The following is a 57,671-nucleotide window of genomic DNA, read 5'->3' on the forward strand; positions in this document are numbered from 1 at the left end:
AAGAATTTATTTGGCAGAAGATGAAAGCATTATTTTGAATTGGATCAAGTCCGAATTGCTGGATATGGGATATGATGTAATCGGCTGCGCCACCGACGGAAAAACGGCGGTGGCGGAGGTGCTGCGCCTTGAACCCGATATGGTCATCATGGATATCAATATGCCCGAAATGGATGGAATTTCCGCCATTGAAAAAATTGTGGAAGCCCGGCTTGTCCCGGTCATTGTGATTACCGGCTATTCGGACCCGGAACTGATCGACCGTGCCAATGAAGTCGGCGTTTTCGGCTATCTGATTAAGCCGATCGATATCCACGAGCTATATTCCACCATTAAAATTACGCAGCGCAGGTTCGAGGAATTCAAAAACGTCCTTTGCAACCTAAAGGATGTGAAAGGGGCGCTCGAGGACAGGAAATATGTTGAAAAGGCAAAGGGAATCCTGATGGACCGGTTTGGGCTGACGGAAGAACAGGCAATGAAAACGATGCAGAAAAAGAGCAGGAATACCAATAAAAAGCTTGCGCGGGTGGCAAAGGACATCATTGTCTCGGAGCAGATTTTAAAATAGTATGGAAAAATACAATTTCAGGATCAGGAACCTGTCGGCCGTCCGGTTCCAAAAACAAATTATAGACCACATTGATTTTGACCTGCGGGAAGGCGAAGTCCATACCGTAATCGGCACGACGGCAACGGATGTGTCGGATTTTGTGGATATCCTTGAAGGCGGGAACAGCAACATCAGCGGAAATATTATTATCGGGGAAAAAGAGTATGACGCGGGAGATATTGGAAAGTGGACAAAGGAAATCGACCATATCCGGCATGAAAATACGCTCTACGATAACCTTTCCATCGTCCATAATTTATATTTAATCAGCCGTCCTTTTTTCCTGCTCAATAAAAAGAAATACGTAAAGCTGTGCCAGAAGCTCCTGGACCATTTTGATATCCATATCGACGCGGAAACCAAGGTCGATATGCTTACGCACGAACAAAAAAATATTATCGAGCTGCTGCGGCTTTACCTTTGTTCCAAAAGCACGATTGTCCTGCACGAAACCTTGGATTATATGGATTATGCCTACTACCTGAAATTCCAGCAAATCATTTCCAAAATGCAGGGAGAGGGAAAGAGCTTTTTATATGTCACGTCCAAATTCGAGGATATATTCAAGCTTTCCGACCGGATATCCTTCCTTTCGAAAGGAAGGATATCCGGCACCTATCTTGCGGAGGAAGTGAAAAAAGACCCGACAAAAACCATGTGCCTGATGTCCGGATGGGAAAATTTCATGGTGGAGGAAAACCAGCACGAGGAAATCCATGAAATGATCGATGCAATTTTCAAAGGAACGGAGATTCTCACCTCGAGCTATGAATTGCGGGACGTACTCGTATTTATCGCGGATAACCTTGCAAAGCATATACAGGCGAAGCACTGCGTCATTTACATTATAGACGAGATGGCGAATAATATTATCGATACGATCAACAACGACGATATCGCCGGAAAGAAATACCGCCTGAAATCGGATTTTGTCGAGCGGCTGGCAAAATGCGATACAAACAAGTTCTTTTTTGCCAATTGTACGCATGAGGAAAGAAAAAATTACTTTGAAGAGGAAAACGATACGAAGTCGCTGATGGGCGTGCCCATTATCCATAAGGCAAAAGTTGTCGGGCTGATACAGGTCTCCTACGATAAGTATTATATGTATACGGAAAAAGACCTGATGTATATTGCGACCATGAAAAACGAAATTGTGCTGGCAATCGAAAACTCAAGGCTGATGGGAAGGTCCGCGCTGCTCCAGGAAAGCCACCACCGCATCAAAAATAATCTCCAGATTATTATCAGCCTGCTTTACATGCAGAAGAACAACCTCCGCAAAAGCAAGGAGGCGGAATGGAGCGACGCCATCGATACAACGATTTACCGCATCAAGAGCATTGCCGCGGTCCACGATATGTTGTCCAATGAAAAAATGAAGAGCAGCATCGTCAACCTGCGGAAAATCATTACAGAGATTGTCAAATTATATAAAACGCCGAGAATCAGCCTTGTACTGGAACTGGACGACGCCTTCATGCCTTATAACAAAGCGGCTTCCGCCGCGCTTGTGATTAACGAGCTGATTAACAATTGTGTCAAACATGCGTTTGGTTCCAGCGGGGAAGGAATCGTCAGGGTAGTGTGCCGGGACGGGGATGAGGAAATCCGGATGTCGGTTATTGACAACGGAAAAGGCGCCGACGAACAGAAGCTGCACCGAAAAGGAGGGCTTGGGATATCGATTGTGGAATCGATCGTCTCCGGGGATTTCAAAGGAAAAATCGAATACCGTGTCGACCACGGCACCACCGTAGATATTGTTTTCCCCAAGCATATTATTTATGACGGGGGCGGCCACGGCAAATAACGAAGCCCCCGGCAGGCGGTTCAGCACAGGATTCGCGCAAACTGCGCGCCATATGCGCGGCGCTGCTCCTTCCTATCCAATATTTTAATGTCACCCGGCGATTCCGCGCAGGCAGGCGCTTTTGGGCGTGTTTTTGTATCGGGAGGCAAGTCCCGAAAACATTAAAATTCTTTGCGTTGTGTTTCCCGTAAAACCGAATGGTTAAAAAGAAAAGACCATAATTTACAGGAGGAACACAAAAAATGATGAACCCTTTTAAAGAAAAACCAATGGCAATGGACGAAGGCTTCCTTGGCTGGAAAGAGCTTTACCAAAAACCATATTCCAAAAATGATGCGGACCCCTACACGAAATGCCGCGTAATCCTGATGAACGGGATTGAAACCGAGGCGGTTATGTTCGGCCAGCAGTTCCACCGGAACTGTGCGGACAACGAACTGCGCCGCGAGATCGCGGCCTGCCGCCGCCAGGAGCAGATGCAGCAGAAAACCATTAACTGGCTTTCGCCCGGCGACGAAACGCAGCTCGAGACTACCATCGGTTACGAACACCTTGCCGTGGACCTCACGGCGTGGCTGGCGCAGCACGAGCCGGACGAATATGTGAAGCAGTGCATGGATTTTGCGCTCCTCGAGGATTTTGACCATCTGTACCGCTACTCGAACCTGCTCGATATGGATATGAATATCCCCGCGCATAAGCTGGTGAAGGGCTATGTGGACATCACACCCGGCAGACCGACGGTCGCGCACCACCGCTATCCGTTTGAATCGGTCAAGCGTTTTGCGGATTTCAAGACGGCGGACGACCGCACCAAGCTCCATACGCTGATTATCACTGCGGGCGAGCAGCAAACCATGAATTTCTATATGAACATCGGCAATACCTACCCCACCGATCCGGGACGAAAGCTGTATCTTGAAATCGGTATGGTGGAGGAGCAGCATGTCACGCAGTACGGCGGCCTGATGGACCCGAACTGCACGTGGCTTGAAAACCTGCTGCTGCATGAATATACGGAATGTTACCTGTACGATTCGTTTTATGAGGACGAAGTGGACGCAAATATCAAGAAAATCTGGGAGCGCCACCTGATGCAGGAAATTTCCCACCTTCACAAAGCGGCGGAACTGCTCGAAAAATATGAAGGCAAGGAATGGCAGCAGGTATTGAATTCGGGCGAATTCCCCGAATTGCTGAAATTCCACGACACCAAGGACTATGTGCGCGATGTGCTTGCAAACCAGGTCGAGCTCACCGCGGACAAGGAAGATTTCGTCAGCATCCACGACCTGCCCGAAGACCATGAATTCTTCACCTACCAGGAGAAGGTCAACGGCTCGAATATACGCGGCGTGCAAAGCCACGTCGTGATCGCGGACCACCAGAAAAGCAGCAAGGACGGCGAGGACTACCGCGACGAGAAGAAAGAAAATCCGGTTCCGGGACTGAAGGACCGCAAAAAAGACAATACCACCATCGGCAGGACAAAATAAAGCGGCGATTCGTCCATATACATAACTCCCTGAAAGCAAAAAGCGGCAAATGCCGCTTTTTGTTATTTCCTTTTATTGGTATGGCCCGGAAAGACAGCGCCGCTCCTGGCGCTGCGGCTCCGGCTTTGCCCGAAACCTGTCCGGAATTCCGGAATAAAGGCCGCTTCCGGGGGGAATTCAACGCTGCTTTTCGCCGCGCTGCTCGAGCCTGCTGATGCTTTCCTCTTCCCCGATCACCACCAGGACGTCGCCGTCCGCGATTACATCGCCGGGCAGCGGGCTCACATTGATGGCGTTTTCAGGGCCCTTAATGGCAATGATGTTTACGCCGTATTTTTTGCGGAAATCAAGATCGATCAGCGTTTTCCCCACCCATACGGGCAGCGCCTCGATTTCGGCGATCCCATAATCGTCCGAAAGCTCAATGAAGTCAAGGATATTGGAAGAGATCAGGTTGTGCGCCACGCGGATGCCCATATCCCGCTCGGGGAATACCACCTTATCTACGCCCATCTTGTACAGCACCTTCGCGTGCACCTCGCTCTGCGCTTTCACCAGCACAAGGTCGATTCCCTGCTCCTTGCAAATAAGCGCCGCCATGATGCTCGATTGGATCTCGCCGAGGCAAACGCAGGCCACGTCGAAGTTGCGGATGCCGAGGGATTTCAGCGCCTGCTCGTCCGTCGCGTCCGCCTGCACGGCATGCGTCGCGAAATTAATCGCCTGATCCACTTTTTCCTCGCTTGAGTCGATCACCAGCACATCCGCGCCCTGGTCTACGAGTGTCTTTGCGACGCTCGTGCCAAACCGCCCGAGCCCGATTACCACATATTGTTTTTTCATGCTCATTCTCCTGTCATTATCCGATCATTACCCGCTCTTCGGGATAACGTATATTGCTTACGTCCTGTTTGCTCATGCGTTTGGCCACTGCCATAGATACGGTAAACACGCCCACTCTGCCCGCAAACATCGTAATGATAATCAGTATCTGGCTCATGGGGGAAAGCGCGTGCGTAATTCCTGTGGAAAGCCCGACCGTCGCGAAGGCCGAGACCGTCTCGAACAAAAGGTCGGACGCCGCGAGATGCGACTGTTCGACAATGCAAAGCAGCATCGTAATAAAGCCGACGAATACAAACGCAATGGTGGCGATGGTAATGGCGCGCATCATTACGTCCTTACTCATGCGGCGCTTCATTACAACGGTGTCCTTCTTGCCGGTCACGATGGTCGCCACCAGGAAAAGCAGCATCACTGCGGTCGTAGTCTTGATACCGCCGCCGGTACCCGATGGGGACGCGCCGATGAACATGAGCGCCGTCGTCGCAATCTTGGATGCGGGCATCAGGTCCCCCTGGGGGATGGTCGCATAGCCCGCAGTACGCGGCGTTACGGATTGGAACATCGCACCCAGCACCTTGTCGCCGGTGGAAAGCCCTTCCGCGCCGAGCGTGCGGGGATTATTCCACTCGAAGGCCAGAAAAAACAAAAATCCCGCCAGCACCAGCACACCGGAGGTAATCAAAACGATTTTCGTATGCAGCTTCAGGTGGTATTTGTGCCCGAGAAGTGTTTTGCGGTAAAGCTCCACCACCACAAAAAACCCCAGCCCGCCGACGGTAATGAGCGACATAATTGTGATGGTAACGAGCGGGTCGTATGCATAAGAGACGAGGCTGTTCCCAAGCCCGAACACGTCGAATCCCGCATTACAGAAGGATGAGATCGAATGGAAAACACTGTAGTAAAAGCCGCGCGCGGCCCCGTATTCCGGGATGAAGCGAAGGGAGAGGAGCAGGATGCCCGCGGCCTCGGCTGCCGCCGTCACAATCAGCACGCTGCGCGTCATCCGCACGACGCCCTGCAAATGGGTCTCGCCCAGGGAATCCTTGATGACGATCCGGTCCTTTAGCGTAATGCGCCGCCCAATCAGCATATATACCATAGAGGTCGCCGTCATAAAGCCAATCCCGCCGAGCTGGATCAGGATGAGCATGACCATCTGCCCAAACAGGGAAAACGCCGTGCCGATCTCAAGCACCGAAAGCCCGGTGACGCATACGGCGGATGTAGCCGAAAAAAATGCAGACAAAAAGCCTACCGATTCTCCCGTGGAAGAAGCTGCCGGCAGGCACAAAAGGATGGTGCCTATGACTATCATTCCGCCAAAACCAAACACCAGTATTTCGGCGGGATTCAACGGTCTTTTCCGTTTCAGAATGCGCAATTTGAATACCTCGCACCAAATCTCTGTACCATTATACACCCTTTCCCGCAAATGTACACCGAATTCCAAAGAAGCAATAAAAAATTGTGAAAAAATTTATAATATATGGAATATTTTTCAGCTTTCATGAATATATGTTATAAATAGGCCCGATGCAAGGCCGGAGAAAGGGTGAAGAGAAATGCTAAAAGAGGCAATCGATGTATTGCTGATAGACGACGATACGCAAACGGCGCACGAAATGGAGCATTTTCTCGCGCAGCAGAGAGATATCCATAAGGTAGACTGCGCCTGCTCGGTGCGCGAGGCAATGGAGTATTGCTCGCTGTGCTCCTACGACATCGCGGTCGTCGACCTGGTCATGCCCGGGTCGGACGGTTTCAGTTTCCTGGAACAGGCGGCGGAAAAAATGAAGAATGCACCGGATACGATCATCGTATCTGCGATTAGCAGCGAAGATGTAATTAAGAAATCATTCCATATGGGGGCGAAATATTATATGATTAAGCCTTACCGTAAGGATGTGCTGTATCGGCGGATATGGGATGTGCTGCGCCTGCGCGAAGAGGAAGAAACCGGGGAGGGCGAATCGGTCAGAGGGGCGGCCAGCCTCGACCAGCGTATCACGGACCTGTTCCTGCGCATGGGGGTGCCCCCGCACCTCAAGGGTTATCAATACCTCAAAGAGGCCGTGAAGCTCACCGCGCAGGACCGCATGATTATCTACAGCATTACCAAGGAACTGTATCCGAAGATCGCGCAGACGTACGGCGTGACGACCACAAAGGTAGAACTCGCGATCCGGCATACGGTGGAAGTGATGTATGACCGGGACAGGATGCGCCACCTGCAGGAGGTCCTCGGTTTCCCGCCCAGCGTAAACAAGCAAAAACCCACCAACGGGGAATTAATCGCCCTTATTGCCGATAAGATCCTCAGCGGGAATGATGAATAATTATGCATGGACAATGTTTCACGGAAATGTTTCACAAAATGAATAATTGTGGATAACGTGGATAAGTTTGTGGATAAGTCTGTCCTGAAATAGGCTTTTCCGGGCGAAAAGCGGAAAGACCGGTGGATAACGTGGATAAACAGCGGTGAATAATGCGTAAGCTTCATGAATAAAGCGAAAGGCCGGGGAGAACCGCCGCCTGGAAAAAAATAGATTTTTCATACGTTTTTGCTTTATGAATATGCGCCGCTTATACAAAATGGGAAGGCTTCGGAAAATATTTCCGAAGCCTTTATAGTATGTGCTTGACAATAGTGTGCGATATACAGTATAATACGGCCATAGTGTATGTCACACACTATTGGAGGAATACGCAATGGAAACACCGGAAGAAATCTTGAATGGGCTGTCGCAGGAACTGCGGCGGGGAACGATCGTTATGTGCGTTCTTTCACAGCTTATGCAGCCGCAGTATGGATATTCCCTGGTTCAGCGCCTGTGCGGGGCCGGGATGCCCACCGAGGCGGGCACGCTGTATCCGTTGCTGAGGCGGCTGGAAAAGCAGGGGCTTCTTACGAGCGAATGGGAAACGGAGGGTGCCAAGCCGCGAAAATATTATGCGGTTACGCCCGCCGGGCGGGAAGTATATGGGCGGCTGCGCATCCAGTGGCAGGAAATGACGGAAGCGATCGGGCGGATACTGGACGGAGGGAAAGAAAAATGACGACGCAGGAAATGATAGAACGTTATATCTATGAGGTGGTCCGCCGCCTGCCCGCGAAGCAGCGGGACGATACGGGCAGGGAGCTACGGAGCCTGATCGACGATATGCTGGAGGAACGCGGGAAAAACGGGAAAACGCGGCAGGAAAACGCGGCAGATGCCTTGCGTGAGCTTGGGGCGCCCTCCGTTCTCGCCGGGAAATACAGGGACGATAAAAAATACCTCATTGGTCCGGCCTATTTCGAGCAGTATTGGTTTGTGCTGAAAATTGTGCTGATTGCCGTCACGTTGGGAATGGTCGTCGCGGCGATCGTGCAGGGTGTGGTATGGGGATACGAAACGCCTGTAGCCGGATACATAGGAGATGTGGTCACGATGGTTGCATCTGGTATCGCAGGCGCAGCCGGCAATGTGATCCTTGGGCTCGTTCAGGGGTTTGCGTGGGTAACGATCATCTTTGCGGTCATCGAGCGCTGCTCCGTGAAGATTGATATCAGGGAAGCCACGGCGGGCGCGTGGAAGCCGGAAGACCTTGCGGATAAGCCGGTTCCGGCGGAAAAGGCGATGCTTAAAAAGGGAGATTCCATCGCTGGAATTGTGTTCACGGTGGCGGTGGTTATCCTGTTCAATTTTGTACCGTACCTAATGAGCATCTGGCTCACAGGGCCGGACGGCTCGCTGCACTTTGTGCCGCTGTTCAACCTCGGGGTGCTGAAAACCATGCTGCCGCTGTTCAACGTCTGCTTTGCGCTGGGAATTATCCGCGAGGCGCTGCGCGTTGCCGTGGGACGTCATACGCTGTGGCTTGGAATTGTGACCGTCATCCTCAATATGGCGGCGCTTGGACTCGCGTGCATCGTATTCTTTGATCCGCATATCTGGAATCCCGATCTGGTCAGCCAGGCGGCGGCAGTAAATGCGAATTTTGCGGAGGCGGCTCCGCAGCTTAATATGTTCTGGGGCTGCTTCACACAGTTCTTCGGCTGCATCCTGATTTTTGCGTTCGTGCTGGACAGCGCATTGTCCCTATACAAGGGGATCCGTTACGGAAAATAAGTTATAAAAGTAAAAAAGCCGTGCGCCGCACGGCTTTTTTGATCCGTTTACGAAAGCAGCTCCACAAAGCTGCGGATGTAATAATCCGCCGCCTCCGCAAGTCCGTCCTGTTCGCCGAAGGACCACGGCTCGTATACGCCGCAGGTGGTGAATCCCCCCGCTTTTGCGCCGAGAACGCCGGTGCGGATATCCTCGAATACCACACAATCCGCAGGGCTTACGCCAATGCGCTCCGCAGCCAAAAGGTATACGTCCGGAAACGCTTTGCTGCGTCCCGGTTCGTGGGACGAAACGAACGCATCAAAAAATTCGTAAATGCCGTTATGCCTGAGGACCGGTTCGTACAGGTCAGAAGTAAGCGCGGTCGCCACGCCCATCTTCACGCCGTCCTCCTTCAGCCGCCGCAGGTATTCGTCCGCGCCGTCCTTCAGCTTTACCTCATTTGCGTAAATGGCAAGCGCCATCTCGTTCCATTCGGCGATCAGCGCCTCCGGCTCGTCCCCAAGGCCAAGGGTGGAAATGGCGTAGCTGGCCGCGTCGTTTGAAAACATGGGCGTAATGGCCTCCACATATCCCACGGGCGCGGAAAGCTTTCGTTTCCTGAGGAATTCCCTGTTGACGTCCGTCCAGACATACATGGAATCGAGGAGCGTTCCGTCGAGATCGAAAATTGCGCCTTTAAATCCTGGAAGTCTCATGCCATCCTCCTGTTTACGTTTATGCCCGATATAAAAATGCAGTGGGAAGCCTTCCCACTGCATTTGGTATCACTGAGCTGCGGTTCAGCCCTTCGGGCCTGCATCCACAATGTGCTTGGGCATGTTCGGATACTTCTTTGAGAAGTTGTCCTCAAACATTTTTGCCAGCTTCTTCGCGGATTCGTCGTAAGCCGCTTTGTCTTCCCATGTGTCGCGCGGATTCATAATCTTATCCGGAACCTCCGGGCAGCTCTGCGGCACGTCCACATTAAACACCTCGTCATGCCTATATTCTGCATTTTCGAGCGTGCCGTTCAGCGCAGCGGTAATCATCGCACGCGTGAATTTCAGCTTCATGCGGCTGCCCACGCCGTAAGGGCCGCCGGACCAGCCGGTATTTACAAGATATACCTTCGTGTTGTATTTTGCGATCTTCTCACCCAGCATTTCTGCGTAAACGGAAGGATCCATCGGCATAAACGGAGCGCCGAAGCAGGTGGAGAATGTCGGCTGCGGCTCGGTGACGCCGCGTTCCGTGCCCGCCAGCTTGGACGTGAAGCCCGTTACAAAGTGGTACATCGCCGCGTTCTCATCAAGACGGCTGATGGGCGGAAGTACGCCGAACGCGTCCGCCGTCAGGAAGATGATGACCTTCGGAACGTCGCCGACGCCCGGGATCGCCGCGTTGGAGATGAAGTTTACCGGATAGCCCACACGGGTGTTTTCCGTGAGGCTGCCGTCGTTAAAATCGGGCGTGCGCGTTTCGGGGTCGAGAACCACGTTTTCCATCAGTGCGCCGAAACGGATCGCGTTATAGATTTCCGGCTCCCCCTCAGGATCGAGGTTGATGGTTTTTGCATAGCAGCCTCCTTCAAAGTTGAAGATGCCGTGTTCGGACCAGCCGTGCTCGTCGTCGCCGATCAGCTTGCGGTTCGGGTCGGCCGACAGCGTCGTCTTACCCGTACCGGAAAGGCCGAAGAATACCGCCGTGTCGCCCGTCTCGGGGTCCATGTTCGCCGAGCAGTGCATCGGCAGCACATTTTCCTTGGGCATCAGGAAGTTCATGACGGAAAATACGCTCTTTTTGATCTCGCCCGCATACTGGGAGCCTGCGATCACAACGAGCTTCGCCTCATAGTCGATCATGATGGCGGCTTCGCTGTTCACGCCGTCTTCCTCAGGAATGCACTTAAATCCGGGCGCGGCAATGATCGTAAAATCAGCGTCTCCATAGGAAGCGAGCTGTTCCTCCGTCGGACGGATCAGCAGCTGGTGAATGAACAGGTTCTCGCTGGCCAGCTCGTTTACGATGCGGAATTTTTTTGTGCACGCCGGGTCCGCGCCCGCAAATCCGTCAAAAATAAAGATCTCGCGGTTCTGCAGATAAGCGGCCAGCTTGTTTTTGATCGCATCAAATTTTTCTTTGGTGATCGGTACGTTTACGCTGCCCCAGGCGATATCGTCATGAACGCCGGGAGTGTCGACAATGAATTTGTCCTTGGGCGAACGTCCCGTATATTTTCCTGTCGTTACCGTAAGGGCGCCCTTGTCGCTCAATACGCCCTCGCCCCTTCTCAAGGCCGCTTCTACCAGCAAAGCGGGGGAAAGGTTGCGGTGAACTTCCGTGGGATTCAGGATTCCCAGTTTTTCCAGACCGTAAGTCTCCATCAGTGTACCTCCTAAAAATATGTTTTAAATAATAATTTTGTGCGATTTCCAAACCGTCCGCAGACGGTAAGGGATACAATTTGAACGTACCCCATATTATAAGTATTCTATAAATACCCCTTTAATCCTTCCTGAAAATAAAAAAAGTTGTGAAATTATTTACAATTTTTGAAAAATTGATTTTGCAATCTCGCAGAATTGACTGGCAGTAAGCTCTTGCGCCCTTGCATTGGGGTCGATTTTGCAGGATTTCAAAATTAATTTTGCGTCTTCGCCGGCAAGTGCTTTGAGGTTGTTGCAGATGGTCTTCCTGCGCATGGAAAAGGCCGCGCGCACTACCGCCGTATAGCCGTCCCGCGGGACATCGCATGTGGGGTGAGAAAGCTCCATGCGGATAATTGCGGAATCCACATCGGGGGCGGGGTAAAAGCAGCTGCGCGATACGGTGAATACCGTCTCGGGCTGCGCGAAATACAGGCAGGACGCGGTGAGCGCACCGTAATCGGTGTCTCCCGGCCGCGCGGAGAGGCGCCCCGCGACTTCCTTTTGCACCATTGCCGTCAAAGAACGTACGGGCGCGCCGCTCTCCAGTACCTGCATGAGGATCCTGCTCGTGATGTAGTAAGGCAGGTTGCCGCATACGTGGAAAGGCCCGCCGCCAAAATGCTCCGCACACAGGCCCTTAAGGTCGTATTTCAGGATATCGCCCTCGAGGACCGTAACGTTTGTAAGCCCGGCGAGCGTTTCTTTGTGCAGGGCCAGCAGCCCGCGGTCGATCTCCACGGAGACCACCTTTTTCGCGCGTGCGCCAAGCGCGCGTGTGAGCGCGCCGAGGCCGGTGCCGATTTCGAGGACAAAATCCCCGGGGGCAAGATGCATACAGTCCGCGATTTTCTGCACGACGTTTTCGTCGCACAGAAAATTCTGGCCGAATTTTTTCAGCGGGGAAAGTCCGTTTTCCGCAAGCAGCCGCGTGATCTCGCGCGGGGATGTGATATTCATAAAGAGCTACCTCATGCCGTGCCTTCCCTGCCGGGAAGGGAGAGCCTCCGGCCCTCAGACAGTACCGGAGGAAAAAGATAAAAAAGCGGCGGGCAGGTGCCCGCCGCCGTGAAATCCTGTTAGCCGATCACATAAACCGTGACGTTCTTTTTTCGCCCGAAGCTGTTGCACACGTCGTCGTTTTCCTGTTCGCCCATGTAAATATCGATTACATTGCCGCCCATGCCGCCGCGGTCCTCCACGATATATTCGCCGTAACCTTCGATATAGATGCGCGTTCCAAGGGGAAGCGAATTGCACGCAACCGTCCTGCCCGCCGCCGGATAGGTGCCGGAAGAGGTCTTGCTGCCGCTGTTACAGTACGAGCAATATGCGGTCAGCTGCATCTTCATGCCCTTGCTGCCATCGAGGTCGGCGTCGCTTGAGCCGCCGCCGGACGAGGACGACGAACTGCTGCCCTTCGACGAGCTGCCGGATGACGAGGATGAGGATGACGAGCTTTTTGGGGTCGTCGTTTTCTTCGTGGTCTCCTTGGGTTTTTCAGGCTCGACATACGTGCCGATTGCCATCACCTGGTCTACGGGCTGCTGCACCACGTCTTCAGAAATGGAATCCTGAGAGATCAGTACACCGTTCTTGTAGACCTGCTTATAGGTGATGCGAAGAACGCCTTCCTGTCCCTCCTGGACAACCTCGTGCTTGCCCTTGGCAAGGTTCGGGTCTTCCTTCGTGGTGTTATCAAAGGGGATCGCCTGATCCTCCGTTGTTTCTTGCGTCGTGACCACGATGTGGTCGATGGTCATACCCGAGCGGACGATGGTGTCCGGCGAAGGATAAACCTCGTCGTCCTCCGCGGGAACGATCCCGGCCTTATCGAGCGCGTCCTGCACGGTATGCCCGGCGACAATGCTCACCTGGGTCTCCGTGCCGTTGCTCTTCACCGTGATCGGGACCGCGCGGTAAATCGTGATCGTCTGTCCCTCATAAAGCGGGGCGCTCAGATCCGTGGATACCACATCTTCCTCGCCAAGCTCGACAGCGTTGTCGCTGAGGAATTCGCCGACCGTCTGAGCGGTAGTTTCGCACTGCAGCTCCCGGCCGTTGTCGATCAGCGTGATCGGCGTGCCGGGCTTTGCAAACGTGGTCTGCACTGTAATCAGGGAAACGGCCACGACCGCGATACACACGAGGGAGGTCGTCCGAAGAAGCCTGTCGTGGAAAAGCCCCCCCTGTTTTTTACCGCCCGTCCTGCCCGAACGCAGGACTCTGCCGCTGCCCGCGCTCTGCCGGATGGGTTCCTGCTTTGCGGAAGCGTGCGCCGCCGCGCCCGAATCTTTAGGGCGCTTCGCGCGGAAAAAAGAAAACAGGTTCCCGCTCTTGGCGGCCGCGCGCGCGCGCCGCCGCCTTGTTACGGGCGGCAGATCGTCATCGGTGGAAGTGCGGCGGTCCGCCGTATAAAGGATCCGGTTATATTTTGTTTCAGGATGGACCGAAAGGTCGATATCCTTTTTTCGTTTTCCAAAAGGCATAAATTTCCTCCGTCTTTTTTATGGAATCTGTTCCTTCCATAAAACGTATGGGTATTATACCCCAAAAAAAGGAAAAAGTCAAACGCGCGTAAATGCAGAAAAATGGCTATATGAAGCCGTTTTCCGGCAAAATAGACCGCGTGCGGAACGCGCATGTGAATAAAATGTAACGTTTTTGCAATTATTACGAAATAATAGTATAATAATACAAATTATTCCGATACCAAACGATACGCCGGGGAAATAAAATGAAAAAGAAACTTCTTATCTATATACTGGTTCCGCTCCTTTTGCTCGTGTTTACAGGGGCGGCGTTTACAGGCTGTTCTACGCTTACGGATAGTGCCGACAGCGTGGGCGGCGCCTTTGTAAATAAGCTTGTCGCGCGCGATTATTCTGGCGCGTTCGATTATGTGTATGTCCTCACGGCGGACGTAGGGACGCGCGATGAATTCGTGGCGCGGTTCACCAATATTTACGACGCACTCGAGGTCTCGGACGTAAAGCTTGTGTCGCGCAGCGTGGAGCCGGTCTCGGACAATGAATACGAGCTCAAATATACGCTCGCGCTCACCAGCAGGCTGCTCGGCGTGCTCACCTATGATTATTCCGCCGATATCGTCGCGGGGCCGCAGGGATATACGGTGCTCTATACGCCGAGCCTCATCCTGCCTATGCTCGAAGAGGGCGATAGGGTGCGTTCCACCACGCAGGAGGGCGCGCGCGGGGAGATTTTTTCCGCCGATGGAGCGGTGCTCGCGAAAAACGATTACGCGGACAGCGTGTATATCGACCTTGAAAAGGGTCCGGATATCGAGGAGGTCAAGGCCTTCCTTACAGCGAATTTCAGCGTGGATGCGGAAACGATCCAAAAAAAGTACGATAACGCGGTAGAAAAGGGCTACCCGCTCGAAGTGCTGCTTTCCTACCCCAAGGGGACCATAACGGACGAACAGAAGGAAGCGGTCGCGGGCATAAACGGCCTTGGGTTCGACGATTCCCGCTTTTCGCCCGTGCGGTATTATCCCCTGAAGGACGATGCGGCGCATATCATCGGCTACCTTGGTTCGCCGTCCGATGAACAGCTGGCGGCAAATGAAGATCTTACGGAATATTCCACGGTGGGGAAATCCGGTCTCGAAATGCAGTATGAAGAGGTTCTGCGCGGCAGCGACGGACGGATCATTTATATTGAGGACGAAAAGGGCAGCCTCAAACAGGTCCTGTTCGAGGACGAAAAGACGGACGGACAGAATATCGAGCTTTCCATCGATTCCAAAACGCAGGAGCGCGCGTATACGCTGATGGCTTCCAACCTTGTGGACGGGCAGAGCGGCGCGGTGATCGTGATGGATTACTCAACGGGGGCTGTGGAGGCTATGGTTTCGTATCCGTCGTTTGATAACAACCTGTTTAATTTCCCGCTCGACGAGGCCACCTGGAATTATTACAACGGCGATGAAGACCATCCGCTCATCAACCGGGCAATCCAATCGGCGTATATGCCGGGCTCCTCGTTCAAGCCGTTTTCCTCCCTGCCCGCCATCGAAGGCGGTCTGCTCGACGCGGATTCCGTTCCGCCGATCACCAAGAAACCGCCGCATTCCGAGGGGAATGAAGAGAGCGGCTCCCACAGCTGGACGCCGGATATTGAAGGCTGGCATTCGGGAGCGATCTATTCCAAAACCGTCGCGGAATCGCCGTATAATTACGAAATGGCAATGAAGTCGTCCGACAATATCTTTTTCGCCTATTACGCCTTGCAGGCGGGGGTAGACCCGTTCGAATCCTACATGGAAAAGATCGGGATCGGCGAAGCGCCGCAGTTTGAACTGCCGGTGACAGCCTCCAGCATGCTGAGCCAGTCCGAAGACGAGGTAGACTGGCTGGACTGGCTGGCGCGTACCGGTTACGGTACGGGCGAGCTTGTGATAACCCCGCTCCAGCTCGCATGCATGTATACCGCAATTGAAAACGGCGGCACGATGGTAAACCCGCATATCGTAAACCGCACCTTCACCATTGAAGGAGAGGATGAGACGGAAACAACGGTAGAAGAAACATCCGTCTCCGCTTTCAAAGAGGGGACGATGAGCCAAAAGGCTATCGACATTATAAAGCCCGCCTTAAAGCGCGTCATGGTGGACGGGACAGGCTATGAAGCGCGCCTCGGGGACCGGGACGTCCTCGGAAAAACGGGGACCGCGCAGGTCGGCGCGAACAATTCGCGCGAAGTTAACTGGATCATCGCGCTTAACCAGGAGGACGGGAAGCTGTACATGGTGGTTGTGGAAACGGATACGGACGAGGGAACCAAACCAAAAACTTCGATTCTGCGGGGCCTTGCAGACGAAAGCGCCTATTCCCGGATGCTGTCGGGCGTCAGCAGCAGCGGGGAAGAAGAATAAAGCCGAACGGCCCGCTTGCGGCCGGAAAATAAAATTGTGGATTCGTGAATTATCAAAGATTATGCAGCCTTTTGCGGGGATGAAAAGCATTCTTGGCAAAAGGAAGGCATAGTCTTTTTTACGGCAAAATTATGGGCGCTTTATTCCCCTTGCAGTCTGGCCGGACGCGGACGCGCCGGACAGGACTGAAATCAAAAAAACTGCCGCTGATGAGACGCGCTGCTGGAATGCCCGTCGGATGCCGCGCGCTGTTCCGCGTGTCGGACAATACAAATAAATATGAACTCTGCTATATGGTACAGGCGGCCACCGGTCTCGCGGACGGCGCGGAGGAACGAAAGGAAAGACCTGCTCCCGCAGGACGGCTGACAGAAATCCCCGCGGTAAAATGAAGCAGGAAGCCGCTGCGGGAAATTTTACTCGTGCAGCGTGAACAGCCACGAACACGCGCACGTATCGTCTGTAATTTGCGGGTAACAGCTGACGCATGTGCAGGTGACGCGCGGATCGATCGTGCGCGCAAACCCGGCGTATTCGATCTCCCCGACGGGTTTGCACGGATGGAATTCCATATTTTTGCGCGCACGCGCATTCTGCACCCGGCAGGAAAGGGTGCGGTACAAAAGCGTATTCCCCCGCAGGATGGCTTCGTCCTCGTTGATGTTCGCGTAAAACCGCAGGGAAAGCGCTTTTTTAAGGCCGCCGAGTCCCGCATACTCGGGCAGGCCTAAAAATTTCTTGATCCTGCGCGCTTCAATCACGGTAAACCGCTCCCATGCGCGCGCATCGTGCAGCATGGCCTCGTCCATGCCCAGCTTTTGCTCGATGGACTGGAACCACACGCCGTCGAGCGCCAGCCAGTTTTTGGAATAGAGGCCGATCAGGCGAATCAGCTCCTCCTTCGATAAATCGTCCAGTGCTTCGTTATGCTTCATCAGGACTCCTCTCCGCAAATCAAAAGACGGCGCGGCACGGAATCCGCCGGCTTTTTGGTGCCGGACGGGTCCTAAGCCGCACCGCCTTTATTTCAGGTTAATACTTCCGGTTCTTCTTGAACGCCCTGGCAAACAAGATGAAAACGATGAACTGCACCGCGCAGGCCGCAATCGCGAAGATGCGGATGGCCCACTGTACGGTTACGCCCATATCCGGCGCTTTCAGTGAAAAGAACAGGAGGGAAATGGCCGTTATGAGAACGGCGCTCGTCACGATGAGGGTGATCCCCCATTTTTTTTCGCTCATGTCAAATCACGCGCACCTTAATCACGCCTTCGATCGCGGCGATCTCGCCTGTCGCTTCCTGTGAGATTTCGTGGTCAAGATTCAGCACCGTATATGCGATATCGCCGCGGGATTTGTTGGCCATATCCGCAATGTTAAGGCCGTATTTCGCCACCGTATTGGTAATCTGCCCCACCATGTTCGTGAGGTTTTTATGGATGATCGTCACGCGCACCGTGTCCGAAGGCGGAACGATACATTCGGGCATATTGACGGAATTGACGATTGTTCCCGTCTCAAAGAAATCGCGCATTTGCTTTGCCGCCATCACCGCGCAGTTTTCCTCGCTCTCCGGCGTAGACGCGCCGAGATGCGGGATCGCGAGCACGTTTGGGTGGCAGAGCATATCGTCGTCCGGGAAGTCCGTGACGTATTTCTTTACCTTGCCGCTGTCCATCGCGTCGAACAGGGAAGTCGTTTTCACGAGGCCGCCGCGCGCGAAGTTGAGGATAATCACGCCGTCCTTCATTTTGGAAAATTCGGGGGTGCTCAAAAAGCCCTTGGTTTTATCGTTTTGCGGAATGTGCAGGGTAATAAAATCCGCTTTTTCAAGCAGCTCGTCCAGCTTTTCCGCCTTGTGCGTATACATGGAGATCGACCACGCCCTGTCCACCGACAGGAATGGATCGTAGCCGATGACGTTCATGCCGATCGCCGAAGCCGCGTTGGCCACCATGATGCCGATGGCTCCAAGGCCGATCACGCCAAGGGTCTTGCCCTTGACCTCGCCGCCCACGAACTGGCCCTTGCCTTTTTCCACCAGCGCGGCAACGCCGTCCTGGCCCTTTAAAGTCTTCGCCCAGTCGTACGCCTCAGGCAGGTTGCGCGACGCCGCGATCATCGCCCCGATCACCAGCTCCTTCACGCCGTTTGCGTTCGCGCCGGGCGTGTTGAACACCACGATGCCCTTTTCCGTGCACTTATCGATCGGGATATTGTTCGTCCCCGCGCCCGCCCGCGCGATGGCAATGGTATTTTCCGAAAAATCCATGCCGTGGCAGTCCGCGCTGCGCACGATGAAGCCTTCGCTGTCGTCCTCGAGGTGGGACGATACGTTGTAGTTCTCCTTCGGAAGGTAGTCGTAGATCACGGGCGATATTTTATTCAGCTTTTTGATTGTATGCATAACATTGCTCCTTTTTCTCTGGATGCCGTAAAGCGTCCGTTTCAGGAAAGAGGCCCGCGCCTCTCCCGGATTTTTTATCTGTGCTTCGCTTCAAACCCCGCCATGAACGCAATAAGTGAGCGCACGCCGTCTTCGGGCATCGCGTTATAGATGCTCGCGCGCATGCCGCCCACGCTGCGGTGTCCCTTCAGGTTTACAAGGCCCGCCTTTTTCGCCTCGGCGACGAATTCCCTGTCAAGCTCCGCGTCGCCTGTCACGAAAGGTACGTTCATCATCGAGCGGTCCGCGCCCGCGACGGTCGCGCTGAAGAGGGATGAATTGTCGAGGAAATCGTACAGCATCGCCGCTTTTTCCCGGTTGATCTTTTCCATCTCGCCGATGCCGCCCAGCCTTTTCAGGTTTTTAAACACCAGCCCCGCGATATAGATCGCGTAGGTGGGGGGCGTGTTGAACATGGAACCATTGTCCGCATGCGTCTTATAGCGCAGCATCGTGGGGATATCCTCCGGCGCGTTTTCCACAAGGTCCCTGCGCACGATCACAATGGTTACGCCGGCGGGGCCGATGTTTTTCTGCGCGCCCGCATAGATCAGGCCGTAATCCGCCACGTTGATCTTTTCGGAAAGGATGCAGGAGGACATGTCGGAGACGAGCGGGAGGTTCCCCACCGGGGGAAGCTTCGTATACTTCGTTCCGTAAATCGTATTATTGGAAGTAATGTGTACATAATCGGCGTCCGGCGTAAACAGTTCCGCCGAAAGCTCCGGGATGTAAGAGAACGTTTTGTCCTCGGAGGACGCGACAACATTCACTTCGCCGAATTTTTTGGCTTCGGCGATCGCTTTTTTAGACCACTGGCCCGTGTTGACCGCGTGGATTTTTTTATACTTTGTCATCAGGTTCATGGGAACCATGGCAAACTGCAAGGACGCGCCGCCCTGCAGGAACAGAACGTCGTAATTGTCCGGGATGTTCAGCAGCTCGCGCAGGTCCGCCTCGGCCGTGTCGATGATGTTCTGGTATTCGGGGCTGCGGTGGCTCATTTCCATGACGTTCATACCGCTCCCGCCATACGAAATAAAGTCTTTCTGCGCCTGTTTCAGCACGTCCATAGGCAGGCACGCCGGGCCGGCCGAAAAGTTGTACACTCTTTCTTCCATTACAAGACCTCCTAAAAATTGAAGGACAGGATACAGTGCCGTAAACCTGTTCTGTCCAAAATATCATATACAAATATCATTATAATATGGGAAAGCGGCATTTTCAATACTAATACCAAGCTTCTTTGCGTCGCCGTCCCAATAAAAAGTTGTATTTGATCTCTTTTTTGCCGGGACGGATAAGGTGCGCGTCGCCGCCCGCGGGAAAGCGGGCCGGGGGACGTCCGTTTTCCCGCGGTTAAAATTTTCGTAAACGCGCTGAATTTGCGGCTGGAATAGTATATAATATACAATATGAAATTTTTCCCCGCGGGAGAACCGGCCGAAGCGCGCCGGGAAACCCGGCGCAGGATACGGGATAAAGGAGGGAAAGCAGTGGACCTGTTTTCCGGAAATCTGGAAAAAAGCGCCCCGCTCGCGGACAGAATGCGTCCACGCACGCTCGACGAGTTCCTGGGGCAAGGACATATCGTGGGAAAAAATACGCTTCTCCGCCGCGCCATCGAGGCGGATAAGCTTGGTTCGTGTATCTTCTGGGGCCCGCCCGGGTGCGGGAAAAGCACGCTCGCGGCAATCGTCGCGCATACGACGGGCAGCGATTTTTATAAACTGAACGCGGTCACGAGCGGCGTGAAGGATGTGCGCGAGGTAATAGACAAGGCGGAGGGCAGCCTCAAGCTGTACGGGCGGGAAAGCTTCCTGCTGCTCGACGAGTGCCACCGCTGGTCCAAATCGCAGTCGGACAGCGTCCTCCCGGCCATGGAAAGCGGCGTCATCAAGCTCATCGGCTCCACGACGGAAAACCCGATGGCCGCGATGACGAGCGCCATCGTTTCGCGCTGCCGCCTGTTCGAGTTTTACGCCCTTGGAAAGGAAGACATTAAAAAGGCCGTATTCCGCGCGGCGGAAGATAAAGAACGCGGCTTTGGCAATATGGACCTTACGGTGGACGGGGACGCGGCGGAGCACTGGGCGTCCGTCTCGAACGGGGACGTGCGGAGCGCGCTCAACGCGCTCGAACTCGCGGTTCTCACCACAAAGCCGGACGCAAAGGGCAGGGTACATATTACCCTCGAGATCGCGGAACAGTCCATCCAGCAGCGCGCCGTGCGCATGGACGACAACGAATATTACGATATGCTGTCCGCGTTCTGCAAATCCCTGCGGGGAAGCGACAGCGACGCGGCCCTTTTCTGGTTTGCACGCATGGTCTACGCGGGCGTCGACCCGCGCGTACCCGTGCGGCGGATGATCGCCCATGCGTCGGAAGACGTAGGGCTCGCGAACCCAAGCGTCCTCAACCAGTGCGTCGCGGCAATGCAGGCGCTCGAGTTTAACGGCATGCCTGAGGCGCGTCTCAATATCGCGCAGGCCATCATCTATTTGTGCGAATCGCCTAAGAGCAACAGCGTGCTTCTCGCGGTAGATGCTGCGGCAAAGGCCGCGCGGGAAGCGTCGCGGCAGGACGTGCCCGCCTATCTTCAGGACGCGAATTTTGAGAAAGCCAAGCACGAAAAGAAAAGCGAGGCGTATAAATACGCGCACGATTACCCGCGCCATTATGTGGAGCAGCAATATCTCCCCGATGAAATGAAGGACAGGGTGTTCTACCGTCCTTCCATGCAGGGCTACGAACAAAAGGTGCACGAATACCGCCGGTTTATCGGCAAGGAAAAGAAGCCCGGGAAATAAGGCGGGAGCCGGTTGATTTTGCGGGGGAAATATTTTAATATAAAAGAATAGATTGCCGGAATAAGCAGGTATTATTTCTCCGTCCGGTCCCTTGCGGCACGGATGGATACCGGCATGGAGGAACGTCTTGAAACCACGTGAAGGCAGACCGCAAGAGGAGCTGCTCCGGAAAATCGAATCGCTGGAGCGCGAAATTAAGGAATACAGGGAATTCGATCCCCTGACCGGGCTGTACAATAAAGAAACCTTTTACCGCAAGGCGGAAGAATTCCTTGCGGAGAGGCCCGGGCGGGAATATGCTTTCGTGTGCGTGGATATCGAACGGTTCAAGCTGATTAACGACCTGTATGGGACGGCGGAAGGAGACCGCCTGCTCGCCTACCTCGGCGACAGGATCAGGCATGCGGAAGGCCCGAAAGCAGAGCTTGCGGGCCGTATCACGGGAGATGTATTTATTGCGTGCGCACCGCTCGAGGGAGAGGCCGGCCGGGCGATTGAAGAAAATGTCGTAAGCTGGCTCAGGCAATATCCGCTCGATATGGAGATCGTTCCGGCGGTCGGCATCTACCGGATCTGCGACCGTACGGTCCCCGTCAGCCTGATGTGCGACCGCGCGATCCTGGCCGCAAGATCCGTCAAGGGAAATTATATGCGCCATACGGCGGAATACCACGCCGGGCTTCTTGATTCCATCATCGAGGAACAGGATATTCTCAACGCGGCCGAGCATGCCCTGCAAAACCGGGAATTTCAAATCTATGTGCAGCCAAAATGCGATATCCGCAGCGGAAAGATCGTAGGAGCGGAGGCGCTCGTGCGCTGGATACGGCCCGAAAAAGGCCTGCTCCCGCCGGATTCCTTCATCCCCGCGTTTGAGAAGAACGGCTTCATCGTGAAGCTGGACGCCTATGTGTGGGAAGGGGTGTGCAGGCTCCTGCGCAGATGGATTGACAGCGGACATACGGCCGTCCCGATTTCTGTGAATGCTTCCCGCGAAAGCCTCTATGACCCTGGGTTTTACGGCCTTCTGACGGGCTTGATTGAAAAGTACGCGCTCGATCCGCGCCTCCTTGAGATCGAAATAACGGAGACCGCGTATGCGGAGAACCTGGAGCGGATTCTCGAGGTGGCGGGGGGCTTGCGCGCGGCGGGTTTCACGGTTTTGATGGACGATTTCGGCAGCGGTTATTCCTCCCTTAATATGCTCAAGGACATCAGCGTCGACATCCTCAAAATAGACCTGCGCTTTTTGCAGAAGACGGACGGGCAGGACCAGCGGAGCGAAAATATCATCGAATCCGTAATTCGCATGGCCAAATGGCTGAAGCTGAGCGTGATTGCGGAGGGCGTGGAAACGGCCGGGCAGGCCGCCTTCCTTGCCGATGCAGGCTGCCGCTACGCGCAGGGCTATTATTTCTACAGGCCCATGCCCAGCGGGGAGTTTGAGGCGCTGCTGCTTCAGGACGGCCAAACCGACTATAATGGGATCGTACCCCCGGACAAACGGGAAATTTCCTTTGAAGACCTTTTCCAGTCCGGGATGATGTCAAAGAAACTCCTGAATAATATCATCGGCGGCGTGGCCCTCTATGAATACCATGACGGCAACCTGGCCATTATCCGCGTCAACGACGGCTATTACAGGATCACCGGATGCAACCCGGAAATGCTGCGCGTCAAAGGGCTGCATATCCTTGAACGCGTGCCGCCGGAAGACCGGCAAATCGTGCAGGACGCGCTCCGGCGCGCCAAGGCGGACCCCACGCAGGGGGTGGAGATCCAGTTCCGGCGGCGCAGGCTGTGCGGGGACCTGATGTGGATGCACATGCGGCTGTTTTTTCTCTTGGAAAATGAAGGGCGGGATATCTATTACGCTTCCATCAACGATATCACGCAGCGCAAGGAAGCGGAGGCGCAGCTCCGGCAGTCGGAAGAGCTTTACCGCACAGCGATGCTTTCCACAGGGCGGATTCCGTTCATGTTTGACGTGGAAAAACGAAGCGTTGCCTATGATGAAACGCGTTCGGCCATCCAGGGTATGGATAAGCTTCTCGAGGGTCTCCCGGAAAGCCTGATGGAAGCGGGCGCGGTCGCGCCCGAACACATGCAGCGGCTGCATGATTTTTTCTATGATGTAATCGAGGGGAAACCGAATTCCGTACAGGAAGCGCTGCTGCGCCTGAAAGATGGTTCCTATGGCTGGCGGCGTGCCTCCATGACCACGATTTTCGATCAGTTCGGAAGGCCGGTGAAGGCCTTTGGTATACTAGAGGATATCACCCGCGAACATGACCTGGAAGAGCGGCTGCGCCAGGGCGAAAAACAGCTTTCCGACCTCAAGGCGGAAAACCAGATGACGGCGGTTTCACTCCTCAATGAAATGGCGCTCTGCGGGCTTATCGGGGGCTATTGCGAAGAGAATTTCCCGCTTTATTTCATCAATGGAGAGATGCTCCGGCTGATGGGTTACGGTTCCCATGAAGATTTCATAGAGCATACGGGCGGCTTTGTAGGCAACACGATCCACCCGGACGATATTCCGCATGTGCTGCGGGAACTCGGGACCGGCTATTACGAGGGACAGGAATATATCGTAAAATACCGTACGCTCAAAAAGGACGGCAGTTTTTTCTGGACGCTCGACAAGGGCCGCGTTGTGGAGGCCGAGGACGGCAGGCTTGCCATCCTCAGCGTGTGTATCGACCTTTCGGGCCAGCAGCAGGCCGAAGAGAACCTGCGCCTTGCGAACAGCAGGTTCCGGATCGCAATGCAGCTTACCCGCGCCGACGTGTGGGAATATGATATCCCTACACGGACCATTGTCCGTTTCGATCCGGAAGACGCCTGGGTCAAAGGAGCGCAGGAGATTACGGGCGCGCCCGAATGCCTGGTCGAGTGCGGCTGGATTCATCCAGAAAGCGGGGAAGCGGTGCTCCGCGCGGTGCGCGAGGTCGAGGAAGGCGCGCGGCAAAGCGTATGCGAAATGCAGGCTCTGTGCAAGGACGACAGGTACCGCTGGTTCCGCCTCACCTGCACCGTGATCCAGCAAAAAGACGGGAAAGCCGTGCGCATGCTGGGCGTTTCCGAAAATATAGACCATGAAAAGGAAAAAGAGCGCCAATATAAGCGCCTGCTCCGAGACTCGCAGAGGGATTCCCTCACCGGGCTTTATACCAGGAGCGCCTTTGAAAACAAGGTTCGCGCCGTTTTGGAACAAAGCGGGCCGGAAGGCCCCGTCACCGCGGTGGCGCTGCTTGACGTCGACAATTTCAAACAGGTGAACGACGCGTTCGGGCATGTCCGCGGCGACGAGATACTCAGAAAAATCGGGGATGCGATACGCGGCGCGTTTGGAGCGGAAGCCGTAGCCGGACGGTTCGGCGGCGACGAATTCGCCCTGCTGGTTACGGCCGCCTACGAAAGCGATGTCTGCAACCGGCTGGAGGGCTTCCTGCACAGCCTGAATGAACGGCATACGGACGAAAGGATCCGGATATCCGCTTCGGCGGGCGTCGTTTTCGCAGCCGGGGAGGATTTTGAAACGCTCTACCGCCGGGCGGATAAAGCCCTCTACCAGGCGAAGAGCGCGGGAAAGAACACCTACGCCGTCTACAGCGGCGAAAGCGCAAACGGACATGTCTACCTCAACGTGGATTCCACGATCCTCGACGAGATGGAGGGGCTCATTTATATCATCAACAAGGAAGATTACGGCCTCCTGTACTGCAACGGAGAGCTGAGGGAACTGTTGGGGATCGAAGAGGACGAGTTCCATAACCGGAAATGCTACCAGCTCCTGCGGGGCAGGAGCGCGCCGTGCCCGGGGTGCGCCGAACGGCAGCTGAGCCACAACAGCTACCTTGTGCGTGAAGACCGCGACGAAACCCGGGGAATCGGCTACGAGATCCGCGAAAAGCTGTTTTACTGGGGAAAGCACGAACTGCGCATCGAGCTTGCGAAGAAAAAAGAAGAAGCGGAGGACGCGGACCACGGTTTGCAAAAGCCCTGAGTTTCCCCCTTTACAAAGCCTGTTTCGTACCATATAATGGTAACTACCGGAAATATGATCCGGCGCAGGACCGGCAAACGTTTTTTAAAGTGGCCCATCAAGCGAGCGGGAGAGGGTGGAAGACCCGCGGCAACGCTTTTTAAAATTATCACGCGTCCATATATGCGCCGCGCGCTCCGCGCGTTACAGCGGAAACGAGTGTCCCAAAGCGCGGCTGCGCACACGGGAAATTCAGGTGGTACCGCGAGCTTTCGTCCTGATAGGGAGGAAGGCTTTTTTATTTTGATACCGGGCGGAGCGATCCTGCGGTTCGCGCCGGCCGGTCCCCAAAGCAAGCGGGCAGCCGCAGAATAAAAATTTGTAATCGGCCGAAGGGAGATAACAATGTACAAAAAAGTTTTGACGGATTTGAAATTCGGGGAGCGCGAGCTCGAGGTGCTTGATTTCTGGCACGAAAACAAGATATTCGAGCAGAGCATGAAGGAAAACGAGGACGGCCCGAAATTCACCTTTTACGACGGCCCGCCGACGGCGAACGGAAAGCCGCACATCGGCCATATCCTGACGCGCTGCATCAAAGACCTGATCCCGCGCTATAAGACCATGCAGGGCTATAACGTGCTCCGGAAGGCAGGCTGGGATACGCACGGGCTTCCGGTGGAGCTCGAGGTGGAAAAGCTGCTCGGCCTCGACGGAAAAGAGCAGATCGAGGAATACGGCGTGGAGCCGTTCATCCAGAAATGCAAGGAATCCGTGTGGAAATATAAGGGCGAGTGGGAAAAAATGTCCGACCGCGTCGGCTATTGGGCGGATATGGACGACCCATACGTCACCTATGAAAACGACTATATCGAGTCCGTGTGGTGGTCCTTAAAGGAGATCCACAAAAAGGGCCTGCTCTATAAGGGCCATAAGATCGTGCCCTATTGCCCGCGCTGCGGGACGGCGCTTTCCTCGCACGAGGTCGCGCAGGGCTATAAGGACGTCAAGGAAACGTCCATCTTCGTGCGCTTCAAAGTGAAGGGCGAGGACGCGTATTTCCTTGCGTGGACGACGACGCCGTGGACGCTGCCCTCAAACGTCGCGCTGTGCGTGAATCCAAATGAGGAATACGTGCTCGCGCAGGATAAAAACGGTGACCAATACTACCTCGCGAAAGCGCTGTGCGAAAAGCTTCTGGGCGAGGACGCGCATATCGTCCGCAAATTCACGGGCAAGGAGCTTGAATTTAAGGAATATGAGCCGCTGTTCGATTTTGTCCATCCGGATCAAAAAGCGTGGTATATCACATGCGATACCTACGTCACCCTAACGGACGGCAGCGGCATCGTCCACATCGCCCCCGCGTTTGGGGAAGACGATGCGAACGTCGGCCGCAAATACGGCCTCCCGTTCGTCCAGCTCGTGAAGCCGGACGGCACGATGTCTGGGGAAACCAAGTGGCCGGGCGTGTTCGTGAAAAAGGCGGACAAGCTGATTATCGAAGATTTAAGGGAATGCGGCCTGCTCTTTGCCGAGGTGCCGTACGAGCACAGCTATCCGTTCTGCTGGCGGTGCGATACGCCCCTCATTTATTACGCGCGCTCCACATGGTTTATCAAAATGACGGAGCTGCGGGATAACCTTCTGAAAAACAACGCCAGCGTAAATTGGCTGCCCGAAAACATCAAAAACGGACGCATGGGCAACTTCCTCGAAAACGTCATAGACTGGGGCATCTCGCGCGAGCGCTATTGGGGGACGCCGCTTCCGGTGTGGACGTGCGGCTGCGGCCATGTGCACGTGGTCGGCTCGCGGTCCGAGCTGCGCGAAATGGCGGAGACGGACGTTCCGGAGGATATCGAGCTGCACAAGCCCTTCCTCGACCCCATCACGCTCAAATGCCCGGAGTGCGGGGGCAGCATGCACCGGGTCCCCGAGGTCATCGACTGCTGGTACGACAGCGGCTCCATGCCCTTCGCGCAGTGGCACTATCCCTTTGAGCACAAAGAGGAATTCGAGAGCCATTTCCCGGCGAACTTTATCAGCGAAGCGGTAGACCAGACGCGCGGCTGGTTCTATACGCTGCTTGCCATCGGCACGCTGATCTTCGATAAAGCGCCCTTTGAAAACTGTATCGTGCTCGGCCATGTGCAGGATAAGGACGGCCAGAAGATGAGCAAGCATAAGGGCAACGTCGTCGACCCGTGGAGCGTGCTCGATAAGCAGGGCGCGGACGCGGTGCGGTGGTATTTCTACTCGGCAAGCGCGCCGTGGCTGCCCTCGCGCTTCTATGACGAAGCGGTGAGCGAGATGCAGCGCAAATTCATGGGCACGCTGTGGAACACCTACGCATTCTATATCCTGTATGCGGATATAGACGGGTTCGACCCAACGAAATACGAATTGAAGCCCACGAATATTATGGATAAGTGGGTGCTGTCCCGCCTCCATTCGCTGGTGCGCTCCGTGACGGACGACCTCGACCATTACCGTATCATAGAGCCGTCGCGCAGCTTAAGCCAGTTTGTGGATGAGCTTTCCAACTGGTATGTGCGCCGCTCGCGCGACCGTTTCTGGGGCAGCGGGATGGAGCAGGATAAGATCGACGCCTATATGACGCTGTATACGGTGCTTGAGACGCTCACACGCCTGCTCGCGCCCTTCACGCCGTTCATGACGGAGAGCATCTATCAAAACCTTGTGCGCACGAACGGCAAAAACGCGCCGCTGTCCGTACACCTGACGAAATGGCCGCAGGCGGACGAAGCGCTCATCGATACGAAGCTGGAGCGCGACATGGATGCGGTGCTGAACGTGGTCAATCTCGGACGCGCGTGCCGCAACACGGCGAACATCAAAAACCGTCAGCCCATCGCGAAAATATTCGTTTCGGGCATCGACCATCTTGATGAAACGTTCCTTTCCGTCATCCGCGGGGAGCTGAACGCAAAAGAGGTCGAGCTCGGCGCGGCCGCGGCGGAATACATCACCTACAACGTCAAGCCGCAGATGCGCACGCTGGGGCCGAAATACGGCAAGCTGCTGGGCGGTATCCGCGCGCATCTCGCGCAGGCGGACGGCATGCTCGTGGTCAGCACGGTCCGGGGCGGAGCGGCCTATGAGTTTGAGGTGGACGGCAGCAAAGTGTCCCTTCAGGAAGAGGACGTATTGGTCGAGCCCGCGCAGCGCGAGGGCTTTGTCGCCGAAACAAGCGGAGATTTCGCAGTGATTATCGATACGACGCTGACGCCCGAGCTGATCGAGGAGGGCAACGTACGTGAAATCATCTCCAAAGTGCAGACGATGCGCAAGGAAGCGGGCTTCGAGGTGACGGACAAGATCGAGCTCTACGCGAAAGGCAACGACAAGATCACGGCGGTCATGGAAAATAATGAAGACCGGATTTTGAGCGAAGTCCTTGCGCAGGGGGTGCAGTACGGTGTCGCCGAGGGCTATGAAAAGGAATGGAACATCAACGGGGAAAAGGTCACGCTGGGCGTGAAAAAGGCGTAAGGCGCACGCCTGTTTTCAGGTGGATATTTGTTTCCCATGAATGATAAAGAGGCCTGTCTGCCTACACGCTCCGCTTGTCTTGAGATCTATTCGATGAACTGCGCTGTGTCGCGGATTATGAAGGCCGTTCCGCAAATATGGAAATCATCCAGCTCATCAAAAGGCATATCGCAGAATTTGAAGTCAAGCACAGAGAAATCAAAATAAAGTGAACCTCAACAGCCCCGCATGTTCATGCGGGGCTGTTTTGAACAAATAGTTACAAAATATGTTAATTTATAACATCCAAAGATAGAATAGATCGGCTTTTCCTGTTGAAATACCCCCATAAATCCGATATAATGAAAGTGTTTTTGAAGCTTGACTTTCATTGTAAAAATTTCACAGGAGGATTCAATCAATATGAGTAAAATCGATAAGCTTGCCGTCAATACCATCCGCGTACTTTCGGCCGAAGCGATCCAGAAAGCAAACAGCGGCCATCCGGGCCTGCCGCTCGGTTCCGCTCCCATGGCGTATACGCTGTGGTCCAAGTACTTAAAGCATAACCCGAAAGACCCCAAATGGGAAAACCGTGACCGTTTTATCCTCAGCGCGGGGCACGCGTCCATGCTGCTGTATTCCCTGCTGCATATGTTCGGCTATCAGGTTTCGATGGAAGATATCAAAAACTTCCGCCAGTGGGAATCGGTAACGCCGGGCCACCCGGAATATGGCCTGACGGACGGCGTGGAAGCGACCTCCGGCCCGCTCGGCCAGGGCATCGCGATGGCGGTCGGCTTCGCGATGGCGGAAGCGCACCTTGCGGCGGAATTCAACAAGCCGGGCTATAATGTGGTGGACCACTACACCTATGCCTTAACGGGCGACGGCTGCCTGCAGGAAGGCGTTTCCGGCGAGGCAAGCTCCTTTGCGGGCACGCAGAAGCTCGGGAAACTCATCGTGCTGTACGATAAGAACGATATCACCATCGAGGGCAACATCGACTGCGCCTTCGACGAAGATGTGAAAAAGCGCTATAAAGCCTATGGCTGGCAGGTGCTCGAGGTAGAGGACGGCAACGAGGATATGAAAGCCATCGCCGCCGCGATCGAAGAAGCCAAGGAAGAGAAGGAAAGGCCGTCCCTCATCATCGTCAAGACGGCCATCGCATACGGCTGCCCGGCAAAGCAGGGCAGCGAATCGAGCCACGGTTCGCCGCTCGGCCAGGATAATATCGACGCGATGAAGAAGAACCTCGGCTGGGAGTACGAAGAAGCCTTCGTGGTTCCGGAAGAGGTGAAAAAGCACATCGCGGAGCTTCAGGAAGTCTATTCCGCGGAGGAAGCGCAGTGGAAAGACCTGTTTGCAAAATACGAAAAGGAATATCCGGAACTCGCGGCGCAGTATAAGGCCTATCACTTGCCCGTTTCGGAAGATATATTCGACGACGCATATTGGGATTTTGAAGATAAACCGATGGCGACGAGGGATTGCTCGAACGTAATCATCAACCGCCTTGCGGCGAAGCTTCCGAACCTCATGGGCGGCAGCGCGGACCTCGGCCCGGCGAACAAATCCACCATGAAGGAGCGCGCGTGGTTCTCGCCGCAGGACCGCACGGGCACGAACGTACACTTCGGCATCCGCGAATTCGCGATGGCGGCGATGTGCAACGGCATGATGCTGCACGGCGGCGTCCGCCCCTACTGCGCGACCTTCCTCGTATTCAGCGATTATATGAAGAGCGCGATCCGCATGTCCGCGCTGATGAAGCTCCCGGTCACCTATGTGCTGTCGCACGATTCCATCGGCGTAGGCGAAGACGGCGCGACGCACGAGCCGATCGAGCATCTCGCGGCGCTGCGTGCAACGCCGGGCGTGTATATGTGGCGTCCCGCGGACGGGCACGAAACGGCCGCGGCCTATAAGGCTGCAATGACGAAGAACGCGCCCGCGGCAGTCGCGCTTTCCCGCCAGAACCTTCCGCTTATGAAAGAGACGGGCGAGGGCGCTCTGCGCGGCGCTTACATCTTAAAGGATGGCGGCGGGACTCCGGATGTGATCCTGATCGGCACGGGCAGCGAGGTGGAACTTTGCATGAACGCTGCGGAAGAGCTCAAGAAAGACGGCGTATCCGCGCGCGTGGTCTCCATGCCCTGCATGGACCTGTTCGAGGAACAGGATGCCGCATATAAAGAGAGCGTGCTTCCGGGTGCGGTCCGCGCAAGGGTTGCCGTGGAGGCGGGCACGTCCTTTGGCTGGGCGAAATATGTCGGTCTCGACGGCGGCTATGTGACCATCGACCACTTCGGCGCATCCGCTCCGGCGGGCGTGCTGTTCGAGAAGTTTGGCTTCACGACACAGGCGGTCGTGGATAAAGCGAAGGAAGTTCTCGGAAAATAACGTAAAACAGTGTCCGGCAAAGAGGCCCGGGAGCAACTGCCCCGGGCCTCTTTTTGCCGTTTCGCCGCAGGACATGGGAAAATCCGGGAACCTTCTCCGGCCTTTTTTGAGGAATCCTGTTTCAAAAATTTCCTGCACCTTATTAATAAGGTAAAGGAACGGTTATTGCGGATGCGGTAAAGAGTTGCCCGGTTAAAGGCCTGAGGATTCCTTACCGCGCAGGCATGCAGCATTCCTGATGGCCATCAAATGCTGTAAAACTCTTATATGGCTAAAAGAAAGAAGGGGATTTACCATGTTGACAACATTTAAAGCAACGGCAAAAAAATTACCGGAAGGTTTGCAGGTGGAAACGCAGTCGCGCGGATTCAAGGTTCTGATGGACGAACCGAAAGACCTCGGCGGTACGGACGCAAGCCTCAACCCGGTGGAAGACGTGCTGTGCGCGCTCGGCGCGTGCCAGGCGATCTGTGCGGCTGCGTTCGCGCGCGCGCAGGGCATAAAGCTCGACGATTTTTTCGTGGAGCTGGAAGGAGACCTTGATCCGGACGGCTTCCAGGGCAAAGCGCCCGTGCGGAACGGCTTCCAGGAGATCAGGTTCAAGATGCACATGAAAACGGATGCGAGCCAGGAGGAAGCGGAGAGATTCGCGGACTTTATCGAAAGCCGCTGTCCGGTAGGAGATTGCCTGCAAAACGGCGTGAAGCTGGTGCGCTCGGGCGTCGTGGTGGAGTGACAACATAAAAAACTGCCCCGTCTATTAGGTAGCGAGCTATAAAAGCAACGAAAAAGTATTGATTTGCGCCGAGTGAACGGAAAATGGAAAACTCTATGTGATGAGTCATCGTCACATAGAGTTTTTTCGCGTCTGCAAGCCTCCTGCCACCGTCGTTTTCCAGCGTCGTCAGGGCGCGGGGCGCTCCTACTGGCTCTTATGAATCCTTTCTCCTGTGTAAAGCAACACAGATGCTGTGAATGTATCGCCTGTATACGTAAAATCAGCCATGCCGCCATAGCGGGCCGCTACGGCCCTGACGCTGGCGATGCCTATTCCCTCGGCATTGTTCCTGCCAGGCTTTGTAGACAGGAACCGCCCTTCTTCCACACCGATCTCGCCGCCGTAGCTGTTTTCCATGCGGATCAGGATTCTTCCGTCGCCGTCCTCAATTTGCAGGCGGATATATCGCCGCTTTTCTTCCGCCCGAAGGGCGGCGGCCGCGTTTTCCCATAGGTTGCCGAGAATCACCGCCAAATCGCTGCCGCGGGCTCCGGAGTCTTCCGGAAGCGCCGCCACGAGTTCTACGTCGATCCCCGCCTGCCGGGCCAGCGTTTCATAGCGGCGGCATAAGGCGTCGGCCACAAAATTCCCGCAGAGGGGCGGCTGCGTGTCCGCCTCCATACTGTCCGCGTAATCTTTCATATAGGAACGCGCTTCGTCCGTTTTTCCCTGGTTCAAAAGGCCGAGCACTACCTGCGCATGCTGCCTGCGGTCGTGCCGGATACGGCGGATTTCCCCGGCGTGGCTCTCAAGATCCTCCGCCCGCGCACGCTGCAGATCGAGCTGGCGAACGAGTCCGTCGCGCTGCTCGGCCTCCCGGGCGGCCTTGGCTGCGCTTGAGATGGCGGAAGCCATCTGGGAATAGGTGATAAACGCGCACACATCGATCATGATTCTTATGCCAACCGCAACATAGGCATATCTCGAAATCGTAAAAAAGCTTGATTGCAGGATATGAAGCAGTATAAAGAGCAGCGGGATCAGCCAAAGCCGCATATACTGCCGGGAGTTTATCGTGCGCAGCCTCAGGTAAATGCGTCTGCTGGCCCAGGCGAACAATGGCGTTAAAAGCAGCATCAGAAGACCGTACCCGAGGATGTCTCCCCATGTATAATCCCACTGCAGCATGCCGGCGAACCAGATATTATAGATATAGAAGGTCACGTTGTGACAAATGAACTGTACCTGGACCGCAAGGTACAGGAAAAACAGCAGCTTTCCGGCCGGTTCGCACGTCTTCGCACGCAGCAGGAAAAAGCCGGCCGCAAGCATCAAAAGCAGTGTAAGGGGGGCCTGAAACCAATTCCGGCGTTAAGGCTGCCAGAATCGTGTGGACCGCGCCGGTGGCGCAGCCGGCAAGCAAGGCGTACAAAATAAGCTTTGGTATGGGGATCCGCAGCCCGGTCACGCAGAATTTCAGCATTGCCATCAGCAATATCAGAAACCTCCCGACGGACACGACGCAGGGCGTCGTCATACGCGCCAAGGGCGATGAAACGGAAAACGCCTTCGTCATCGAGAAACCGGGCACTGGCTATGAGCTTGCGTTCGATTATACCCTGAACGGAAACAGCATTACGCAAAATGACAAAGATCCGGTCAACGGCTGGTATGTGATTTCCTCGCGCAGCGACATCCCTTCTATTCCGAACGCGCTGACCCTCGACCAGAAGCAGTTGTTTGGACAGGATATTACGGAGTATGCCGGAAGCTATACCGGCGGCAGCAGCATTTTTTTCTGTGCGGCACTTGCCGTGATCGCGGCGGGGATCGCCGTGGCCGCCGCGCTAAACGCTCTTTCGCGCCCGGGGCATTCACCTATGTGAGCAAAATCCGCATCCCGCTACAAGTTGGGCGGGATGCCCTCAACCAAGGCGGAACCGGCGCAAGTCACGCCGGTTCCGCCTTATTCCTGTTTGCTTTCCTTATGGGCCTCTGTGGTTCGGGGCGTTGTTTCTATTCCCCGTCTATTTCACGGATCAGCATGGGGATCGTATAACCAAGGTTCAGGTCGAACGCTTTTTCGGGCTGGACCTCCGCCATGAAGGGCGTGTAGAACAATTCCTTGAATTCCCGCGCAAGCTCCGCCTCGTTTTTCCCGGCGCGCCTGCCTTCCCGCGCCCGGCGCATGAATTCCTTGTTCCAATAGACGGCGTTTTCAATAAATGCCGTGCACGCTTCCCCCTCGAGCAGGCCGCGGTGCGGCGTAAGGATTTTTTCCGCGCCCAGCGCGGCGAGCCTTTCCACCGACTGCATCGCGAGCCCATAGCCCACCATGTAGCAGGGCATCACCATGCCGCCGCCTGCTGGAACGCCCAGCGTCTCGCATGAAAGCAGCAGCTTTTCCTCCTCACACCAGAAGGCGGTACAGCATTTTGTGTGCCCGGGCGCGGGAATTACCCGCAGCTTCATGGTGCCAAGGCCGATCACATCGCCCTCGGATACGGCAATGTCAATATGGAGCCGGTCGGTCCGGTCCTCGTATTCGCTGATGCCCGCGAGGAGCGCCGCGTTGTCGTTCATCTCCCGTATCACCGCCCGCGCAGACGGCTTTTCGAGGATTTTTTTTGCGTATACGCTGCCTGCGACCCGCGCATCCGGCCATGCGTCCTGTACATACGCGCTGCCCGAGGCGTGATCGTAATGGGAATGGGTGAGCAGCACATAATCGAGAGGCCGGTCCTGCAAAATATCTTTGATATTGGCGACCATGCGCCCGGCGCTGCAGGCAAACCCCGAATCGATCAGCGCGGCCTTCTCTTCCGTTACCAGCAAAAAAGCCTCTCCCCCGGGCGTGCCGCCGACGTTTGTAATGGTGTACATCCTGTCCTCCTTTGGCGTGTGGATATTCGTTCTTTATTGTACTGTAAAGACCGCGCCCCGTGCAAGGCCGCTATTGTACTTATCACAGAAATGTTGTATATTTAGTTTGATTTGATTTTTATTGAAAAGGACAGATGAACATGGCAGAACAGAAGCTGCGGGGGAGTTTCTCCAATTTCCCGGTGAATCCGGACGATACGGAACTGATTAACTTTGATGTGGTTGTAAAAATCGGCTCCATGGCTCTCATCCGCAAGGAAGACAACGACATCGATTATAATATTTTTTCGCGGCTGGCCGCAAGCCTGAAACCGGGCTATATCCTCGTTTCGTCGGGCGCGACGGAGATCGGCCGCATCGATTACATGAAACGCAACGGCGGACGCGAGCTTAAGGGGAACCTCGCCGCGATCAAAACGGCCTATTCCGCTCAGGGACAGCCAATCCTGATGGAAATGTACCGTCAGTTCATAAACCCCAAATATTCGGTGCGGCAAGTTCTGGTGGAGCATAGCCATTTCAATGACGAGCGCAAAGTGAACCATATCCGCAACCTGCTTTTTTCCGCAGCCAACCAGAACGCCATCCCGATCGTGAATTATAACGACGCGGTTTCCGATACGGAGAATATGCATCTTGAGCTCCGCGACCTGAAACGCAAAACCGATCATGTCGTGGAATGTGTGGACAACGACGAAACGGCCGCGGTGATCGCCCGGCTCGTGAATGCGCGCATTCTTGTGCTGCTCACAAGCGTGGACGGTATTTATGCCGATGCCGGCGACCCCTCCACGCTGATCGAGGAAGTCGTGGGTGATACCTACGAGGAAGTAGAGCAAAAGATCGACGAGATGATGGCAAACTGCAGCGGCGCGTCCCGGCAGGGGGCGAACGGCGCCAAAGCGAAGCTCCAGTTCGCCAAAGGCCCGCTTAGAAGCGGCACAACGGTCATCATTGCGCACGCGCGGCATAAGCTTTCCGATATCATCAAGGGAAATGTGAAGCGGACGCTGCTGCATATAAAATAAAAGGGGAATATTAAAGGGGAATATTATGGATAACGAAACGTTATACGATGCCATTTTCCATCGGCGCTCGGTACGAAAGTACGACAGCGCCCCGCTCACCGATCAGGCCATTGCGGACCTCGATGCGTTTATCCGCGGGCTGAAGCCGCTGGTCCCGGATATCCGGACGGAAGTGAAGCTGATGCTGTCCGGCGGCATCAAGATAAACGCGCCGCACGCCGTGTGCCTGTATTCCGAGAAAAAGGACGGCTGGCGGATGAACGCCGGCTTTATGATGGAGCAGGTCGATCTCTACCTTTCCGCGAGTAACATCGGCGCGTGCTGGCTCGGGATGACGAAGCCGGATAAAGGCAAGGCTGCGCCCCCGGCTGGGATGGAATGGGCGGCCACGCTGTGCTTCGGTACGCCCGCGCAGCCCATGCACCGTGAAGGCGCGGAACAGTTCAACCGTAAGAGCCTCAACGAGATTTCGGACGTAACGGACCTTTACCATGTGCTTGAAGCGGTGCGCCTCGCCCCATCCGCAATAAACAAGCAGCCGTGGTTTTTCAGCGGCAGCGCCGGGCGCGTAATTGTCAGCCGAAAGAAATCCCTGATGCTCGATAAGCTGAACCAGGTCGATACGGGTATCGCGCTTTGCTGCCTGATGCTTGCTCTCCTCCACCAGGGCAAGGAGGTCTCGTTCTCGTTTGAAAAACAGCCCGTCCCGGAAAAACATATTTTTATGGCGGCGGCAGAAATTACGGACAAGGCGTGACGCGCCTGCCGCAGGGGGCCGTACCGGTCATCGGTACGGCTTTTTACTGCCCGCTAAATTTGGCAGAGAGGATATAATCGGGCTTTCCGGTTGAATCTGTGCGGCAGAAACGGTACAATAAAAAAGATATAATACAATATAAAGAATGTATTATATTGTGAAAAAATAAAAAAATTTATACCAAGGAAGTATTCTGCTATGACTATTGATCGTTCGATCAACCTGAAAAACCTGAAATATCTGATTGCGGGACTGCTTGCGATCGCCGCGGCTGTCGTGTGCCTGAACGTTTTCTTTATCGCTTCACTGAAGAATGCTATGAATCAGGAAGCCGACGAATACCTGGGAGAGATATCCGAACATATTGCCGCCATGATTAACGAGCGCGTAGAAAATGGGTTCCAGACGCTCCGTACCACAGCGCGTTCGCTCCATTTGTTTGACAGCGAGGAGGAAATGCAAAGCTATTTACAGGTCGTAGGAGAAGAAAACAATTTTTCACGCATCACATTTATCGATCCTGAAGGGAACGGTTATGCAAGCGATGGGGAAAGCATCGATACGTCGAACGAAGGGATTCGGAAAGCGATGCGGGGAGAGGAAAATGTTTCGGATGTATTTGTTGCGGCAGACGGGAAAACGTCGGTCTTTTATTCAGTGCCGGTCTACGAGAACGACGACTCCGTTGCCGGCGTTCTTGCGGGAACCAGTTCCGTTGAAACGCTGAAAAGCTTCCTGGACGTGGAGAGCTTCGGCGGAGAGGGATTTTCACAGATCGTCGATTATGATGGAAATTATGTCGTACAGTCGGACAACAAAAATGCCGTCAAAGGGTACGACAACCATTTTACGATGATCGAAAACAACGGAACGCTTGAGGGAGGAAAAACAATCGGGCAGGTCCGCGAGGCGATGGCGGCGAACGAAAGGGGAACATTCCGCTTCGATAACCGAAACGACGGCGTTACGCGGATAGCCAATTATATATCCCTCGCTGTGCCCGATTGGTACCTGTTTTCCATCGTTCCGCTCTCTGTCGTTAGCGCGCAGACTCAAGTGACCATCGATTTCGCAATCGCAATTTCCTGCGTGATGATCGCGCTTTTCATTGTGGTGCTGTTCCTGCTTTACCGTAACTACCGGAAAAGCAACGAGCGGCTGGAAACCCTCGCGTTTGTCGATCCGGTGACAGGCGGCATGAGCAGGCTGAAGTTTGAAATGGAAGCGGAAAAACTGATCCGCGCGGCGGATCCGAACGTCTATGCGATGGTTTCGCTTGATATCCAAAAATTCAAGCTGATTAACGATTCCTTTGGCAGCAAGGCAGGGGACCGTACCCTTCGGTATATTGCCCAGGTGCTGGAACATGAGATCCGGCACGGGGAACTGTCCGCGCGTATTTCGGGCGATACGTTCAGCCTGCTGCTGAAAAACGCCCCGGCTGAAGAGCTGGGTATGCGCCTTGACCGCATCGCGGAAAAAATCAATGGATTCAATTTAAAAGAAAAAAGCAAATATATTCTTCCCGTCGTACAGGGCGTTTATATCGTGGACGATCCCGCGCTCAGCATGATCGTGATCCAGGACCGCGCGGGCGTCGCGAGGAAAAGCAACAAAACGAACAGCGGAAAACTGGTTTCGCGGGTCTTTTATTCCGATGTGGAGCGCATCCGCATGGTACGGGAAAAGGAGATCACCGACAAAATGGAACGGGCGCTGGAAAACCATGAATTTGTCGTTTACCTGCAGCCTAAATACGAGCTGGAGCACGATACCATCGCTGGTGCGGAAGCCCTTGTGCGCTGGGACGATCCGGAAAAGGGCATGATCCCGCCAAATGAATTTATCCCCGTGCTTGAGCGCAACGGCTATATCGTCGAACTCGACCTCTACGTCTTTGAAGCGGTATGCGGGATGCTGCGCCACTGGCTTGACAAAGGGCAGAAGCCCGTGCCCATTTCCGTCAACCTTTCCCGCGTTCACCTCAAGGATTCGGCTTTCCTGATGCGTTTCCGCGAGGTATGGGAAAAATATGATATTCCGGCAGACCTGCTTGAGATCGAACTGACGGAAACGCTGGTATTTGAGAATATGGAGACGCTCATTCATATCATCGATGAGATTCACAAGATTGGCTTCACCTGCTCCCTTGACGATTTTGGAAGCGGCTATTCGTCGCTCAATATGCTCAAAGACGTGCCCGTCGACGTATTGAAGCTGGACCGCGCCTTTTTCCTTGGAGACATGGGCGAGCGTGGAAAGCGGGTAATCGAAGGGGTAATTGATATTTCGCGGAGGCTCCAAATGGGAACGGTGGCAGAGGGCGTGGAAAATATCCCGCAGGTGGAATTCCTGCGGCAGGCCCGCTGCAATATGGTGCAGGGCTTTGTCTTCTCCAAGCCGGTCCCCATGACGGAATTTGAAAAACTCGCCTTTGGCCGGCCCGCCGGGGAAGACTGGGAAGGAGAGCCATGAAAAAACAAAAAAGGCTGAGCCGGGTTTCCATGCAGGCGTTCCTCCTGACCGCGGTCATGGTCGTGCTGTCCTGCTTGCTGATTTTTGCGGTCAACTATACGCTTTCCTACCGCGACATGATCGACAGCCTGCAGGAGCGTGCCGGGGGGATTTATCAATACCTGGAACAAAATTTAAATGTGGAGAGTTTCTCAAGCCTGAATATTCCAGACGATATGAGGGATGAAGAATACCGCGAATTGAAAAAAATGTTTGAGAACATCAAGTCCGTGACGGGCGTGCGCTACCTGTATACCGCCAAGCAGGCGGATACGGGCGAATATATTTACCTCGTTGACGGCCTGCCCTCGGAAAATGAGGATTTTCGCCGTGTGGGAGACCTGATCGAGCCGGAGATCATACCGGATATCGAACGGGCCTACCAAAACGAGATCGTGCTCCCCGAAGAGATTAAGGACACCTCGTGGGGCAATATTTTCATTTCCTATTTTCCCATACATTCGGATGCCGGCAATGGGGAAGTCATTGGTGTGGTCGGGATTGAATTCGATGCGGAGCACCAATACCGGACCTTCCGTTGGCTTGGGATGGCCACGCCCGCCATCATTGCCGTCTGTTGCGTGGTCGCGGGAATCATTGCGGCGCTGCTGTTCAAGCGTATTTCCAACCCGGCCTACCGGGACATGGCGAATACGGACCTGCTGACGGGGCTTGGCAACAGAAATGCGTTCAATGTCGCGCTCAATAACCTGGAGGCGCTGCCGGATAAAACGGGGATCGGTATCGTTATAATCGACCTCGACGACCTCAAGCAGGTCAACGATTCCCTCGGCCACCCGGCCGGGGACGAATATATCCGCGCGGGCGGCAGCCTCGCACAGCGGTTCATTAAGCCGCCCGATGTGCTCTACCGGGTCGGCGGCGACGAATTTGCCGCCTTTGTCCGCGGAAGCAGCGCGGAAGAGCTCGCGGAGGTCGTGAGGGGCGTCGAAGAAGCGGCAGGGGATTTTTACGACCGGAACGGGCTGCGGGTCCGCCTGTCGGTTGGATGCGCGGTGTTCCGGCCGGGGGAGGATGCCGGCATTGCGGATGTCATCGAGCGCGCAGACGAGGCGATGTACCGTATGAAGAAAGCGAAAAAAGAACGCGGCAACGGAGAAAAACCGCCGCAGGCCCCGTAAAGACAGGAACAGGGCTGCAACAAAAACGCCTTTCCCCACGGGGAAAGGCGTTTTATGCGGATCGATTATTTCCTGCAGGCCAGCTTGCCGGACAGCGCTTCCGCAAACAATGCGACGCCGCCGATGATTAGGTAGATCGCAAAGATCCACTGTATCGTGAACCAGCCTGTAATGGGCGCGCAGATGATTAGGATGCCAAGGATCAGGTTGATGATACCGCTGGCAAGCACCCAGCCCGCGCCCGGTTCGCCCGCGCTCTTGAACGCGCCGTATGAGGAAACCTGCGTGATACCGCCGAACAAGGCGAAGAACCCGATGATAAAGGAGAATGTAGACAGCATATTCAGCTTGCCGATTGGGCTGCCAAGCGCTTCCACAAGGATCAGGACGCCGATCAACGTAAAAATAATTCCGTTTGCAAGCGTCCAGCCGTTCCTGTAATCGGCAGGGGTACGCACATAGGCAATGATCTCAAAAATGCCGTAAACGATGAATCCGGCGGTTACAAAGTATCCGATGCCGATCCCCATTGCATACGGGGCCGCAAAGATCAGGATACCGATCACAACCATGCAGATCGCGATCACGGCCCCCGCGGTTTTATTCCCGCCCGTGGCCTGCCGCGCTATATTGTTCAGGCTCATCCTGGATTTTGGCGGCTCTTCGTTTGAATTCTGGCCGTTGTCATTGAATGTTTCATCAGACATAATAATTCCTCCTCTTTTCGGAGCGTGCCGCTGTGAGCGCCATGCCCGCCTAAAATACCTGCCGGGTATCGAACGTATCGTTTCCGGCTTATTGAATTATTAAACATTTTATCCCTGTGCGAAACAGAAATACTGCGCGGCAAACGCTTCCTGTACATTGCGCCGCAGCATGCGGCCGCCGCAAAAAATCATGCCGGAGAATCAAAAAAAGCTTCCTTCCGCTGCGGGAAAGAAGCTTCTTTTCGTTTCCTACTGCTCGATGATGCTTCCGTCCGTATCAACGATGGTGACGCTCCACGGAATCATTTTCCCGCAGTTCCTGAGCGCCTCCATCGCCGCCTGTGCAATGCCGCCGCAGCACGGGACGGACATGCGCACGATCGATACGCTTTTGATGTCGTTCTGCTTCAGGATTTCGGTCAGCTTTTCAGCGTAGTCCGCTTCGTCAAGCTTGGGGCAGCCGATCAGCGTCACCCTGCCGCGGATAAAATCGCTGTGGAAATTGCCGTACGCAAACGCCGTGCAGTCCGCCGCGATTAAAAGATGCGCCCCCTTGAAATACGGAGCGTTCACCGGGACGAGCTGAAGCTGAACGGGCCATTGGGAAAGCTGCGATTCCATCTCGCAGGGCTGTGCCGCCGCAGGCGCGCCCTGCGCATGAGGGGCGCGCTCTATTGCCTTAGACTGCGTTCCCGGACAGCCGCAGGGGAGCGGCTTCGCTCCCGCTTCCATATTTTTTTTAACGGCCTCCGCGTCATATGCCGCCGCCTCGCGTTCCTCAAAGGAGATCGCGTCCGTCGGGCAGACGGGAAGGCAGTCGCCCAGCCCGTCGCAGTAATCGTCGCGCAGCAGCTTCGCCTTGCCGTTTACCATCCCGATCGCACCTTCGTGGCACGCCTGCGCGCACAGCCCGCAGCCATTGCATTTTTCTTTGTTTATAGTAATGATTTTTCGCTTCATAAGTATTGCCACCTCTTTGATTTCATGATTCTATCATATCAAATCCAGAGGGGAAATATGTTGCAATTGCAACAAAATTATTTTCGCGCCTTTTTTCGCTGTGCGGGGATGCTGATTTCCCGGAACCCCTCGCCGGTAATCTCGCCCGCGTCGCCCACGATGATGAACGCATCCGGATCGATCCCGTGGACCAGTCCGTAGACTTTGTAAACCTCCTGTCGCCGTACTGCGCACAGCAGCACCTCGCCTTCCGCGCCGCTGTAACCGCCGCGCGCTTTCAGCTCAGTCACACCGCGCTCCATCCTGGTGAGGATGGCGCGCGCGATCTCCTTGTTTTTGGGCGAAACGATAAACATCATTTTGCCCGTGCCAAGGCTTGTGCCATAAAGCACCGCGTCGATCACGCGGGAGGTGATAAAGATGACGAGGATGGCGTACAGCGGACTCTCGAACTCCCTGTAAACCCAGGCAGAGACGAGCACCACGGTCACGTCCAGCACCATGATTAGCTTGCCGATGGAAATATGGGGAAAACGCTTCGCGAGCAAATTGGCGGCAAGCTCCGTGCCGCCCGAGGTACCGCCGCGCATCAGGATCAGCCCCAGCCCGAGGCCCGCAAGCACGCCGCCGAACGCCACGGTAATCAGCGGCTGCCCCGTATACTGCGGCATGATGCCCGCCGTCGCATCGATTACCACGGAGGAAAGCGCCGTTGCGATCACGGTCTTGATAACAAACTGGAAACCGAATACAAAAAAACCGAGGATAAAAAGGGGAATGTTCATCACCAGGATCATCGTACCGATGGGCAGGCCGAATACGTAATTGAGCATCGTCGCCACGCCTGTCAGCCCGCCGGGCGCAATGTTGTTCGGCGCGGTGAAAATGTTGACGGAAGCGGCATACAGCAGGCTTCCAATCAAAAACAACACGGCATCGGTCACATAACCTTTTATTTTACGGGAACGCAGTTCCATTTGCCTCATCTCCATTTCAAAGCCAAATCTGCCCTCATCATACTCCTTTACTATAAACAGGAAAAGGGTTTGCGTATTAAGTTTGTGCAAAGATTTTTTACGGTGAGGGAACGGTTAACTTAAAAATTGCCCTGCCGCTTTCGGACGGCAGGGCGGCCGGTCTTTTAACTGGCTCAGTACATACGGCAATTTCGTATAAGGCTTAGTTGATTTTTTAGAATAACCGGGTTTCATGAACCGGGTGTGAAGCGATTTTAGTAAACCGTAAAGACCGGGCGCCGCCGCGGCGGAATAAAGGCGAAGTCCCCGATACAATGTATCAGGGACTCCTAAAAACTACCCATTGGCTTGTACCTCCAAGCCGATTTATTTGATCGCCGAAGCGTTATTTATACATTAAACGAAAAATATGAATCTTAAGCAACAAAAGTATGAACAATCTGTGAATCCTGGAAAAGCGGAAGCCCTGCCTTCCGGCAGGGCTTTCCCGTTACTTTTTTTCCCGCAGCTTCTTTTGCTTGCCGCTGATCTCCCGCAGCTTGATCTTCACGATACCGGTGCGCGCGAGTGAGTTGCGGATAGCTTCGTCAAAGCCTCCCATGTTGCTCGGCGCATATTTCTCGCAAATAAGGCGCAGGGCATGGATTTTTTCCGTGTCGTCCGTCACGGGTTCCGCCCGCCCGAAAGCGACAACGCTTTGGTACGCCGTAGAAAACTGCTCGGGGATCGGCACGACGCCGCCCGCGCATACGAGGCAGACATCCGGCTCGTGCTCCATACATTCGAGCTTATAGCCTGCTGGTGCGCAGTGGAAATAGACCGTATTCCCCACGGTGGCGGGCGATATGGGCACCGCGTAGGGCTTCCCGTCCGGGTCCGCCATCGAAAGCACCGCGTATTCGCAGGCGTCGAGCACCCTGCGCGCTTCTTCTTCCGTCATCGCACGTTCTTTTCGTCTCATTTCACGCATCGTTTTTTCCGCCCTTTGCTTTTTAACCAGTATACCATAAAAATTTTTGCTGCCGCCAAAGCTTAAAAACCGGGAAACCCCGCGGGGCTTTCCCGGTTTAAGGCTCAGGTGGACCGGAACGTCGTTTTTTACCCGAGAATCTTTTTCAGGTCTTCCCCCGGCGTCGAGATCGGGCTGATGTTGAATTTTTCCACGAGGATATTCAATACGTTCGGCGATACGAATGCGGGCAGCGTAGGCCCGAGATAGATGTTCTTGATACCCAGTGAAAGCAGGGTCAGCAAAATGCATACCGCCTTTTGTTCATACCACGAAAGCACCATGGAAAGCGGCAGGTCGTTCACGCCGCAGCCAAATGCCTGCGCGAGGGCGATCGCCACCTGGATAGCGGAATATGCGTCGTTGCACTGTCCCATATCCATAATGCGCGGCAGCCCCGCCACCGTGCCGAGATCGAGGTCGTTGAACCGGTATTTTCCGCAGGCCAGCGTAAGGATCACAGAATCTTCCGGTGTCTGTTTGACGAAATCGGTGTAATAATTCCGGCCGGGCTTCGCGCCGTCGCAGCCGCCCACGAGGAAGAAATGCTTGATTTTTCCAGTTTTGACCGCGTCTATTACCTGATCCGCAATGGAAAGCACGGTGTCTACGCCGAAACCGGGTGTCAGCACATGCCCGCCGTTTAAGCCGCTCATCTCGCGTTTTTCCGCATAGCCGCCGAGCGCAAGCGCTTTTTCGATTACAGGCGTGAAATCTTTTTTTCCATCGATATGCGCCATGCCGGGATAGCCTACCACAGAGGTCGTGAATACGCGGTCGGAATAAGAAGGCGTCGGCGGCATCAGGCAGTTTGTAGTAAACAGGATGGGTGCGGGCACGTCCGCGAATTCCTTTTTCTGATTCTGCCACGCCGTGCCGAAGTTGCCCTTGAGGTGCGCATACCTTTTCAGCTCCGGGTATGCGTGCGCGGGCAGCATTTCACCGTGCGTATAGATGTTTACGCCCTTGCCCTCCGTCTGCTCGAGCAGCAGCTTTAAGTCGCGCAGATCATGCCCCGTGACGATGATGAACGGTCCCGCCTCGATATCCGTAGAAACGGGCGTAGGTTCGGGCTTCCCGTATGCGCCCACGTTCGCGTCGTTTAAAAGCGCCATGCACTTGAGGTTCACCTGTCCGCATTCCATCACGAGGGCAAGCCGTTCGTCCATCGCGAGGTCTTTCGCGAGGGAGGCAAGTCCCTTGTAAAAAAATGCGTTTACATCCGGGTCCTCCTTGCCGAGGACACGTGCGTGATGCGCGTACGCCGCCATGCCGCGCATGCCGAACAACAGCAGCGATTCAAGACTGCGTACATCCTCGTCTGCGTGCCATACGTCCTCCGCCGAAAACAGGCAGCTCCCGCCGTATTTGCGGATCAGCACGTCGCCGCGGCTGCATAGCGCCTCGATATCCGTGTCGTCGAAGTTTACGTTCGTTATGGTCGTAAACAGGCTGTCCACAATAAAATTGTCCGTTTCGGCGTCGTGTGGTTTCCCCTCCGCAGCGCAGGAAAGCTCCACCAGTCTTGAGGTAAGCTTATCCTGCAAAAGCGCCGTGTCTACCTTTTTGCCGCAGACCCCGCCGCGTGTGCAGCCGGACCCGTTCGCGGTCTGTTCACATTGAAAACAAAACATTTCCATTCCTGCATCCTCCTTATTGCAGTTCGCCATGCAGCGAAACCGCCATGCCATTCATAATTTTGCCGAGTTGCTTTGCAGTAAAAGTTAACCATTTGATAAACAACTCTTGCCTGGTATAAACAAGAATAGTACAATATGTGGAAATGAGATGTTGCAAATGCAACAAAAAGGAAAAGATGATGGAACAATATTTTGAAATCCTGCAAAAAAATGAATTGTTTGAGGGAACGGATGAAGCGGAACTCCGGTCCATGCTTTCATGCCTCGGATATACGGTCAGGCAATATCCCAAAAATGATATGATCTGGAATGTGGGAGCAAAGGCCCAAAGCTTCGGCATCGTGCTGTGCGGACAGGCGCAGGTCATCCGCGAGGATTGGTTTGGTATGCGCAGCATCATTGCGGCGATCCCGCCGGGCGGTGTGTTTGGAGAGGCGTTCGCCTGTGCGGGCATTCCCAGAAGCCCGGTAGCCGTGCGCGCGGGGGCGGACAGCGCGGTGCTTTTTTTAAGCGCGGAAAAACTTCTCACCGTGTGCAGCAGCGCCTGCGGGTTCCACAGCAGGCTGATCCGCCGCCTTACGCGGATGCTTGCCCTCAAGAATATCGAGCTCAACCGTAAGATCGAATTCATGAGCCGCCGCACGACAAAAGAAAAGCTTGAGGCCTACCTGCTTTCTGAATACGGCAGGCAAAAAAGCAACCCGTTCCTGATTGCGCTCGACCGCGCGGAACTTGCCGATTACCTCGGCGTAGACCGCAGCGCCATGTCGCGCGAGCTCTCGCGCATGAAGCGGGAGGGCGTCATCGATTATTGGAAAAACAGCTTTAAGATACTTGATTTTGAAACAATAAGGAAGAGCTGAATCAAATAAAAACCACCGTAAACCTACAATTATTTTATTCATCATCAAACATCAAAGATTTATGAGGTGGGATTTTTAATACGCTTGCAATATCAAATAATGTATCAAGAGAAATAGCTTTGTTGATATTAGGCGCCTCTGCATATCCTGTGAATGCGGCATTTCTACCTACCGCTTCCGCAAGATCCCCTGTGTCATTTGGCGGAGCTTATTTTCCTTGCATCCACTCCATGATTTGCCGTACGGCGATTTCCTGCTGCTCTTCGGGAAAGACCGCCGCCTCACCGTCTCCGTCCTGCGCTCCATAGCTGCCAAAACCCGCGTGGTTGCCGCCTTCGATTTCATAGAAAACGGTATCGCGGGGAAAAGAGGAAAGAGCCGCTTCATATTTTTCCCGGTTCAATACGCCGTCGGCCGAAGCCGTAAGGGAAAGCGCCCGCAGGCCGCTTGCGGAAAGGTCGGAATTGGGATACGCGGCGAGGAACACCACGCCCGAAATACGGTCGTCCTTCGCGGCGTAATCCGCCGCCATCACACCGCCGAGCGAATGTCCGCCGATAATCCAGGTTTTGATCTCCGGATGCGCGCCGATCACTCCTTCTGCGCCCCCGCTGTTAAATACCGCAAGGTCAAACGGCATCTTTACGATCACGGAGAGGACGCCCCCGTCCGCCAGCCCGTGCGCAAGCTGCGCATAGGCCTCCGCATCCACCTTGCCGCCCGGGTAGAAGATAAAGCCGGTGCTTTGCGGATTTTCAGCGGGCGTAAAGGTGATTTCGCTTCCGGTATCCGTTACGGTTACGCCGTCCGTACCTGAAAGCGCCCACAGGGCTTCGTCCGCCGCCGCGTGGTTTCCGGTCAGCAGGTAAATAAACATCGCGGCGGCGATCACGGTCACGGTCACAATAATAATGATTTTCAGAAGACGTTTCTTTTTCATAAAACCTCTGTGGAACACCTTATTTCCACGAAGGGATGGTAAGCGGCTGCGTAAACCAGTCGATACATTCCCAATTCTCGTGTCTGGTCACCTTGTCAAACGCGTTGCGGAAAAATTCGCGGACCGCAGCCGTGGGGTCGGGATAGGAAAGCGCGTCCTCGAGCGTGAAGAAATATTCCATTTTCTGCGGGCTCCAGATCGCCTTATCCGGCGCAACGCCCTGCGCGGCCATATCGTCCTTGATAAAGGGATAGGGCATGATAAAGAACGAAGGGGCTGCGAGGGTGTCGTCCCCGGCCCAAAAACCGAACTCCATAAACTGTTCGTCAAATCCGTTCGCCTCGATCACGCCGCTGCCCGGGTAAGGGCTCGGTTTGCCGGAAAAAAGGATCGCCGAAACGTCGAACGTGCCCCAGAAAAACGAGGGGAGCAGCTTTTTCCCGCGGAAGGGCGATGTGAAATCGAGAAGCGCGTTATGCGCGTACACATACATCTGGAAAAAATCCCGGGCGGCACAGCCGTCGTAATCCCTTTTATCGGTATCGTCGTAAAACGGGACCTTTGTTCCCATCTCCTGCGGGACCTCGTTGATGACCGTATCGCACATCAGCGTCCCCAGCATTTTTTTGAAGTCGTTGTAATATTCGCTTACGGACGTGTTGTTGCGCAGCGAAAAACCGGCCGTATCGCCGGAAATAGTCTGCGCGAATACGGTGGAAGTATCGAGGTTGAGCGCGATTGCAAAGCTGCGCTCGCCGTGGGGGATAAGGCCGGTCGTCAGTCCCTGCGGGGTAAGGTGCAGAACCACATGCCCCCATTCGGGCTGCGCGGGCATCCGCACAAGCTTCACCTTGCCCATCATCTGCGCGATCATGTGCAGGGTATACGCCGTCTGCGTCCATTCATTGTAATTGATTACTTTTTCCATAATAAAAAACCTCCTGAATTCGATTGCTCCGGAGGCTTATCGCCGCAGCACATGCCTTTCGGCCCGATTACTGCCTGCGTTCCGCACAGGCCGGTCAGGATTTCTTTTTGTCCGCATGCGGACAATTTGCACAGCCGCTCCGGCTGCGGTTGCATTCGCTGCAGCCGACGCACTCGCCCTTTTTCCGCTTTTTCACGATATACGTAATGGCAGCGGCAGCCGCAGCCAAAACCGCGATCATTAAAATAACATCGGTCATATTCCATCATCCGCCTAGAAATAGCGAGCCGGCCTGGAAAATAATGAACGCGACCACCCAGGCCGCAAGAGTCTGGTAAATGATCGTAAGCACCGCGTTTTTTCCGCCCAGCTCGCGCTTTGTCGTTGCGACCGCCGCGATACACGGCATGTACAACAAGACAAACGACAGGAACGAGTATGCGGAAAGCGGCGTGAAAAGCGTTGTCAGCACCTGTTCGCCTCCGGTCAGCACCGACAATGTACTTATAACCGTTTCCTTGGCGGTTAAACCGGTAATAAGCGCTGTCCCGGCCTGCCAGCTGCCGAAGCCGAGCGGCGCAAACACCGGGGCGATCGCCCGTCCGATGTCCGCGAGGATGCTCTGGCTATTGTCCGTGACAAAATTGAATTGGAAGTCAAACGACTGCAAAAACCAAATGACGATGCTCGCGAGGAAAATGATGGTGAACGCGCGCACCAGAAAATCCTTGGCCTTCTCCCACATGTGCAGCAGCACGCTTTTTGGGGAGGGCAGGCGGTAGGCGGGCAGCTCGAGCACAAACGGCACGGGATTGCCCTTGAAAAGCGTCTTTTTAAACAATAAGCCGGTCAAAATAGCGACCACGATCCCAAGCAGGTAAAGCGAGATCATCACCAACGCTTGGTTCTGCGTAAAAAACGCCGCGGTAAACAGCGCGTAAATGGGCACCTTGGCCCCGCATGACATGAACGGCGTAATCAGGATGGTGAGCTTCCTGTCCCGGTCGCTCGCCAGCGTCCGTGCCGACATAATCGCCGGAACGCTGCACCCGAAACCGATCAGCATAGGCACGAAAGAGCGCCCCGAAAGGCCGATTTTCCGCAGGGAACTATCCATCACAAAGGCGACGCGCGCCATATATCCCGAATCCTCGAGGATCGAGAGAAAGAAAAACAGGATCACGATCACGGGCAGGAACGAAAGCACCGTACCGACGCCCGTAAACACTCCGTCGATGATAAAGGAGTGCATCCACAGGGAAACGCCCGCCCCCGTAAGCGCCGCGTCCGCCGCGTCCGTCACAAAAGCGATCCCCTCCTCGAATGCGCCCGATAAAAAGCCGCCGATAGGCCCGAACGTCAGGTAAAAAATGAACGCCATAATTCCAACGAAAATCGGGATCGCCCAGATTTTATGGGTAAGGATTTTATCGATTTTTATGGAACGCTGCATCTCGCGCGTGCCGCTTTTTTGGCTGACGCAGTCGTCGTACAGTTGCTCGATGAACTGGTAGCGCATATCGGCAAGGGCCGCCTCGCGGTCCGTGCCCGTGCCTTCCTCCATCTGGTCGATGATGTGCTGCAAAATATCTTTATCCGATTCGTCGAGCTCAAGCACCTCTTCAAGGGGCGCGTCGCCCTCAATCAGCTTGGATGCCGCAAACCGTGCGGGATATCCCGCGGCGGCGGCGTGGTCCTCGATCAGGTGCTTGGCGGCGTGCAGCGCCTTGTGCACCTCGCCCTCGCAGAAGTCTGTCCGCTTTGGCAGCTGCCGCGCCTTGATTACGCGCCGCAGCTCCTCCACCAGTTCTTCCACGCCCTGGTTTTTGGCGGCAGAGATTGGCACGACGGGCACGCCGAGTTCCCCGCTTAATTTTTTGATGTCAATGGCAATACCGCTCGCGCGCACCTCGTCCATCATGTTGAGGGCGATAACCATCGGGTGGCCAAGCTCGATCAGCTGCAGCGTCAGGTACAGGTTGCGCTGCAGGTTCGTCGCGTCCACGATGTTGAGGATCGCGTCGGGATTCTGCTTGATGATAAAATCGCGCGAAACGATCTCTTCGGGCGTGTAGGGGGACAGGGAATAGATGCCGGGCAGGTCCACGACAGACATGTCCTTTTCGCCCTTGATCCGGCCCTCCTTGTGCTCCACTGTAACGCCGGGGAAATTGCCCACATGCTGGCTTGAGCCCGTGAGCTGGTTGAATAATGTAGTTTTGCCGCAATTCTGGTTTCCGGCAAGCGCAATCAGGATACTCATGCGGTGCGGCCTCCCCTGCGGCGGCGGCACCGCGTGCATTCCTGCGCCGCGTCCCCGGTCAGTATTTCGATTTCGGCCGCGTCGTCCTTCCTGAGCGTAAGCTGGTATCCGCGGATATGAATTTCGATCGGATCGCCGGACGGCGCCATTTTTTGGACCATTACGCACGTCCCGGGCGTAAGTCCCATTTCAAGCAGGCGGCGCCGAAGCGCACCCCGCCCGCCCACCGCGCGTATCACGCCAGACTCGCCGGGCTTCAATTGATCTAGTGTATTCATTTGGGTCGACCTCCCGGCATTAGCCGCAGCTAATGCCAATCCGTAAAAGAGGAGTTTTGAGGCCCCATTTCCTCGAAACTCCTACCGTTCTTCTGTTTCTAATGGTACTGGAAAACCCGGTCGTTGTCAATCGGGACAAGAATTTTCACAAAAAAACGGCGCTGCTTTTTTGTTGAGATAGCGGGGCCGGCGTTTTTCGCTTTTCTGCGGGAAAGGATTCAAAGAAAAGGACAGGGAAAAAAACGGGTCCGTCACTCACGCCGCCTCCGGGCGCTTGGGAGGGGGATAAAAAGTGCCCACTATAAAAACAGGCCGCCGTCACGTCACATCCGCCCCAAATACGTACGTCGCGAGCAGCGCGAGCGATTCGCGCATATAAGAGGGCGGGGCGGTGTAGACCAGCGTCCGCCACGCAAGGCCGTGCACGTCCGTCATCCCTACGGACTGCGCGTTGAGGTATCCGCGCAGGATGTGGTAATCGTTGGTCACGAACACAGTCGAATAATTTCCCTCTCCGAACCGTTCGTCGAGTATTTTTTTGGAATTGGTGAAATTCTGGTGCGTGCTGCGCGACTGGTCCTCTACTAGGATGCGGCTTTCGCCGATCCCGTGACTGACGAGGTAGTCCCGCATGGCGTGCGCTTCGGGGATATCCTCCTGCGGGCCCTGCCCGCCGCTCGCCACAATAACCGCCTCCGGGTTGCGCTGCGCATATTCTATCGCCGTATCGAGCCTTCGCGCGAGCGTGTCCGAAGGCTCTTTGCCCTTCAAAGCCGCGCCGAGCACCAGCACCGCGTCCGCGTTTTCGGGCGGGACGGCATTTGCCGCCGTCCCCATCATAATGCCGGATACGGTAAAAACGCCGATGAGGAATAAATAGCCGATGATAAAGACCCACTTAACTGCCTTGCCGATGCCGTGCGAAAACCACGCGTTCAGCCAAGGCGCAAAAATCCCGTAAATAAGGAGCGGCAGCCCGAGAAGGCCGGGCAATATGTTGCCGAGGTTGAAGTTGTTGATGCTGAGCAGCACGCAGGAATACGCCGTGAGCAGCAGCCCGAGGACCAGCAGTATGACGCGCAGCAGCTTCAATGCCTTTTTTTTCTTTTCCATAAACCCGCCTTTTTTCCGTGCTTCGTTTTTTGTTATGATACAAGGCCGCAAAAAAGATGTCAACCGGCTGCGGCGTATCTTCACGGAAGCTTCATAATCAAAAACAGGGCGGGAGGGGCCGCCCCAAAGCGGTTTCTATTTTTCCTTCACGATACCCTCGCGGTATGCGGTAAGAAGCGCGGTAAGGTCGTCGATATCCCGCTGGAGCGCGCGCCCGACGTCCGTTTCGCCCACCGTGATGCGCGCCTGCGCCGTATCGAACACCACGTAAGTGGAAAGGATGTCCTTGTTGCTCTTCACCGCGTCCGAAAGCCCGGGAAACGGCTCATGGGAAACGAGGCGGATACCGTAGGAGTTATAAAACATCGTATATCCCGCGATGCCCGTCTGTTCCTGGTACGCCCGGCAGAACCCGCCGTCGATCACGATGGCCTTGCCGCCGCCGCGCACGGGAAGCTCGCCCTCGCGCGCGCGTACGGGTACATGCCCGTTCACAATGTGCGAGTATTGCCCCGTAAGCCCGAATTCCGCAAGGATTTTCCCGCACATTTCCGGATCCTCGATAAACCTGTAATAGGGGTCTTTTTCCTCCTGCCATGCCGCCTTGTCGTCAATGAACATGCGCTCGAAAGTGGCGATCTTCGAACGCCCAAACAGCGGCGAACGCCTGCCGCACCATAAATACCACAGGAAATCCCTGCCATACTGCCGCGCCGCCGTCCCTTCCTTGGCATAATATCCCTGCCGGGCGAGCGCGTCCGAATAATCCATCAGCGCCTTGCCGGAAAGCTTCCGTTCCCCGGTGTCAAATTCGTAAAACGCGCCGTCCTCCGTCATGGGAATGCACCCGTGGAACAGCAGGTTCCCGTTGAATGTCAGGTAAAGGCTGCCCTGCGAAAAGAGGAATTTTATATGCCGCTGGAGCTTCTCGCTCTGCGTGAACGAGTAAATCAGCTGCGCCACCACGTCCGCTTCCCCCGGCGTAAGGTCGTAAGGATGCTCCGGGTCCACGGTGGGGAAGTCATGGTCGTTGAGCCTGTATTTTGTGCCGCCCAGCGTCACAGTCATATCCGAAAAGTCGATCTTATCCAGCAGCAGCCGGTCCTCCATGCCGTATTCCGGGTGCCGCATGACCACCTGCCCTTCCAGCTTGAACTGGATAACGGCAATGGCCTTGTGCATGTGGTCGAGAAGGTCGGTGTCGTCCGTATAAGTTTCCTGCGCGAACAGGGCGAGCGGCCGCAGGTTGATGCCGTAAGCCGTTTCTACAAAATCAATGTTGGAATATTTGGTGCTGATGTTGAGCACGCACGCAATGCACGCTCCGCTTCCGGCGGCTGCGCCCATCCACAGAATGTCGTGGTTGCCCCACTGGATATCTACCGCGTGGTGCGCCATCAGCTTGTCTAGGATCACGTCCGCGTGCGGTCCCCGGTCAAACACATCGCCCACCACATGCAAATGGTCCACCACAAGGCGCTTGATGACGGACGCGAGCGCAATGATAAACGCGTCCGCCCGGCCGATATCCGTGATGGTGGAAATAATATGCTCGTAATAGCCCTGCTTGTCTTTGTCGTCCGCCGAGGTATGCAAAAGCTCATCGATAATGTACTCAAAATCCTTGGGCAGCGCCTTCCTCACCTTGGACCGCGTATACTTGGAGGCGCACAGCCGGCACACCTCGATCATGCGGTACAGCGTGATCTGGTACCATTCGTCGTCGATCTCCCTGCGCAGCTCCTCCAGCTTGCGGTCGGGATAATAGATCAGCGTACACAGCTCGGTGCGCTCCCGGGTAGACAGCGTCTTCTCAAACAGGCGGTCCACCTTCTCGCGGATCACGCCCGACGCATTGTTCAGAATGTGGCAGAAGGCTTCGTCCTCGCCGTGGATATCGCTCACGAAATGCTCCGTGCCCTTTGGAAGGTTGAGGATTGCGTTGAGGTTGATGATCTCCGTGCAAGCCGCCTGCACCGTGGGATATTTCTGCGATAAAAGCTCCAAATATTTGACGTCCGGTTTCGACATGGTTTTACTTTTTTCCTCGAATCAGGTGTTTTGATGTGATTTTATTCCAAGTATTCACAACTATAGTATAGTTTAACCTAAAATTTGTGAAATAGGAATGAATTTTATCAAATTATTGCGGTAAAATTATGATATAATGGCGTAGATGTAAGAAGGAGTGAACAATGGACCTGTTTCAAAATAATGATTATTTGCTGTTCGACGGAGCGATGGGCACTTACCTCGAAGAAAAATACGAGGGCGGCGTCAACCGGTGCGAACTGAACAACATCAGGCATCCGGAGCGTGTCGTTGCCGCCCACCGGGAATATATCGCGGCAGGGGCGCGCGCCATCAAAACGAATACGTTCAGCGCGAACACGTTTTCGCTCGGCGAAGACCTCGAAACGGTGCTGCGCATCATCGATGCGGGCTGCGCGTGCGCGCGGGAAGCGGCGGAGGAAGATACGCTGGTCTTTGCCAGCATGGGCCCCATCCTCCACGACGACCAGAAGCGCTGCGACAGCGAGCGGCGGCAGGCCATAGACCGTTTCCTCGCGAACGGCGTGGATTGCTTTTTGTTTGAGACCTTTGCCGATCCCTCGGTCCTGGTCCGTGCGGCCCGGTATGTAAAGGAACGCTGTCCGGACGCCTACGTGATCTGCGAATGCACGGTCGCGCCGGACGGATATACCCAAAGCGGAATTTCCGCGCAGGGCGCGATCGATATGATGAAAGACGTATACGCGATCGACGCATACGGTTTTAACTGTACCTGCGGGCCTATGCACATGGCCCACATCGCAAAAACGACGAATTTCTACGGACGGACGGTCTCTATCATGCCGAATGCGGGCTATCCTACGATGGAGGGAGGCCGCACCGTATTCAAAAGCACGCCGGCTTATTTCGCGGGCCAGCTGCGGAAAAGCCGGCAGGCGGGCGCGCGCATCCTCGGCGGGTGCTGCGGGACCACCCCTGCGCATATACGCGCGGCAAAAGAGGCCCTTGCACAGGCGGACCATACCCCCGCCGCGGCAGGTGCGAAAGCGAAAGTCCATATCACCTGCGGGGAAGAAGCCCCGCGGACCTTCCGGGGCAAGCCAGTGGCGGTGGAACTTGATTCCCCGCTCGATGCGGACGGTACGTTTTTTGTGGAAGCGGCACAGGAAATCAAAGCGGCGGGAGCAGACTATATCACAGTGGCCGACTGTCCGGTCGGGCGCGCCCGTGCGGACAGCAGTATGCTCGCCGCTATGCTGAAAAGCCAATACGGGATCGAGACTCTTCCGCATCTCACCTGCCGGGACAGGAACCTCAACGCTTCCAAAGCGCTCCTTCTCGGCCTTTCCCTGCAAGGGGTGCGCAATGTGCTTGTAGTAACGGGCGATCCCATTCCCAATAACCGCCGCGGAGAGATCAAAAGCGTGTTCCAGTTCAATTCCGTGCTCTATGCGGATTTTATCCGCGACCTCAACCGCACGGTGTTTGCGGGCAAGCCCTTCCGCATCATGGGCGCGCTCAATGTAAACGCGGCAAATTTTGATGCGGAACTTAAAAAAGCGCATAAAAAAGAAAAGGCGGGCGTCACCTGCTTTCTCACACAGCCGGTGTACGAGCAGCGCGCGGCGGAAAACCTCGCGCGGGCGAAGCGGGAGCTTTCATCCGAGCTGTGGGCGGGCGTCATGCCCGTCGTAAGCTATAAAAACGCCTGCTTCATCAACAACGAGCTTGCGGGCATAGAGATTCCGGCAGACCTGTGCGAACGGTTCAGGCATGCGGACCGGGAACAGGCGGCGGATATCGCGGTGGAAACGGCGCTTTCCTCCGTCGAGATGGTAGAAGATACGGCGGATGGCTATTACGTCATTACGCCGCTCCGGCGCGCGGATATCGTGTGCCGTATTGTAAAGGAGCTGAAAGCATGATTATAATCGGAGAAAAACTCAACAGTTCGATCCCTTCCACCCTTCAGGGATTGAACGAAAAAAACGAGGATTTTATCACGGACCTCGCACGGCGGCAGGGGGAAGCGGGCGCGCGGTACCTCGACCTTAATACGGGGATGTGCGGCGACGAAAAGGAAATGCTGGTATGGGCGGCGGGGCTTGCCCTCAAAGCAGCGCCAGGATGCGCTCTCATGGCGGATTCCACAAGCCCTGGGGCGCTGCGTTACCTGTTCGAAAACGTAGAACTGGAAAATGCGGCCATTAATTCCGTAACGCTCGAAGAAGACCGCCTTTCCGGTGTGCTTCCGCTCGTGCGGGAATTCAAAACGGCTATCGTCGGGATGCCGATCGACGGCGACGGTATCCCGAAGACGGCGGAAAGACGTGTGGAAAATGCGCGCAAGCTGATCGCCATCCTGCGCGAAAACGGCTCCGCGGATCAGGATATCTATATCGATATCGTGGTGGAAGCAGCCGCGACAGGCTGGGATGCGCCCCAAAAAGCGCTTGAGGCCGCGCAGGCCCTGCGCGGGGAATTCCCGGATGTGCATTTGCTCGTGGGGCTTTCCAATGTGTCCTTTGGCCTCCCCAGGCGCGGGGTCATCAACGAGACGTTCCTTGCCTGCGCAATGGCGCGGGGCGTGGATGCGGCCATTATGGATATCACGAATCCCTCGATGAAGCTTCATCTCAGAGCCGCTGAAATGCTTTTCGGGCAGGATGAATATTGTATGGAATACCTCAACGCCTACCGGGAAACGGAGCAATAAAAAAGCTCCGGCCGGCGGAACGCGGCCGGAAAGGAAGTGACAAACAATGAACAAATGTAAAATTACGGTCCTGAAAAAAACATTCGACGAGGAACTGGCGCGTGAATATGGCGCGAAGGGCCTTAAGGCCTGTCCCATGCTTCGTGAGGGGCAGGTGTTTTATGCGGATTATGCAAAGCCCGAAGGTTTTTGCGATGAGGCGTGGAAGGCCGTTTACCAGTATGTGTTCGCGCTTTCCCACGGCGCGGGCGGCGGCCTTTTCTATTATGGAGACTGGATCAGAAAACCGGGCGTCGCCATTTGCAGCTGCAACGACGGCCTGCGTCCGGTAATCTTCAAGATCGAGGCCACGGACGAAGAATCGCAAATCGATTACGAACCGGTATAAATCCCCAAACAGCGTACGCAGCATTCCCGCCGCCCGGCGGGAATGCTTTTTTTGAGGCGTCCGTCACGCCGCCATGCGGATAGAGACCGCGGCTGATACGGCTCCCATCAGCAGGAGGGGAACCATGCCGGCGGTATAGACCGCGCCGCGAAAGCATCCTCTCCCGCGCGGACAGGCAGATTCTACTCGGGCGGGACTATGCGGGCCGCTGCCTTGCCCGCGCACAGCCGTTTCATGATTCCTCCCGCCTCATCGCCGTGTATGATCGCTTGCCGGGCGGAGAAGCGGAAGATACGGTTTGTTACGCTGAAAAACAGGGCCTTAACGTCGTAAGGACAGGTCCGCTGCCCACTTGGTGCTCATTCACAAAATATTAACGTCTGAAAGGGCGCGATTCAGCGGTATTCTGTTGAATCCGCGCCGTTTTTATACTATAATTGAACTCTAAGGCAAAGGAGTAACAATGTTCAATAACAATACGGTTGTAACGGTCCC

At 55.0% G+C, this 57,671-nt stretch carries 47 protein-coding genes (1 of these 47 only partly in view); 23 read left to right on the forward strand and 24 right to left on the reverse strand.

What is annotated here, in order from left to right; all coding sequences use genetic code 11:
- The first annotated feature begins 10 nt into the window (after positions 1 to 10).
- The 3 genes from B1H56_RS12385 (at position 11) to B1H56_RS12395 (ending at position 3,922) form a co-directional block, all read left to right on the forward strand.
- A complete protein-coding gene (locus B1H56_RS12385) occupies positions 11 to 571 on the forward strand; it encodes an ANTAR domain-containing response regulator (RefSeq protein ID WP_207667491.1) in 561 nt (186 codons plus the stop codon).
- A gap of 1 nt (position 572) precedes the next feature.
- Positions 573 to 2,426 carry a histidine kinase dimerization/phosphoacceptor domain -containing protein gene (locus tag B1H56_RS12390; RefSeq protein WP_066521015.1) on the forward strand — a complete coding sequence of 618 codons (1,854 nt, stop codon included), beginning with the start codon at positions 573 to 575 and terminating at the stop codon, positions 2,424 to 2,426.
- Positions 2,427 to 2,668: 242 nt separating this feature from the next.
- Entirely contained in the window at positions 2,669 to 3,922 is a 1,254-nt protein-coding gene (locus tag B1H56_RS12395) for a hypothetical protein (protein ID WP_082771081.1), read from the forward strand.
- A gap of 177 nt (positions 3,923 to 4,099) precedes the next feature.
- On the opposite strand, the gene B1H56_RS12400 is transcribed toward B1H56_RS12395, so the two are convergent.
- Together B1H56_RS12400 and B1H56_RS12405 are read right to left on the reverse strand one after the other, a co-directional pair.
- Positions 4,100 to 4,765: a potassium channel family protein gene (locus tag B1H56_RS12400; RefSeq protein ID WP_066521018.1), complete on the reverse strand. Its 666-nt coding sequence runs from the start codon at positions 4,763 to 4,765 to the stop codon at positions 4,100 to 4,102.
- Between the two features lie 16 nt (positions 4,766 to 4,781).
- Positions 4,782 to 6,086 (reverse strand): TrkH family potassium uptake protein, encoded by a 1,305-nt coding sequence (locus B1H56_RS12405; RefSeq protein ID WP_243108744.1) that lies wholly within the window; start codon positions 6,084 to 6,086, stop codon positions 4,782 to 4,784.
- 247 nt (positions 6,087 to 6,333) lie between these two features.
- On the opposite strand from B1H56_RS12405, the gene spo0A reads away from it, so the two are divergent.
- The 3 genes from spo0A (at position 6,334) to B1H56_RS12420 (ending at position 8,886) form a co-directional block, all read left to right on the forward strand.
- A complete protein-coding gene (gene spo0A / locus B1H56_RS12410; RefSeq protein WP_066521021.1) occupies positions 6,334 to 7,107 on the forward strand; it encodes a sporulation transcription factor Spo0A in 774 nt (257 codons plus the stop codon).
- Between the two features lie 376 nt (positions 7,108 to 7,483).
- Complete coding sequence (locus B1H56_RS12415; protein WP_066521028.1) at positions 7,484 to 7,831, forward strand: PadR family transcriptional regulator; 348 nt, start codon at positions 7,484 to 7,486, stop codon at positions 7,829 to 7,831.
- Positions 7,828 to 8,886 (forward strand): HAAS signaling domain-containing protein, encoded by a 1,059-nt coding sequence (locus B1H56_RS12420; protein WP_066521031.1) that lies wholly within the window; start codon positions 7,828 to 7,830, stop codon positions 8,884 to 8,886. Before B1H56_RS12415 ends, B1H56_RS12420 begins: the two co-directional genes overlap by 4 nt.
- Before the next feature lie 47 nt (positions 8,887 to 8,933).
- Here B1H56_RS12420 and B1H56_RS12425 read toward each other — a convergent pair whose 3' ends face one another.
- The 4 genes from B1H56_RS12425 to B1H56_RS12440 all read right to left on the reverse strand — a co-directional run bounded on the left by B1H56_RS12425 (position 8,934) and on the right by B1H56_RS12440 (position 13,783).
- Positions 8,934 to 9,584 (reverse strand): HAD family hydrolase, encoded by a 651-nt coding sequence (locus B1H56_RS12425; RefSeq protein ID WP_066521034.1) that lies wholly within the window; start codon positions 9,582 to 9,584, stop codon positions 8,934 to 8,936.
- Positions 9,585 to 9,668: 84 nt separating this feature from the next.
- Entirely contained in the window at positions 9,669 to 11,252 is a 1,584-nt protein-coding gene (gene pckA / locus B1H56_RS12430; RefSeq protein WP_187161455.1) for a phosphoenolpyruvate carboxykinase (ATP), read from the reverse strand.
- Positions 11,253 to 11,411: 159 nt separating this feature from the next.
- Complete coding sequence (gene rsmA, locus B1H56_RS12435; RefSeq protein ID WP_066521038.1) at positions 11,412 to 12,254, reverse strand: 16S rRNA (adenine(1518)-N(6)/adenine(1519)-N(6))-dimethyltransferase RsmA; 843 nt, start codon at positions 12,252 to 12,254, stop codon at positions 11,412 to 11,414.
- Between the two features lie 119 nt (positions 12,255 to 12,373).
- Complete coding sequence (locus B1H56_RS12440) at positions 12,374 to 13,783, reverse strand: 3D domain-containing protein (RefSeq protein WP_066521039.1); 1,410 nt, start codon at positions 13,781 to 13,783, stop codon at positions 12,374 to 12,376.
- Between the two features lie 248 nt (positions 13,784 to 14,031).
- Here B1H56_RS12440 and B1H56_RS12445 point away from each other — a divergent pair, with 248 nt between their 5' ends.
- The gene (locus B1H56_RS12445; protein ID WP_066521041.1) at positions 14,032 to 16,191 is read left to right on the forward strand and encodes a penicillin-binding transpeptidase domain-containing protein; all 2,160 of its coding nucleotides are present in this window, start codon (positions 14,032 to 14,034) and stop codon (positions 16,189 to 16,191) included.
- A 209-nt stretch (positions 16,192 to 16,400) separates the two neighbouring features.
- Positions 16,401 to 16,583 (forward strand): hypothetical protein, encoded by a 183-nt coding sequence (locus B1H56_RS12450; RefSeq protein WP_156515132.1) that lies wholly within the window; start codon positions 16,401 to 16,403, stop codon positions 16,581 to 16,583.
- Between the two features lie 24 nt (positions 16,584 to 16,607).
- Here the strand turns inward: B1H56_RS12450 and B1H56_RS12455 are convergent, their stop codons facing one another.
- From B1H56_RS12455 to serC, 4 genes are all read right to left on the reverse strand, one after another.
- Positions 16,608 to 17,126, reverse strand: coding sequence for a DUF6125 family protein (locus tag B1H56_RS12455; RefSeq protein WP_066521046.1), 519 nt, complete (start codon positions 17,124 to 17,126; stop codon positions 16,608 to 16,610).
- 97 nt (positions 17,127 to 17,223) lie between these two features.
- Positions 17,224 to 17,433 (reverse strand): hypothetical protein, encoded by a 210-nt coding sequence (locus B1H56_RS12460; protein WP_066521049.1) that lies wholly within the window; start codon positions 17,431 to 17,433, stop codon positions 17,224 to 17,226.
- 1 nt (position 17,434) lies between these two features.
- Positions 17,435 to 18,598 (reverse strand): phosphoglycerate dehydrogenase, encoded by a 1,164-nt coding sequence (locus tag B1H56_RS12465; protein WP_066521051.1) that lies wholly within the window; start codon positions 18,596 to 18,598, stop codon positions 17,435 to 17,437.
- Positions 18,599 to 18,672: 74 nt separating this feature from the next.
- Complete coding sequence (serC, locus tag B1H56_RS12470; RefSeq protein WP_066521054.1) at positions 18,673 to 19,758, reverse strand: 3-phosphoserine/phosphohydroxythreonine transaminase; 1,086 nt, start codon at positions 19,756 to 19,758, stop codon at positions 18,673 to 18,675.
- A gap of 294 nt (positions 19,759 to 20,052) precedes the next feature.
- On the opposite strand from serC, the gene B1H56_RS12480 reads away from it, so the two are divergent.
- The 5 genes from B1H56_RS12480 to B1H56_RS12510 all read left to right on the forward strand — a co-directional run bounded on the left by B1H56_RS12480 (position 20,053) and on the right by B1H56_RS12510 (position 32,075).
- Positions 20,053 to 21,450, forward strand: a complete 1,398-nt coding sequence (locus tag B1H56_RS12480; protein WP_121419009.1) for a replication-associated recombination protein A — start codon at positions 20,053 to 20,055, stop codon at positions 21,448 to 21,450.
- Positions 21,451 to 21,577: 127 nt separating this feature from the next.
- Positions 21,578 to 25,459: an EAL domain-containing protein gene (locus B1H56_RS12485; RefSeq protein WP_066521059.1), complete on the forward strand. Its 3,882-nt coding sequence runs from the start codon at positions 21,578 to 21,580 to the stop codon at positions 25,457 to 25,459.
- Positions 25,460 to 25,843: 384 nt separating this feature from the next.
- Positions 25,844 to 28,954 carry an isoleucine--tRNA ligase gene (gene ileS / locus B1H56_RS12495; RefSeq protein ID WP_066521068.1) on the forward strand — a complete coding sequence of 1,037 codons (3,111 nt, stop codon included), beginning with the start codon at positions 25,844 to 25,846 and terminating at the stop codon, positions 28,952 to 28,954.
- Between the two features lie 402 nt (positions 28,955 to 29,356).
- Positions 29,357 to 31,339 (forward strand): transketolase, encoded by a 1,983-nt coding sequence (gene tkt, locus B1H56_RS12505; RefSeq protein ID WP_066521072.1) that lies wholly within the window; start codon positions 29,357 to 29,359, stop codon positions 31,337 to 31,339.
- A gap of 295 nt (positions 31,340 to 31,634) precedes the next feature.
- Positions 31,635 to 32,075 carry an OsmC family protein gene (locus B1H56_RS12510; RefSeq protein WP_066521075.1) on the forward strand — a complete coding sequence of 147 codons (441 nt, stop codon included), beginning with the start codon at positions 31,635 to 31,637 and terminating at the stop codon, positions 32,073 to 32,075.
- 186 nt (positions 32,076 to 32,261) lie between these two features.
- On the opposite strand, the gene B1H56_RS12515 is transcribed toward B1H56_RS12510, so the two are convergent.
- Positions 32,262 to 33,389 (reverse strand): sensor histidine kinase, encoded by a 1,128-nt coding sequence (locus tag B1H56_RS12515; protein ID WP_066739808.1) that lies wholly within the window; start codon positions 33,387 to 33,389, stop codon positions 32,262 to 32,264.
- Positions 33,390 to 33,445: 56 nt separating this feature from the next.
- Between B1H56_RS12515 and B1H56_RS12520 the strand changes: the two genes are divergently transcribed.
- Positions 33,446 to 33,943 (forward strand): hypothetical protein, encoded by a 498-nt coding sequence (locus B1H56_RS12520; protein ID WP_066521077.1) that lies wholly within the window; start codon positions 33,446 to 33,448, stop codon positions 33,941 to 33,943.
- A gap of 130 nt (positions 33,944 to 34,073) precedes the next feature.
- Here the strand turns inward: B1H56_RS12520 and B1H56_RS12525 are convergent, their stop codons facing one another.
- The gene (locus B1H56_RS12525; RefSeq protein ID WP_066521079.1) at positions 34,074 to 34,940 is read right to left on the reverse strand and encodes an MBL fold metallo-hydrolase; all 867 of its coding nucleotides are present in this window, start codon (positions 34,938 to 34,940) and stop codon (positions 34,074 to 34,076) included.
- Positions 34,941 to 35,080: 140 nt separating this feature from the next.
- On the opposite strand from B1H56_RS12525, the gene B1H56_RS12530 reads away from it, so the two are divergent.
- The 4 genes from B1H56_RS12530 (at position 35,081) to B1H56_RS12545 (ending at position 40,381) form a co-directional block, all read left to right on the forward strand.
- Positions 35,081 to 35,968, forward strand: a complete 888-nt coding sequence (locus B1H56_RS12530) for an amino acid kinase family protein (RefSeq protein ID WP_242862012.1) — start codon at positions 35,081 to 35,083, stop codon at positions 35,966 to 35,968.
- 25 nt (positions 35,969 to 35,993) lie between these two features.
- The gene (locus tag B1H56_RS12535; protein WP_066521081.1) at positions 35,994 to 36,725 is read left to right on the forward strand and encodes a nitroreductase family protein; all 732 of its coding nucleotides are present in this window, start codon (positions 35,994 to 35,996) and stop codon (positions 36,723 to 36,725) included.
- Positions 36,726 to 36,923: 198 nt separating this feature from the next.
- Positions 36,924 to 39,200 (forward strand): bifunctional diguanylate cyclase/phosphodiesterase, encoded by a 2,277-nt coding sequence (locus B1H56_RS12540; RefSeq protein WP_066739805.1) that lies wholly within the window; start codon positions 36,924 to 36,926, stop codon positions 39,198 to 39,200.
- Positions 39,197 to 40,381 carry a GGDEF domain-containing protein gene (locus tag B1H56_RS12545; protein ID WP_121419010.1) on the forward strand — a complete coding sequence of 395 codons (1,185 nt, stop codon included), beginning with the start codon at positions 39,197 to 39,199 and terminating at the stop codon, positions 40,379 to 40,381. Before B1H56_RS12540 ends, B1H56_RS12545 begins: the two co-directional genes overlap by 4 nt.
- A gap of 65 nt (positions 40,382 to 40,446) precedes the next feature.
- Here B1H56_RS12545 and B1H56_RS12550 read toward each other — a convergent pair whose 3' ends face one another.
- The 5 genes from B1H56_RS12550 to hcp form a co-directional block, all read right to left on the reverse strand.
- Positions 40,447 to 41,088: an HdeD family acid-resistance protein gene (locus tag B1H56_RS12550; protein WP_066521086.1), complete on the reverse strand. Its 642-nt coding sequence runs from the start codon at positions 41,086 to 41,088 to the stop codon at positions 40,447 to 40,449.
- Positions 41,089 to 41,337: 249 nt separating this feature from the next.
- Complete coding sequence (locus B1H56_RS12555; RefSeq protein ID WP_066521088.1) at positions 41,338 to 42,048, reverse strand: ATP-binding protein; 711 nt, start codon at positions 42,046 to 42,048, stop codon at positions 41,338 to 41,340.
- A 77-nt stretch (positions 42,049 to 42,125) separates the two neighbouring features.
- Positions 42,126 to 43,025 carry a YitT family protein gene (locus tag B1H56_RS12560; protein WP_242862011.1) on the reverse strand — a complete coding sequence of 300 codons (900 nt, stop codon included), beginning with the start codon at positions 43,023 to 43,025 and terminating at the stop codon, positions 42,126 to 42,128.
- 490 nt (positions 43,026 to 43,515) lie between these two features.
- Positions 43,516 to 43,986, reverse strand: a complete 471-nt coding sequence (locus tag B1H56_RS12565) for a pyridoxamine 5'-phosphate oxidase family protein (RefSeq protein ID WP_066521273.1) — start codon at positions 43,984 to 43,986, stop codon at positions 43,516 to 43,518.
- Positions 43,987 to 44,123: 137 nt separating this feature from the next.
- Positions 44,124 to 45,674, reverse strand: coding sequence for a hydroxylamine reductase (gene hcp / locus B1H56_RS12570; protein WP_066521092.1), 1,551 nt, complete (start codon positions 45,672 to 45,674; stop codon positions 44,124 to 44,126).
- Between the two features lie 176 nt (positions 45,675 to 45,850).
- On the opposite strand from hcp, the gene B1H56_RS12575 reads away from it, so the two are divergent.
- A complete protein-coding gene (locus B1H56_RS12575) occupies positions 45,851 to 46,537 on the forward strand; it encodes a Crp/Fnr family transcriptional regulator (RefSeq protein ID WP_242862010.1) in 687 nt (228 codons plus the stop codon).
- Between the two features lie 208 nt (positions 46,538 to 46,745).
- Here B1H56_RS12575 and B1H56_RS12585 read toward each other — a convergent pair whose 3' ends face one another.
- From B1H56_RS12585 to B1H56_RS12615, 7 genes are all read right to left on the reverse strand, one after another.
- Entirely contained in the window at positions 46,746 to 47,477 is a 732-nt protein-coding gene (locus tag B1H56_RS12585; RefSeq protein WP_066521095.1) for an alpha/beta hydrolase, read from the reverse strand.
- Positions 47,478 to 47,496: 19 nt separating this feature from the next.
- Positions 47,497 to 48,405: a DUF5996 family protein gene (locus B1H56_RS12590; protein ID WP_066521097.1), complete on the reverse strand. Its 909-nt coding sequence runs from the start codon at positions 48,403 to 48,405 to the stop codon at positions 47,497 to 47,499.
- Between the two features lie 94 nt (positions 48,406 to 48,499).
- Positions 48,500 to 48,664, reverse strand: a complete 165-nt coding sequence (locus tag B1H56_RS12595) for a FeoB-associated Cys-rich membrane protein (protein ID WP_082771078.1) — start codon at positions 48,662 to 48,664, stop codon at positions 48,500 to 48,502.
- 6 nt (positions 48,665 to 48,670) lie between these two features.
- Positions 48,671 to 50,668, reverse strand: coding sequence for a ferrous iron transport protein B (gene feoB, locus B1H56_RS12600; RefSeq protein ID WP_066521098.1), 1,998 nt, complete (start codon positions 50,666 to 50,668; stop codon positions 48,671 to 48,673).
- On the reverse strand, positions 50,665 to 50,946 hold the full coding sequence (locus B1H56_RS12605; RefSeq protein ID WP_066521101.1) for a FeoA family protein: 282 nt from the start codon (positions 50,944 to 50,946) through the stop codon (positions 50,665 to 50,667). The genes feoB and B1H56_RS12605 overlap by 4 nt, the downstream gene beginning before the upstream one ends.
- A 318-nt stretch (positions 50,947 to 51,264) precedes the next feature.
- Positions 51,265 to 52,059: a YdcF family protein gene (locus tag B1H56_RS12610; RefSeq protein ID WP_066521106.1), complete on the reverse strand. Its 795-nt coding sequence runs from the start codon at positions 52,057 to 52,059 to the stop codon at positions 51,265 to 51,267.
- A 135-nt stretch (positions 52,060 to 52,194) separates the two neighbouring features.
- Positions 52,195 to 54,090, reverse strand: a complete 1,896-nt coding sequence (locus B1H56_RS12615) for a fructose-bisphosphatase class III (protein WP_066521109.1) — start codon at positions 54,088 to 54,090, stop codon at positions 52,195 to 52,197.
- A 164-nt stretch (positions 54,091 to 54,254) separates the two neighbouring features.
- On the opposite strand from B1H56_RS12615, the gene B1H56_RS12620 reads away from it, so the two are divergent.
- The 4 genes from B1H56_RS12620 to B1H56_RS12635 form a co-directional block, all read left to right on the forward strand.
- Positions 54,255 to 55,997 (forward strand): bifunctional homocysteine S-methyltransferase/methylenetetrahydrofolate reductase, encoded by a 1,743-nt coding sequence (locus B1H56_RS12620; RefSeq protein ID WP_066521112.1) that lies wholly within the window; start codon positions 54,255 to 54,257, stop codon positions 55,995 to 55,997.
- On the forward strand, positions 55,994 to 56,788 hold the full coding sequence (locus B1H56_RS12625) for a dihydropteroate synthase (protein WP_066521114.1): 795 nt from the start codon (positions 55,994 to 55,996) through the stop codon (positions 56,786 to 56,788). The genes B1H56_RS12620 and B1H56_RS12625 overlap by 4 nt, the downstream gene beginning before the upstream one ends.
- A gap of 46 nt (positions 56,789 to 56,834) precedes the next feature.
- Positions 56,835 to 57,176: a TIGR04076 family protein gene (locus B1H56_RS12630; protein ID WP_066521116.1), complete on the forward strand. Its 342-nt coding sequence runs from the start codon at positions 56,835 to 56,837 to the stop codon at positions 57,174 to 57,176.
- A gap of 463 nt (positions 57,177 to 57,639) precedes the next feature.
- On the forward strand, positions 57,640 to 57,671 hold the 5' portion of the coding sequence (locus B1H56_RS12635) for a metallophosphoesterase (protein ID WP_066521121.1). It continues 742 nt past the right edge of the window; only the first 32 of its 774 coding nucleotides appear in the window; its start codon is at positions 57,640 to 57,642; the stop codon falls past the right edge of the window.

Source organism: Christensenella minuta, assembly GCF_003628755.1.
Lineage (GTDB): Bacteria > Bacillota > Clostridia > Christensenellales > Christensenellaceae > Christensenella > Christensenella minuta.

Excerpts from the sequence above, each read along its gene's own strand:
- B1H56_RS12390 (WP_066521015.1), top strand. The coding sequence starts at position 573 with ATGGAAAAATACAATTTCAGGATCAGGAACCTGTCGGCCGTCCGGTTC.
- B1H56_RS12395 (WP_082771081.1), top strand. The coding sequence starts at position 2,669 with ATGATGAACCCTTTTAAAGAAAAACCAATGGCAATGGACGAAGGCTTC.
- B1H56_RS12400 (WP_066521018.1), bottom strand. The coding sequence starts at position 4,765 with ATGAAAAAACAATATGTGGTAATCGGGCTCGGGCGGTTTGGCACGAGC.
- B1H56_RS12405 (WP_243108744.1), bottom strand. The coding sequence starts at position 6,086 with ATGATAGTCATAGGCACCATCCTTTTGTGCCTGCCGGCAGCTTCTTCC.
- spo0A (WP_066521021.1), top strand. The coding sequence starts at position 6,334 with ATGCTAAAAGAGGCAATCGATGTATTGCTGATAGACGACGATACGCAA.
- B1H56_RS12415 (WP_066521028.1), top strand. The coding sequence starts at position 7,484 with ATGGAAACACCGGAAGAAATCTTGAATGGGCTGTCGCAGGAACTGCGG.
- B1H56_RS12420 (WP_066521031.1), top strand. The coding sequence starts at position 7,828 with ATGACGACGCAGGAAATGATAGAACGTTATATCTATGAGGTGGTCCGC.
- B1H56_RS12425 (WP_066521034.1), bottom strand. The coding sequence starts at position 9,584 with ATGAGACTTCCAGGATTTAAAGGCGCAATTTTCGATCTCGACGGAACG.
- pckA (WP_187161455.1), bottom strand. The coding sequence starts at position 11,252 with ATGGAGACTTACGGTCTGGAAAAACTGGGAATCCTGAATCCCACGGAA.
- rsmA (WP_066521038.1), bottom strand. The coding sequence starts at position 12,254 with ATGAATATCACATCCCCGCGCGAGATCACGCGGCTGCTTGCGGAAAAC.
- B1H56_RS12440 (WP_066521039.1), bottom strand. The coding sequence starts at position 13,783 with ATGCCTTTTGGAAAACGAAAAAAGGATATCGACCTTTCGGTCCATCCT.
- B1H56_RS12445 (WP_066521041.1), top strand. The coding sequence starts at position 14,032 with ATGAAAAAGAAACTTCTTATCTATATACTGGTTCCGCTCCTTTTGCTC.
- B1H56_RS12450 (WP_156515132.1), top strand. The coding sequence starts at position 16,401 with ATGAGACGCGCTGCTGGAATGCCCGTCGGATGCCGCGCGCTGTTCCGC.
- B1H56_RS12455 (WP_066521046.1), bottom strand. The coding sequence starts at position 17,126 with ATGAAGCATAACGAAGCACTGGACGATTTATCGAAGGAGGAGCTGATT.
- B1H56_RS12460 (WP_066521049.1), bottom strand. The coding sequence starts at position 17,433 with ATGAGCGAAAAAAAATGGGGGATCACCCTCATCGTGACGAGCGCCGTT.
- B1H56_RS12465 (WP_066521051.1), bottom strand. The coding sequence starts at position 18,598 with ATGCATACAATCAAAAAGCTGAATAAAATATCGCCCGTGATCTACGAC.
- serC (WP_066521054.1), bottom strand. The coding sequence starts at position 19,758 with ATGGAAGAAAGAGTGTACAACTTTTCGGCCGGCCCGGCGTGCCTGCCT.
- B1H56_RS12480 (WP_121419009.1), top strand. The coding sequence starts at position 20,053 with ATGAAATTTTTCCCCGCGGGAGAACCGGCCGAAGCGCGCCGGGAAACC.
- ileS (WP_066521068.1), top strand. The coding sequence starts at position 25,844 with ATGTACAAAAAAGTTTTGACGGATTTGAAATTCGGGGAGCGCGAGCTC.
- tkt (WP_066521072.1), top strand. The coding sequence starts at position 29,357 with ATGAGTAAAATCGATAAGCTTGCCGTCAATACCATCCGCGTACTTTCG.
- B1H56_RS12510 (WP_066521075.1), top strand. The coding sequence starts at position 31,635 with ATGTTGACAACATTTAAAGCAACGGCAAAAAAATTACCGGAAGGTTTG.
- B1H56_RS12515 (WP_066739808.1), bottom strand. The coding sequence starts at position 33,389 with ATGCTTGCGGCCGGCTTTTTCCTGCTGCGTGCGAAGACGTGCGAACCG.
- B1H56_RS12525 (WP_066521079.1), bottom strand. The coding sequence starts at position 34,940 with ATGTACACCATTACAAACGTCGGCGGCACGCCCGGGGGAGAGGCTTTT.
- B1H56_RS12530 (WP_242862012.1), top strand. The coding sequence starts at position 35,081 with ATGGCAGAACAGAAGCTGCGGGGGAGTTTCTCCAATTTCCCGGTGAAT.
- B1H56_RS12535 (WP_066521081.1), top strand. The coding sequence starts at position 35,994 with ATGGATAACGAAACGTTATACGATGCCATTTTCCATCGGCGCTCGGTA.
- B1H56_RS12540 (WP_066739805.1), top strand. The coding sequence starts at position 36,924 with ATGACTATTGATCGTTCGATCAACCTGAAAAACCTGAAATATCTGATT.
- B1H56_RS12545 (WP_121419010.1), top strand. The coding sequence starts at position 39,197 with ATGAAAAAACAAAAAAGGCTGAGCCGGGTTTCCATGCAGGCGTTCCTC.
- B1H56_RS12550 (WP_066521086.1), bottom strand. The coding sequence starts at position 41,088 with ATGTCTGATGAAACATTCAATGACAACGGCCAGAATTCAAACGAAGAG.
- B1H56_RS12555 (WP_066521088.1), bottom strand. The coding sequence starts at position 42,048 with ATGAAGCGAAAAATCATTACTATAAACAAAGAAAAATGCAATGGCTGC.
- B1H56_RS12560 (WP_242862011.1), bottom strand. The coding sequence starts at position 43,025 with ATGGAACTGCGTTCCCGTAAAATAAAAGGTTATGTGACCGATGCCGTG.
- B1H56_RS12565 (WP_066521273.1), bottom strand. The coding sequence starts at position 43,986 with ATGAGACGAAAAGAACGTGCGATGACGGAAGAAGAAGCGCGCAGGGTG.
- hcp (WP_066521092.1), bottom strand. The coding sequence starts at position 45,674 with ATGGAAATGTTTTGTTTTCAATGTGAACAGACCGCGAACGGGTCCGGC.
- B1H56_RS12575 (WP_242862010.1), top strand. The coding sequence starts at position 45,851 with ATGATGGAACAATATTTTGAAATCCTGCAAAAAAATGAATTGTTTGAG.
- B1H56_RS12585 (WP_066521095.1), bottom strand. The coding sequence starts at position 47,477 with ATGAAAAAGAAACGTCTTCTGAAAATCATTATTATTGTGACCGTGACC.
- B1H56_RS12590 (WP_066521097.1), bottom strand. The coding sequence starts at position 48,405 with ATGGAAAAAGTAATCAATTACAATGAATGGACGCAGACGGCGTATACC.
- B1H56_RS12595 (WP_082771078.1), bottom strand. The coding sequence starts at position 48,664 with ATGACCGATGTTATTTTAATGATCGCGGTTTTGGCTGCGGCTGCCGCT.
- feoB (WP_066521098.1), bottom strand. The coding sequence starts at position 50,668 with ATGAGTATCCTGATTGCGCTTGCCGGAAACCAGAATTGCGGCAAAACT.
- B1H56_RS12605 (WP_066521101.1), bottom strand. The coding sequence starts at position 50,946 with ATGAATACACTAGATCAATTGAAGCCCGGCGAGTCTGGCGTGATACGC.
- B1H56_RS12610 (WP_066521106.1), bottom strand. The coding sequence starts at position 52,059 with ATGGAAAAGAAAAAAAAGGCATTGAAGCTGCTGCGCGTCATACTGCTG.
- B1H56_RS12615 (WP_066521109.1), bottom strand. The coding sequence starts at position 54,090 with ATGTCGAAACCGGACGTCAAATATTTGGAGCTTTTATCGCAGAAATAT.
- B1H56_RS12620 (WP_066521112.1), top strand. The coding sequence starts at position 54,255 with ATGGACCTGTTTCAAAATAATGATTATTTGCTGTTCGACGGAGCGATG.
- B1H56_RS12625 (WP_066521114.1), top strand. The coding sequence starts at position 55,994 with ATGATTATAATCGGAGAAAAACTCAACAGTTCGATCCCTTCCACCCTT.
- B1H56_RS12630 (WP_066521116.1), top strand. The coding sequence starts at position 56,835 with ATGAACAAATGTAAAATTACGGTCCTGAAAAAAACATTCGACGAGGAA.